We start from the raw sequence: 57,671 nt of genomic DNA on the forward strand, positions 1-57,671 counted from the left end.
TTTTTTGATAAATCGATAGACAATAAGACTACGCATTAAAATTCTAAAATCTGGATCAAACACGTATTCTACTCGTGGTTCTCCTTGAATTTTCAAAATCGCGCTCTTAATAATCTCCATATTAAAAAAGTTAGAGGCCACTGGGTCTTTACTAAGCTGCTGAAGTTCCTCGATAAACATTTTCCATGAAGGAATCATGCGATGAACCACATCAGCTGCCTGTATTCCCCGCACACGCTGATTTAACCTTACTTTGTCAGGAAGAAATCCTTTTGTGGACCTCCGGACAAGTGCACGATTTAAGCCATTTTGAACAAATTGTTCGAGTGGTAACGATAAACAGAATCGAATTACCCGTAAGTCATTCGTTGGATCATGCCCTTGTAAACCATAACGCAAGGAGAGCTTGGTTCCACTTGTACCCGTTGTATTCCACAAGTTTAGCTGTTCAAAATGTTTCTGCCTTATTTCATATATATTTGGGATAGAGGCCCCTGTTACTTTCACACCATGTTCTTCAAGCTTTCTAAATACATCAGTACGTTTGGCAAGTTCTGGACTAACTAACGTTGGCAGTTCGTATTGCTGTTCTGAGGAAAACATGTTTTTTATCGATGGAAATGCTTTCTCCCCTACAACTTTCAGTATTCTCGATTTTTTAACTCCAACGTTCTTACCATACAAATCAATTTCACGATAAAGCTGCAACCAGCTGAACTTTTTAAGTAAAATCGCATAATAATCTAAAGCTGGCCCCCAAGAGATTGTGAAATTTCCTCTCGCTCCATTTAAGAGCACCCCAATCCCTTGTTGTTGAGCTTTTTCATAAATTCCTTTCACCCAGACGGAATTTTCGAAAAATTTATATGGCATCTCCATAATCTCAAGCCAATCATCAATTTCTGAGAAAGAATTTTCTCCCGGAAAATTCAAATAATTCCCTTTAATATTCCCTACATGTTGTACTGTAGTTTGAATAAATGGCTTTTCATCAGCAATCGTATGACCACGAGTCCAATCAGTAAACCCTTCCGCAGGTACCGAGCTGAATGTATATAATTTTTTGTTCTCTTTTTGCAGGGCTCTCGCAGCAAAGCTAGCAACAGCTCCTGAATCTAATCCCCCACTTAAATGAGAACCAACATTACGATGAGTACGTAACCTTGATGTTACTGCGCTTTCAAATACGTCCCTGAACGCCTCTTCATAATCTTCATTTGATTTGAGTTGCAACTGCTCCTCTACAAATAACGTGTCGTATTTCGCAATACTAACTCTTCCCTTAACTACGGAGATAGTATGAGAAGGCGGGACTTGCTCTATATTTTTATGCACTGTTGAAAATGCATCTATTGTATCAAGCATATTAGGTATCGCTAAATATTCAGCTAACCATTGCTCATTCAATTCCTTCCCAACGTACGGTAAAGAAAACAGCGGTTTTATGCTAGTACAAAAAGCAAATTGATTTTGATTGCGGTAAAAGTAAAAAGTCCGACTTCCTGAAAAATCACGTGCACCAAAGAGCAATTGCTTTCTCTCATCCCAAATCATAAAAGCAAAATCACCAATTAGATACTTTGGTACATGCTCTCCCCACTTTTGATAAGCGAGTAAAATCAACTTACTATCAGGCATCTCTCTTCTATGTACCTTGTCTACTTGCAATCTATCGAATAATTCATTGCGATTATCAATAATAGCATCAGCAGTTATAACCAACTGTGTTTCATAATCATAGTAGGGTAATTGTTCATTAATAGATTCAGATGTTATCCATTTTGCATGGGAGCCAAAAAAAACATTTTCCTTGTGCCATATATCGGTATTGTCACCTGGATAACGAGATAAATCTTTCATGATTCCAATCCTATGTTCAGGCGGTATCGGTTCTCCATTTAAATGATAAATTCCGGTTATTGCACTCATTTTTTCCTCCCACTACGAGACAATTAAGGGAAAACCCGATGGATAAGTAAATTACTAGATATATCAAAAAAATGTTATTAATATACTAGAAAACCCTTTCCTCAAACTACCTCGTTTACGCATAACAGATTTTAAAACCCAATTTTATAGCCTTAAATCTTTTTCAGTTGAAGTATTCAAGCTTCCAGGCTACCTATCCTATTGTAAACCCTTGCATTTTAATTTTCTCAAAAAAGAACAAAGGTGTGATTTTCTTAATTCGAATCAAAATATTACCATCTGAATTTTATATAAATAAAAATCACTGAATTTAATATATCGATAAAACGTTTATATTCTTTATAAAGAATATAAACTCAGATTACCATTTCACTATTACATTGTCAAGTATCTATATACTCAAGAAAGTGAATATTTATGTATCTTTTTTAGTAACTGTAAGAACAAATAATACAGTACAACTTTAATCGGTAGGAGGCTTTACATCCCTACCGACTATTAATCTCATCAATCGAGCTTTTACGAACATTCCATCTATCTTCTAAGTTTCCCTAAAATCTTAAGGTAGTGCTCTTAATGCTCATAAATAGCAGGATAAACGTTATATCTTACAAATACACAGGATAATTTTCATCTTTTTATATTTTTAAAATTTCTGTGCTATGATATTTTATATAATTTATTATTAACCCACTAATTAAAGTTGATTTTTCACTTGTTATGTTCTCTATTACTTTATTCTCCTGCTTCTTTAATCGAAACCGGAGAATAACCTTTTTATATTTATACCATTTTCACAAAGGGGATGATATAATATGCGTTTACCACTAATAAAAAATACCATTCGCATTTACCACAAGATTATGTACGCTTACTATTTCACTCTTTATAGGGATTGCCGTGACTTTCATTCAAAGAAAATTTTTTTCAGTAAAATGAGATTTCACAAAAACAGCACTGAATGAGATATTAAATCCTCCTAGTTCATTAACACCCTTCTTAATTAAAGCTGTTTCTATTTTTTATCTTTACATGCCAGCACTTACCATCAATATATTCTTAATACATGTAATAACTCTTGTCTGATCTTTTTCTGTCATACCTGATCCAGACGGAAGACATACGCCTGTTGCAAATAATTTTCTAGAAACATCCTCACTCTCACTATGCGGATAATACATTACATCTTCAAATAAAGGTTGCATATGAAGAGGCTTCCAAACAGGACGCGCCTCAATGTTTTCATTTTCCAGTTGTTTCAGTAATGCCTGAATCGGTACTCCTGTTTTTTCTTCATCTACAGTAAGAACTGTAAGCCATCGGTTTGAATAAGTATCCTCTAACTCAGGCATAAACTGTATCCCTGAAATATGAGATAATTCTTGATAATATCTATCAAATATTCGTCTTCTTGCATGTACTCTCTCTTGTAAGACCTGCAGCTGTGCTCTACCTACACCTGCTAAAATATTACTCATACGATAATTATATCCAACCTCACTATGTTGGTAGTGTGGAGCCGGATCTCTTGCTTGAGTAGCTAAAAATCTTGCTTTTCTCAATGCCTCGACATCATTTGAAACAAGCATGCCTCCACCTGAAGTTGTAATGATTTTATTGCCGTTAAACGAATAAATACCAAATTTTCCGAATGTCCCGCTTTCTTTACCTTTATAGGAAGAACCGAGCGATTCTGCCGCATCTTCTATCACTGGGACATCATATTCATTACATAACGAAAGAATTTCATCCATTTTAGCGCTTTGTCCATATAAATTTACAACAATGACAGCTTTCGGAAGTATTCCTTTCTCATTTGCATCACGTAATGCACGTTCTAAAGCTTGTGGCGACATATTCCACGTTTCAAGCTCAGAATCAATAAATACTGGTTTAGCCCCTAAATATAAAATTGGATTTGCGCTCGCTATAAAAGTAAGACTTGAACAAAACACCGTATCTCCATCATTTACATCCAGTAAGCGAAGTGCCAAATGGATAGCAGAGGTTCCTGAACTAACTGCAGCCGCATCAAGAACTCCAACATGGGATGAAAGTTCACTTTCAAACGCATCTACATTTGGACCAAGTGGAGCAATCCAATTCATATCAAATGCTTCCCCTATATATTTTTGTTCATTACCGCTCATATGTGGAGCGGAGAGATAGATTCTTGTTTTTTCCTGTGAGTATACCACTTTAAACACTCTCCTATAATTCTTTGTTTATTACTCTAGCTGGAATACCAACTGCCTTACAATTCGCTACAATGTCACGGATCACTGTTGCTCCGGCACCGATAACGGACCAATCGCCAATTGTAATATTTGGAATCACATTAACTCCTGCTCCTATATGTACTCCTATTCCTACAGTAACGGATCCTGTAAGCACTGCATTTGGGGAAATATGTGCAAAATCATTTATCTTATTATCATGTTCAATAATAGCGCCTGAATTGACAATAACGTGATTCCCAATTTCAACATCTGCATTAACAATTGCACCTGGCATAATAACCGTACCAGTTCCAATCTTTGTACTTAAACTAACAATAGATTGTTTATGTATAAGCGTCGCATAGCGATGACTGGGAATCTCTAACTGCTCCATAATTATCTTTCTTGTTCTGTTATTCCCTATAGCTATCACGAACTTTGTATCTACATGCTCATCCATTAACTTTACAGCTGCAGAAATAGGTCCAAAATAGACACCATCCTCAATTTTTAACTCTTTATACACATCATCTAATTGCGCAATGATTTCATAATTTCCATACGATAGGATAATATCTCGGATTACTTTACTATGACCACCTGCCCCAATCATAATTATTCGCATCCATCTCACCTCCTCAAGAATTCTTTGTACCATTAAATTTTTCCACAGTTACATGCCCAACCTGATTGATTCCTTCTGACTTAAATACTTTCTTTACCGTTAACAACAAAATTTTCATATCAAGCCAAAAAGTCCGTTTTTTTGCATACCATACATCAAAATCAAATTTTTCCTCCCAAGAAATCGCGTTTCTGCCATTTACTTGGGCCCATCCCGTAATCCCTGGTCTGACATTATGCCGCTTGGCCTGCTCTTCTGTGTATAGTTCCAAATACTCCATCAATAATGGTCTTGGACCTACCAAACTTAAGTCCCCTTTTATAACATTAAACAACTGTGGCAATTCATCTAAACTATATTTTCTCAGAAACCCTCCGAAACGGGTAAACCTTACATCATCGGGCAACGCATTCCCCTCACTATCCTTCTCGTCAGTCATAGTTCTAAACTTATAAAGAAAAAAAGGGACACCATGCAATCCCGGGCGTTGCTGCTTAAATATGATAGGGGAACCCAACTTAATTCTAACTAAAACAGCCACTATTATAATAAGAGGTAAAAGAAACACCAATAATGACAAAGAAACGAACAAATCGAAAAGTCTTTTCATATATAATCATACTCCTAATTTGGTTTATGTATTAACCTCTACTCCATAACTGCCTAAAACTTCTATCTTCATAAAAAGCAGCCCCATTCATAGTTGAAAAATAACGAATTGATTTACTTTTTTATTTAAGGACATGTCATGCAAAATACTTAATTAAAATACTCAGTAATAAGAACACCACCATATTCAACAGAGCATAGTGGTGTTTCATTTCTAAAAGATTCTTAATACTTTCCTTTTATTTACTTGCTCTTACTTTAAGCATTATAATTTTGTGTCAATTCATTAGGCGCTGGTGCTCGATGGATTGGGTCAGTAACGGGATTATAGAAATGTAGATTTCAAATTAAAAAGTGCCCTTTTTGTGTGACTGAATTTTCACCCTCAGGTTTCCAATTATACTTTTAACAACTCCAAATAAATACTTAAATTCATCTGTCTTATAAAAAACAAATACATAAATAGCATTTGGAATTATTAAACAAATCATCCCTCTTAATATTAATTCTAGTAATCCATTATACGGAATAAGACCACATATAAAACTTGTGATAACACAAGCTCCTAACCCTATCATCACATAGTAAGTATATTTTAAAAAATAATCTCTAACCGGTTTACGGAATACTTTCTTATATACTAAATAAGGAGCAATCCAAAATGGAACCACTAGTGTACTTATAAGTGTTCCAATAAAAACACCTGTTATGCCCATATATTGCACCAAGACAATAGAAGCCACCAGATTCACGGCAGCCTCTAAAAAGGGCGCATACCTATCTTCATGAAAAATCCCTGATGTTGTTTTGACCATAGATATAGAACGTCTCATTCCTGATACATAAAAATTTATCATTAATATAATTAATACACTTATATCCATAATAAATTTCGAACCAATCCATAAAGTAATAAAGGGTTGCATTATAATATATAAAAATATGGAAAAAAATGAGTATATCCAAAAATTACAAAGCATAGTAATCTTAAATATGCTATAAATTTTTTCATCGCTTTCTTTTGCAACCAAATTCCCTACACTATGATTTATATTATCAAAGATTTGATTTATAAAAGTTCTACAAATGTTAATTAACATATAATAATTTGAATACAATCCAACAGCTGTAACACTGACAAAAGACGCAATTAACATGTTATCAGTACCAAAGACAATATATCCGCCTATATTATGTAGCACTAAAGCCTTTACATTTTTAACAATATTACTTTTGGTTTCACTATCTAATTTGCTTGCTGCTTTATTTTTTAAAAATGGGTACATCTTATCTACCAATATAGCCAAGAACGCAGAGGTACTGATTGTTATAATAATATCGATTATTAGATATAAAATATAACTATGCGTAAAGTATAAAATCCCTATTTTAATGCAAGTAGATATAATAGATGAGATAGAATAAATCCCTGTAACAATATATCCCTTTTGACAAACATTTAAAAATGAGGTTTTATAAGAAAATAGATAAGATGAAGCTGTATTAATTAAAAATATAATATAAATAAAATGAATATTGTCTACCTTTGCATCTTTAGCGATATATCCAAGAAAAGGTAACAAAAGTAATCCTAGTAACAATACTATTAAAGCTATTGCCATATATGCCTTTCTATAAAAATTCATAAGCATATTGATTCTATCCTGATTATTTTCTGCCACTGGTTTATATAGATTATATATGATAGCAGATCCTATTCCTGCTTCAGCTAAAGATAACATTCCTAATATATTAGTAAATAATCCATTTACCCCCAGATACTCAACACCTAAATAAGTAATAAATATGGTTCTGGAAGCAAAACTTAGTAACGTAATAATAACTTGACTGCCTATACCGGCTGATATATTAATTATTGAATTTTTAACTCTCATTTTTCCTCCCACTTCAGAAAGTATGAAAACACTTTCAACCCAAGAGCATTACCTGATTTCTCTTTTATATGCTGCAACTATTAAAGGATACACTTTAAACTTTATTGCTAAATAATATATATACTCCTTAAAGTTATTGCATCGATATGAAAAACCAATTCCTTTTACACTATCTGAGAACATTTCATAATTCACTATTCTACGAAAAGCATTATTAACATCCACATTAGGGTCGCTTTTTAAATTATTAATCAAGAGTCTATATATGTGATTTATATAATAATTAGCCATATCTTTTTTAAATTGCTTATCGTGTAGTAAACCAAATTCTTGTGAAAGTTGTCTTCTCATTTGATATTGTAAAACTAAACTGTTCTCTAAATTTGGTTTATACGGAACCCTCATTAAGCTATTTGGATTATTAATAGTATAAAAATAAAGAACTTCTGAGACTGCACATACCCTTTGTGAGTGCAATAAAAACTCTAAATTAAAAATAACATCTTCTCCAATAAACACTTGTTCATTAAATCTGATGTTTTTTTCTTTTATAATGCTTAAATTGTATATATACCTCCATGCGAAGCATAGATCATTCTTGGAATGAACATTTGGAGAGCTCAGTATAAAATCTCTCCCGTTCATAACAGTATCTAATTTGAAGTTAGGAATAATACTATTATTATTTGGAACAGTTTTGTATCCGCATATTACAGCATCACACTTTTCATCTTCCGCAATACCATATAACCTAGTAAAATAGTTTTCGCTTACCACATCATCGGGATCTATAAACACTATATACTTCCCTGTAGCAGCCTCGATCCCTGCATTCCTTGCGCTACTCACTCCTCCATTTTCTTTATAGATTACTTTAATTCTATTATCCTTTTCTACATATTCTTCACATATTTCACCACATTTATCTGTTGAACCATCATTGACTAGAACTAATTCAATATTGACGAAAGGCTGTTTTAAAACACTTTCAATACACCTAGCTAACCATTTTTCCACATTATATATGGGAACAATAACACTTATTAATTCATGCAATCCTTTCACCTCTACATTACTTACATAAGTTAAACCCTCATGCCTATCTTATTACAGCTTTAATTTCGCTTAAATATTTCTCATCTTGAATATCGCCCACATTTTGTCCAGCACCTGCTTCACATACGTACTTATTTTCAATTTTGATTTTAGTTTTTGCTTGTCTTAAAAACCATTCGTATTCAATATCCACATGCCCTATATCAATTGCTTGATATCCCTCTTTATACAAATCATATGCTAATATAGTAGCAGTAGGCCCTATCGCTAATAGCATCAATTTAGATTTATTATTTTTTTTTGCTGCTGTTAAGATTTTATTGTAATGTAAGAATGCGTGCTCCTCTGGTACTAAAATCCTTTCAATTGATTTAGCATTGTCAAACAGATCATTTCCAATACCTAATCTACTCTTACTACCCTCTATTAAAACTATATCCCTATCTTTCCATATTAATTTTAATAATATAAACCATTCTTTACATTTTGACTTATCTCGAAAGGGATAATAGAATCTCGATATAAAGGAATTATAATATATTTTTCCCTTCTTCAAGTCTTTATACCACTTTAATCTATATTTTGCAGTATGAAGACTCCAATAATCCTTTGGTTCATCTGCATATTTTGATAAATCTTGAAAAACATCCGGCAAACAAACTAAGAACTTCTCATCTTCACTTAGCAATATTTCTTTTAATCTTTTTGATAACAAATGATCAGCCCGTTGAAATGTTATATCTAGATTATGAATTAATTTAAATTCACCATCACCATACCTGGCTACGGAAGCTTTATCATGAATAATTTTTTTTAAAGTTTCATCTATAGATTGAATCCTAGGGGGCTTGAAAAAGCACTTCGTGAATCGATCTTTTATGATAGTTAATCGATTCAAACTCTGAATTTTCATATCGATCAATTTATTCCAAATAAAAACTAACATACTTTTTATTTTTATTTGCACCATACCAAGCTCCTTTCTAATACTTTTCTCGATAGAGCATTAGATTATCTTTCCTCTTTTTCTTAAGAAAATTACTCTTATCCCTCTATTCATATCTTATATAACATTTATTAATCTAACTATTAAAATTTAGCCGCCCTTATAAGGATGACTAAATTTTATAATTATTACGTAAATTAATTAATCTAATACAAAACCCTTGTGTGAATGGCAATATATCGAATAACGTAGAATATACACCTATATCCTTCGTATCACCTTGAGAGAAGTCGACCGCTCCGTTTCTTCTTGTCACTCCCATCAAATAACCGATAGCTTTATCTGCACTTTCCAAACATTCCTTTGAAATATCTTCTATCTTTGCTGCATTCAACATAAACCACCCCAGTGTGGATGTAGCGGAGGAATCTGGTCCGCATTCGTTCCTGGTTACAGTCCAATTCCAATTGCCCTGTTGTTGAAATTTCATCGTAGCTTTTGCAAATTTACGTACACTTTCTTCTAATACAGGTTTATAGCTGTTGTTTTCCGGTAATTCATTCCACGTATCTATAAGACCTATAGCAAACCATCCAAGACCTCTTCCCCAGCCATATAAACCTAGAGGAACTTTATCTTCTAATCTATAAGCATGACATGGTATATGACTTAAGTTTAACATTCCATATGTTTCATATTCTTTAATCTGCTTTACAGCCAAATCTATACACTCACTTTTGTTATACCTAATGCCGTAAGTCACTAAGAATGGACATATGAAACCAATGGTATCTACGTATCGATACCCCTTCATAAACTTTCTATATTCTATCGTACCATCCTCACCTATATGCTCTTGTATCATTTCCCAAGTAGCATCCAAGGCTTTTTTATATTTATCTATATCCTCAAAATCCAGCTTCATGATCGCATAAGCAAGTATTGCTCCATCTACATACTGAGGTTTGTGCACCCACTGACCATTATGATCAAATTTAGAGTTCAAAAACTTCGTAATTTCATGTTTCACTGCTTTGTCATCGTTATATTTCAGGTATTCAGACAACCCTAATAGTAAAGATGCTTCTTGCCAATGCTGTATAGCACTTTTCGTATAATTTCCTTTCAACATATCAATTGCTATTAATCTTGTGTTATCAGTTACCTTAATCTTTGGTGTTTTATTTAGCCACTTAACACCTATATGAGTGATTGACTGATTCCATAAGCCTTTATCCGTATATCTCCCTATTTTTATTCTTCCCAACCAATTCTTTCCTATAGGAATGAAATCAATCACTACAATAATTGCGATTACAGTAAGTAACACAAGGCACGCTGCCTGTATAACCATATAATTATGTCCTTTCTATACTACTTAAATAATGTATATAATTTTTTTATCTCCGACTCGGTTCCTAGCTCTTCATCTGATAAGTTCTTTATTAACTTATTTCTTAATTCTTCATTATGTATTAATTTCTTAATTCCCTCCGAAAGTGAGTGAGCATCCATGTCTATAATCAGCCCATTTTCTTCATTTTTAATTTGATCTTTAGCTGTACTGAAATTTGTTACCATTATTGGTTTATGCAGTATTTTTGCTTCGTCTATTGCGATAGATTTTCCTTCGAACCTGGATGGTTGTACATATATATCTGCTTCTCTTATATACGGATAGGGATTTTCTTTCAGTCCTAACAGTAAAAAATGATCTTGAAGGTGATTTTCTTCTATCATTTTTTCTAACTTACCTCGCCCTTCCCCTTCTCCAATGATATACCACTTTATTTCATATCCATCTCCAACCAGATTCTTACATGCTTCTATAGCCAAATCAAATCCCTTTTCATGACTTAGCCTTCCTACAGAAACAAGCTTTACCCCTTTACGCTCTAGATCTACCTTTTCCTGTGACATTTTATTTATCGTACTTGGAGATACGATGTTATGAATAACACCTATTTTGTCGTTATATATAGAAAATCTTTGTTTTAAAACATTGGCACATTCCTCAGACACCGTCACTATATGATCCAATGAACGAAAATAACCCATATCAATGTTAGGATCCATTCCTAATTTGTCATAATCAGTGTGTATAAAACCAATTTTCTTATTCGCATTTACTTTGTCTATACAAAAGTAAACTGGGTTCTTTTCTAAGTACCCAATCGCTACATCATACTTTTTACTTATATTCTGTAAAGATTTTGATAGATATCGCCATACTCTCTGTTCACAACGGGCTTTGTTTTTTTCACTTTTAAATATGTAACCTGCACAAACCCTTGATAAGGCTATATCTAGTCTTCCTTGTCGCAAGCATTTCATGACAGCTGCTTTTATCGGCATATCAAACAACTGATACTCAGAAGGTTCTTCCAATACATTCACTTGTTTAGGGATTTTATTAAGGAATAAACCTTCATGCTTAAATAAAAATAAATCCACATTATAGCGAGAGTAATCCATCGTATTCAACAGAGAGATTAATGACTTCTCAGCCCCACCGCAGTTCAAATTATTGATAACAAATAATACGTCTTTTTTCATAATAATCACCTTTTAAAGAATTCCGTAGAGCTTATTTATTTCTTTTTCGGTTCCTAACTTTTCTGTAGATAAATTATTTACGATTCTTTCCCTTAATTCTATATCTTTGATAAGCCTTTCAATTTCAGTTGCTATTCCTTCTTCAGACATCTCAGCAATAATTCCGTTTATTCCATGATTTATTTGATCTTTTGCAGTTTCAAAGTTGGTCACCACTATCGGTTTATGCAATATTTTTGCTTCATCAATTGCTATAGACTTACCTTCATACCTAGATGGTTGCACATATATATCTGCTTTTCGTATATAAGGATAGGGATTTTCTCGAACCCCCAAAATTGTAAAATGGTTTGATAGATGATGATCTTCTATTAAACGTTCTAATGCATCTTTTTCATTTCCATCCCCTAATACGTACCAATTTATCTTGTATCCTTTTTCAAGAAGTAACTTGCAAGATTTCACCGCTAAATCTAAACCCTTTTCATGACTTAATCTGGCGACAGTAATAATATTGGTATAATGTCTATCAAACAAACTGTCATCTTCTATATCTTCTTTAGATAAATCATATATAACGCCAGGAGCTACTATATTATATATAATCGTAACTTTATTTTTTAGTTGTGGAAAATTTTCTTGTAACGATTTTGCACACTCTTCTGAAACCGTTATTAGATTATCTAGTTGTTCAAAATATGAGTTATCGAACTGGCAATCCATACCTGAATTCGAGTAGTTTGTATGTATCCATCCAGCCTTTTTTTTGGCATTGACCTTATCAACTACGAAGTATATTGAAGACTTTTCAAGATAGCCTATCGCTGCATCATACTCTTTTTCTAACACTTCAAATGACTTACTTTGATATTCCCATGTATACTGTTCTGAAATTGCAGCTTCCTTTATCAATCTATTTTTAATAGTGAACATCAATCTTGAATATGCTAAATCAATTTGTCCATTCTTTAAAAAGCCCATTATTGAATTTTTAAGGCTAGATGCAAATATTTTATAATCACTTGGCAGATCTAATATATTTACCTCTCTTGGTATCGAATTTATGAATATTCCTGTTTTATTAAACAAAAATAAATCTACATCATATAAACTGTAATCTATCTGAGATAGTAAATTTATCAAGCTTTTTTCTCCACCACCAGCAGATAAACTAGGCATAACAAATAGTAGTTTTTTTTTCATAATGTACCCCAAATTACTTAGACAATTCTTTCAAATATTCTACTGCTTTGTAAGACATTTTCTTTATATTAGGTATAGATTGTCGTAGCTTTTGCCTTATCTCCTCTTCCTCTCGTACCATCTCATCAAATCTTGCTTTTAATTTATTACTATCAGATATCTCCTCTATATCTAAAACTAATTTTTCTTCCCCAAATATATCTTTAGATATCCCTTTGGACTTTACACTATATCCCAATACCATAGTCGGAATAAAACTAGAGTAAGCAGCTATAGTTGCATGCGTTCGAGCTCCTATAAAGAAACGCATTCTAGCTATATACCCCTTATACTGTATTGCATTTAAGTTATCTGGTAACAGAATCACTCTGCCTGTGTCCTTAAATTCTTTGTAATATTTGTAGAGAACTTCGTAATCATTGTTCCCATCTTCAATAACGTGAGGTGTAAGAGCAATCGTCATATCTGTCGTATTTAATATATGATTAATTAACTCTCTTACCGCAACTTGAGAATTCTCATTTCTATTCCATACAAGCGGGCTAAAATTAAGACCCATTGTATTTCCTTCCTGCCATCCATTAGGCAACTCCAATTCTTCTTTTTCCATTGTAAATGCAGCATCAGCACACAATTGAACGTTATTTAATCCTTGTTTTTTTAACATATTATAGGTAAGACTTTCGCGTGCTAATATTAAATCAAAGAGCTTTAGATCTTCCAACTTTCTTTCAGACATATCCTCTTCTCCTATAGAACATCCCCATAGTACTAGCTTTTTCCCCTGCATTTTTACTCTTCTATCAATCTCATACCACCCAGGTTGCTCTCCATAGCAATAATTATCCCCTCCGATAGATAAACATACATCGGAACTTTTTATATGCTTTATTATGTTATGATGAATTTTCCCTAACGCATAAGACTCATCGTTAAAGAGTTTTACTTTAACTGAGGACAATAACCAATCATATGAATATTTTTTCAGACTGCGGCTAGAGCCATCATATATATAATCTAACTTATTGATTACCTTATCTGTTTCAGGTCTATCTGATGCCAAACATACTTTTGCTCCATCTATTTTTTCTTTTATAATATTTGTAGAAGCTCGAACTATCGCTTCGCACCCTCTATTCAAACTGCCCCCATGGGCAAACATCATAAACTTCACACTAAATTCCTCCAGTTTTATTTATTTCTAAGCCTGCTGTAAGAGACTGCGAAGTATAACCCCACAGTAGATTTTCTTTTAATCATATTTATTAAAAATTTCTCATATCTACCAAGCTTGCTATAAGTTACTTCACAATATAACGGCAATGCCTCTCTAACATATTTATTGCATATCATATTTTTTATGTATTCATATCTCTCACTAAACCGTATTTCCTTAGACGGTTCAAAATAAATATATACGTAGGAAATTACACTATTTATAAACTTTCTTGATTTCAATTCACGTATCTTTGCCTTATCGACCTTTTCGATGTAAATTTTCGGTAGTTCCATATTATATACTTCCACAGCTCGCTTGAAATAATCTTTTTTTGAGATATCCCGAGTTGCGCTACTCGCTACATCCCTATAATAATATCCCGTATAATCTATATATTTCATATTAGTTGCATTACTAAAAAATTGAATATTAAACATTCCATCTTCTCCTAATGCAACCTTCTCTGGAAACTTCACATTATTTTTCGTTATTATGCTATTTTTATAAATTTTGTTTACAGCAGTATTTAAATTATCGCTTTTAAGAAAATAGGATAATATCTCTTTATTTATATATTCTTTTTCCAGAACAATATTAGTTGGAAATGGATATTCAATTGTTACCTTATGCCCTTCAATCTCACTTCTTAAATTTGATATAATTACATCACAATTGCTTTGTTTTGCTGAATTATACAGAGTTTCATACATATCCGCTTCTACATAATCATCAGCATCAACAAACCCAATATATTCACCATTAGCTATAAGAATTCCTTGATTCCTTGCAATACTCACACCTTGATTTTTTTGATTTATAAGTATAATCCTGTCATCTAGTGCCCTATACTTTTCAATAATCTCTACACTATTGTCCGTTGAACCATCATTGATAAAGATAAATTCACAGTTATGAAGCACCTGATTTAACAGTGATTCTATACACCGAGTAATATATTTACCAGCATTATAAACCGGTATAATTACACTGACATTTCTATTCATGAGCAAATCACTCCTTTGCTTCGAATCTCTTATACTTTCATTTTTTAAAATTTTTGTAGTTGTACCAATACACTTAATAAACTTTTAAGCCTCCATAATTTCATACAACTTATTTAATTCATACTTATTACTATAATCAGTATTACTACAATTGTTAGCTAACTGCTTTCTTACGGTAGCATCCCTATACAATTTTTCTATTCCATCTGCTATTCCTTCAACGGATAATTCCGTAATATATCCGTCAACCCCATTTTTCACTTGACTGTTTGCGGTTGTATAATTTGTAATTAGGACTGGTTTTGCAAGTATCTGAGCCTCTCCTACTGTAACAGCTTTTCCCTCATATCTAGATGGTTGGACATATAAATCAGCTTCTTTTATATATGGATATGGATTAATTTGCTTTCCTAGCAACACAAAGCTATTTTCTAATTTCAAATCCCTTATTAGATTTTTAATCATTGTTTCGTCTCCACCATATCCAACTACATACCAGGCTATATTCTCATAGCCTTTATCTTTCAATATCCTTAAAGCCCTAACAGCATTATCGATTCCTTTTGCATGAGATAGCCTAGCCACAGTTATAACTTTAAAACGGTTATCAAGAAGCATAGGGGTATCTATTTCTTCATTCGCCATATCTCTAATAAACTGCGGGGAGGTTATATTTTCCATTACTATAACCTTATTTTTTAATGAACTATATTTTTTTAAAAATGAATTTTTGCATGCTTCTGATACAGCTACAATATAATCAAATTTATTCCATACTTTTAAATCCATCTCTATATCTGTCTCAATTATGGAATAATCTGTATGAATCCATGCTATTTTTTTCTTAGCCTTGACCTTATCTGCTACAAAATAATGCGGCCATAAATAGCTAATCGCAACGTCATATTCTTTATCTAGCTTAGGTAAAAATGGAGTAGCATATTTCCACATTAATTGCATTTGATAATATCCTGTCTCTACTATTCCTTTAGCTTTTCCTGCAAAACGAGTATTTATCTTAGATAAAATTCTAGAAAATCCAATGCCATACTCTTTATCCTTTAAAGTTTCTCCAATTGACTTCCTAAAGGTGGTGTATTGTGGAACTTCTTCTAATAAATTTACCTTGTTACAAACTAATTCCATAAAATCCCCTTGATGTCTATACAGCATTAAATCAACAGCGTATTTTTTGTAATCAAAACCCTCAAGCATACTTATAAGGCTTCTTTCTACTCCTCCAACTTCCATATCAAATGAGGCCACCAGTATATCCTTCATATATGCCTCCTAATTTTTTGTAACAAATTTTCTTATCCGCGCTATATTTTCTCCACCTATAACCTTAGATGCTAACAGTTTTAAACCACTCTTCAATCTTGCTTTAGGTGGTAACCAACTTTTATAAAAATGATGCATTGCATATGTATTTGGAGTAATAAATTTTCTACAGTTAATATAATCATATGGAGAAAAATATGTTTGAGGATAGAAGGCCCCTATCCCACTTATTTCTTGATATTTTCCATTCAACTGTAATCCTTTATTTTTTAGTATCTCGCTTATAATGGCCACATTGGTTAAACTGTCATACTTTCCATCCTCTTTAATAAAACTTTTTTCTTCGTATGAATCTAGAAACATTCTTATTAACACATTTCCTTTAGTGGCCCCTATTGTACTTGTAGCTATATAGTTCTCTTGTTCAAATCCCCAAAATGAATCATGATGTAGCATATCATCAAAAGATTTGAATACCTCCACATCCGTATCTAAGTAAATTCCTCCAAATTTATAAAGAGCGTATACTCTTACATAATCACTTACAAATGCAAATTTTTTGTATTCATAGGCTTCCTTGACATATAAATTACAATTTATATCAAAATTATCTTCATTCCACTCAATTATTTCATAACCAGCTAAATTCTCTTTCCAGCTATCTATACATTTTTTTACTATTATAGGTTTTTCTCCTTTACCAAACCAACAATAGTGAATGATGCGTGGAATCTTTTCTGTAAATGCCAACTCAGTATCCCCTTTCTAAACTATATAGAATAATATACCTATACACCTAAATTTCCATATTTCATTGATCAACTAGTCATTAACATATTTCACCTTAAAAAACTTAGAAATTTAAAAAATTACTTTTATAAATAATGTTTAATGTTATTACATTCTCGTATGCATAGAAAATAAAATAAAATACTAATATTGCATAATAAACTAGTTTTTGGTCTTTATCAGTAAATAATTTTATAATCCATGAAATTAAAATTAATTGGTATAATCCAAAATATATAGAAAATCTTGCAAAAATCCAATTTTGTGTTGAAATTATCATGAATACAAGTCCTAATATAGACATATTTACTACATAGTCACTTTTAGGAAATATTTCCCTAAGTTTCTCTCTTCCAATGTAAGCAATAATAATTGGAGGAATATTAACTCCAACTCTAAGTATATTTGCTCCGCCCTCAGAAAAGTTCTTGTAATCTCCATACTGACTATCTCCTATGACTGAGAATAACGTATCTAAAAATTGATTAAACCCTATAACTATGAATACAGAGCAAAAAAGGGTTACATACGTTTCCCATGACCATGCTTTTCTCCTAATCATAAAATATATTGGAATAAGGATAAGTGCAGTTTGATGTATTGTTGATGCAAATAGAATAATTAAAATATACTTTTTCCAGTTACCTTCAAATATATATTTTGTTGCAGCAAAAATAATTGCTGCTGCAAGAAATTGCCTTATCCCATTCATTGATATTAAATACATTCCACCTGTTATATATACATATAAACTTAATTCAAACATTCTTGTATATTTATATAAAACCAACACAATAAGTACATTTGTTATCAGTGCCGTTACAAAAATCAATATTTGAGGGTCATTAGAGAACTGCTTTAAAATCATCTGAAGCACATTAAAACCCATATCTTTTCCTTCTTTTATATGTTCCCAATCAAACGTATCTTTTTTATAAGAATACATATAAAAAAAAGTATCCCCGATATTATTACGGAGACCAGACACCATTACAAGAATAACTATTGTCAAAAATACTAACAGCTTATTGGGCTTTGATTGAACAATGTGTGGTCCCATTATTACAGGAGTAGAAAAATATCTTGCTAAAAAAGAAAGAATATAAACTAAAGCCAGCGTAACCCAAAGTATAAACATTTTTAAATTCCTTTCATATTACAGATTGTAAATATAAAACTCTTTGCTATTCTTTAACCAAATAATTCAATAATATAGCCTATCAGTCCTATATTTCTCTTACAATCTAAATACATGTGACAATAAAATACATAGTTAATTAAAGACCTACTATTTATTTTTCAAAACAGTAGCTTTACTTGTCTTTTGAATATAAAAATGAAGCATAATCCCAAAAGGTGTAGCCACCAAAGTAATAAATTTACATGGGGACTCAATGAGAAATTTATAGTTTTTGATCATCAAGTTGCTAGATACATAATGTATAGATTCTCGAAATTTTTCTTTTAATGTAGGAGCATATTTCATAGCAACTTTTCTAAAGAATGAGAACCCTTGGGGATTCTTTCTATATTGCTTAATAATGTTCATGCTAGATCCATCTGCTAAATACTCAACATGACAAAGAACTTTATTCATGATGAGTAACGGATGCTCTTGATCAATAAGAATATATTTATAACTTAGAGGACAGTACTTTTCGCCCGAAAATATTGGATATGGTGGGGTTTTTCGTGTTAACTCTGATCGATAAACTAACTTTTTATCACCTGTGACTTTATATTTCGCATGCAAATCTGTCAGTTTAGATTCCTTCACATGTTCCGGCATCATCGTTCCAATAACTTTTCCATTTGGATTAGCGTCTAACCCTATTATGCCAGCGTAATCATTACTTCCATAATCCTTCCAAAAACGAGTGATATTTTCAACGGCATCATCCGCCATATAATCATCAGAATCAATACAAACATTAAGTTCCGTATCAATTAATTCGTAAGCAGTATTATGTGCCCCGTGCATTCCCTGATTCTCTTGATAATGATACTGAATTGAGATACTGCCTTGGGAAATCCAATTTTCTATTAACTCTCTTGTATCATCTGTAGATCCATCATCAATAATTAACCAAACAAAATCCTTACTTGTCTGTCGCTTTAAACTTTCATAACATAAATGCAGCGTGTAAGCACGGTTAAATGTAGGTGTAAAAATTGTAAGAGTAGGTTTCAATTTACATCTCTCCATCAATCATCTAATCTATTAAAATTCATCCCCTAATATTGTTAATATACTATTTAATACTAATCTATCAGGTCTTACATATTCATGGTAATATCTATAATTGTTAATCATCATTTGATATCTATAATTTTCATCATTTGATAAAGTATATATTTGATTTATACATTCTTCTGGTGTTTTAAAAACAAGATAATTTTGACCATCACGAAAATCACCTGGGACTTCATAATGTAATTCTTCTGTTACTATTGCCTTGCTTGCTGCAACATACTCTGCAAATTTCCAACCAATAGATTGATGTAATCCCATAGTTGCAATACAAATTGCAGATTCTTTTACCTTTCTTAGGTAATTATTCCGTTCAGTAGCTTTTCCGTCTTCTATAACAATATCTGCATAATTTTTATATGCAAATTCTGATGGTGCTACTCCTCCATAAAATTTATCTCCAAACTCTTTTCGACAAAGTCTAATGCATGTTGCTCGAAAATCATTAATATATGCACGTTCTTCCTTTTTATTCGAAGAAATTTGCCCTTCATAATCTCCATTTACATCCCATAGCCTAGCCATAAAAAGAATTTTTGAATCTATTTCTTTATGAGGTATATCTTCAAAAGAATTAATACGATATAAACCATTGTAATATTGAGACAACGGAACCTTCCGTATTATTTTCTTAATTTTCTCCCTAAGTGGATCTTGAGGCATCGGTGAATGCGCAATATTTCCAGGTATTGTAACCATATAATTTAATCCAAGAGGATAAATTTTTTCCTTATGCCTTAACTTTGAATTATAAAAACTATTAAAACTTCGCTTAAAGTAAAAGTCGTATTTTTCTAACAACACATTCATAAACTCAACATAATCCTGATTTTGCTTAAGCAAATTATCATAACCATCATTAACATCATATAACACTCGAGTTTTCCCGTTGATTATAACTTCCATCATATTATAAGGTAATTGATCTTGATGATTCTTACTAAGTTTCTCTATCCTCAAGTCTATTACTCCTTGTTGAGCAAGTAGAACAAAACCTGCAGTTATATTATAGAGATGCAGCGGAACTTCTCCTAGCCTAAGACAACATGAAACTCTTGACATCATTGTGCTCCTTTTTAATCCTTTAGACATTATTTAAAATATAGAAGTTACTATTAATTAAAGCGCTTGAAGATAAAAATTCTCAAGCCAAGTAGCCGATTCACTTATATCATATCCTTCTTTCTTGATATATCCTTCTACATCTTGCATACGTTTATTGACATCCAATATATCCTGCGCCCATATTTCGGGAGAGGTATTTATGCTTTCAAAACTCACTAGACCTGCTCCCATGTCTACTTCTTTAGTTATCGCATCCGAGATTACACAAGATAACCCAGCTCCTTGCGCTTCTATAAGAGTAACAGGCAATCCTTCATGAATGGATGGGAATGCAAATACATCAAAAGCTTGAAGTAAATGGTCGATATCGCTCCTTATGCCAAGAAACTTTACATTAGCCCCTAAATTTAATTCTTCCACTTTTTGTTCAATCTCTAACCGTAACGGACCATCCCCCACCAAAACAAGAACGGAATCTCTTCTAAGTTTAACTAACTGAGCAAACACTTCTATAAGGAATCCATGATTTTTTTGATGCGCAAACCTTCCTACATGCCCTACTACAAAGTTATCAACTGTAAGATTTAGTTCCTCTCTTATCTGTTTTCTAATTTCGGGGGAAAATGAAAACTTTTCAGGCTCAATTCCATTTTTTAAAATCGTGGCAGTATCTGTTTTACCTGCAAATAACCAGCGAGATGCTGCATCCGAGCATGCTAGAAGATGTGTCGCACTTCGTAATATATACTTCCCTGCATACCACTTATATACTTTCGCAGCAACTCCACCTTCACTGCTAGTATTGTGACTATGTGCGATACGAACTGGTATACCAGCTTTCTTAGCTGCACGTAACACAAATCCACTCATCTTATCCATGTGTGAGTGTACAATCTTATATTCTTGATGAGATTCAAAAAAATTATCTAAAGACTTTATGTATTCGTTATGACCACCATCAGTAATATATGGAATCCTGTGCACTTTCCCACCTAATTCTGATATTTCTGTATCGAAAACACCTTCCTTACAAGTAAGAAAATCAAACTGCACTTTATTTCGATCTATATTCCGGTACAAGTTCATAATAAGGGTTTCTGCACCACCACGGTTCATATTGACTACAACATGTAAGATTCTTAATGGACAACCCAATCTAACGCCTCCGTTCTACTCATAAACATGGTGTAAATATGGCTCTTTTCTTCTAATACTTTATTGACGGCATAATTATTTTTAATAATCTCACGACCAGACTCTCCGAATATGCCTTGTAAGCTACTATTTTCAGCGAGATATTTTATCTTTTCTGCCATTGTCTGTATGTCTTCACGACCTACTGTCCAACCATTTACACCATTTTGAATTAACTCTTTATGGCCCCTGTTCTCACTGGCTATAACAGGCAATCCGCAAGCCATCGCTTCCATAATATTAACTGGTAACCCCTCACGTAGACTGGATGCAACAGAAATATCACAAATAGGTAAAATTTTTGCAATATCATTCCTATAACCAAGGAAATCTATCATTTCAAATACACCCATTTGTTTAGCTAAATTTTTGCAATCATTTATCAAAGGACCATTCCCAGCCAATAGAAGCCTTGCATTGGGAACATGATCTTTTATTAAGGCCAATGAACGAATCAAAAACTGCTGATTTTTATTTTTATTAAACTCAGCCGCATAAAACATTAAAAAATCATCCGGTTTATAACCCATCTCAATCCTTAGACAATTCTTTTGAGCCTCACTAACTGGTTTAAAATATTCTGTGTCCACTCCCACCCCATGAATTTGTTCAATTTTAGGTACTTTAAACTTTCGCTGAACAGCCAAGTTATAATCTTCTTGGTTAATTGTAATGAGGCAATCTGTATAATTTGCTAGCATTTTTTCAATTGGATAATATAACAGCCAATTTGCAAGCGGGGCACCTTTACAAAAATGAAATCCATGCGCAGTATATAAAACTTTTGTTCCATGCTTTCTAGATTTTCTTGCTGCCAAACGTGCAACGGCTCCCCCCATCGGGGTATGACAATGAATAATTTTATATTGATTTTCATCAATAATATCTTTCAGCTCTTTATAAGCCTTAATATTCTTAAATTGCAAAGGTGACCTTTGAATAGAAATGTCATACTTCTTATCCACATATGGAAGTTCTATGTTGCCAGCAGCAGCAACATGGACTTCCCAGCCTTGTTCTTTAAACCATTTCATATACGGCAAATGAAATGCCTTAAAGTGAAAGTCTACCGTCGCACAAAATAATACTTTATTTTCCATATATATCACCCTACAATTGTTATATTGTAACTAACCACCTGTGCATACTTCATTCTCATTTCTCTACATAGTAAAACATAAGTCTAAGCATATATATGCAGATTAAAATCCATATTTACATCATATTTTGTGGAGTTATATGACTATTTGCCAATGTCAATACACGTTTTCTTAATTCCGTCTTCTCGAGATTCTTATAAGTTTGGAGAACTGCTTCAATTTCGTTTATACAAAGGTTCGATGTTTTACCTATATAAATTTTAGGATGAATTTGTTGTTCATGTATTTCTTCTTTTTTCAATAGTTCTTCAAAGAGCTTCTCTCCAGGTCTTATTCCAGTGAACTCTATTTGTATTTCTTCCAGAGAATTTCCTGATAATGTAATTAAATTTTTCGCAAGATCTACTATTTTCACAGGATCTCCCATATCTAACACAAATATTTCTCCACCTTTAGCTAATGCACCAGCCTGCATTACAAGCTTGGACGCCTCTGGAATTGTCATAAAGTAACGAATCATATCTGGATGTGTAACCGTAACTGGGCCACCTTGCTTAATTTGTTTTTTAAACAACGGTATAACACTACCGCGGCTTCCTAATACATTACCAAATCTTACAGCCACAAACTTCGTATTACTTGTTTTGTCCAAGTTTTGAATTACCATTTCAGCAAGCCTTTTTGTTGCTCCCATTACACTTGTCGGATTCACAGCTTTATCTGTAGAAATCATTACAAACGTCTCGACCCCATTCCAGCTTGCCGCTTTTGCCACGTTTGTTGTCCCGATTAAATTGTTTTTGATAGCTTCTTCGGGGTTACGTTCCATCAATGGTACATGCTTATGTGCAGCGGCATGATAAACAACTTGAGGCTGATATTGACTCATTACTGACATCATTTTCAGATCATCCTGTACATCAGCAATTTCTGTGGTAACGACAATATCTGTGTCACCGTATAGCTCTTTCAATTCCATTTCGATAGAATAAATACTATTTTCACCATGACCTAATAAAATCAATTGTTTTGGGTTGAATTTTGCAATTTGACGACAAATTTCAGATCCAATTGAACCACCAGCACCAGTTACTAAAATAATTTTATTAGTAATAAATTCTGAAATACTTTCAATATCCAATTCAACAGGATCACGTCCTAATAAATCGTCTACTTGGACATCACGAAATTCATTCACTGAAACTTTTCCAGTCACTAAATCCTCTAGCATTGGAAGAATTTGTGTTTTTATTTTTGTCTTGGAACATTCTTGAAAAATCATATTTAATGCTTTCTTGCTAAGTGAAGGAATTGCTATTATGATGCTATCGATATCTAATTGCTGAACAGCAAATTCAATACGGTCAATTCCTCCAATTACCGGTATTCCAAGAATATCCAACCCTTGTTTCTTTATATTATCATCTATAAATGCCACAGGCAGTAATTCAGTATCATTACTATTCAAAAGTTGCCTTACAACCATTGTACCTGCAGAACCCGCACCAATAATTAGTGTTCTTTTTTTGTCGTCCCCTTTTTGAATATAAGCATCTCTGAACATCCGCCATAGAAAACGTGATCCTCCAATCAGTAAAATATGAATCATCCAAGTTACAACAAGAAGACGGAAATAAATATCTTGAACCAATATTTGTTGTACTACTGCCGTTGTGATAACAGAAAGTGTGATTGCTTTTAAAATAATTAGCAATTCTCCTACACTTGCATACTCCCATGCTTTTTTATAAAGCTTATAAATAAAAGAAAAAATATGATGGCTAAGTAGCAGCGTCATTGCACTCACTACGATGGGAAATGTTATGACATTGAAATCAGCACTTACTAAGAAGCGACTAAAGAAAACCGTAGTTAATACGATTAAGGAATCAATTAAAATTAATAAGGATAATCTCTGGCGATACGTCATAATAGGCCCCCCTCTCTAAATTTTTTATATATAACAAAAGGAAATTCTCATAATTGTTATCTTAGAATTAAAAGATTTATATATTGAATATGTCTAGCTAAACATATAGACAAGGAAAATAATCAATAACCAACTAATACAAAGTTCCTATCTACAAAATCCTTTAGAAAGACTTTCTAGACAAGAACTTCAAATAAGTTTGGGCATCCAACCCTCCCTCACACCACACTCTTGACGACTAACGTCTAAGGTTCTTCAACCCACAGTATGATCGAGTGTCTCCATTGATAGTGGTAAGGAGACATCACCGTACCCTATAATTTTTTATAGGTGGTCCTTCATTCTCTACTATAAAATATATGAAAAGCTTCTCATCCTTACGTCACCCATTAGGAAAGCGCTGTATTATTATTTTATGTATAATCAATTCTAATAAATCTCTTATACTTTTTTATTTAGAATAGCCCCTACAAGCTTTCCTTTTGTTAAATCTAAGGCCCTATTCGCTTCAACAACTGCTTCACTAGCAGTTTGATAGCAACTTAGCACCAATAATACCCCATCACATTGACTAGCTAGTATATTTGCATCTATAACCTCAAGAAGGGGCGGAGAATCAAACAAAATAATGTCATACTGCTCTATTGCTTTGCTAATTAAATTTTGCATAGATGGTAAACTAAGCATCTCAGCTGGATTATTAATTTCGGGACCACTTGTCAATATATGTACATTTTTGATTTCTGTCTGCATTACCACTTTTTCTAATGCTGCTTTTCCCTCCAAAACATTTGTTAATCCAGATTTATTTTCCATTCCAAAAATCGCATGTAGTTCCGGAGTTCGCAAATCCGCATCAACAACTAAGACTTTTTCATCTCGCTGAGCCATAGAAACCGCCAAATTTGCCACAGTGGTGGTTTTACCTTCTCCATATCCAGGAGAAGTAATAATTATAGTTCTTGTTTTGTCCGTGCCAATTGCAAATTGAAGGTTAGTACGAATTGTTCGATATTCCTCAGCCATCTTCGATTTCGGAGCGATATGAGCAATTAAATGACTATTATCAAGGATACGGCTTTGCTTTTTATTATGAATCAAATGTTTTCCCCTCCACTATTACACTTTCTCTCTTACTTGTTTTATCTACTATATTATTTTTCTTCATTTGAGAAACACTTCCTAAAACGGGAACCGGTAATAATTTTTCAATGTTACGTTCCGATTTAATTGTTTCATCAAGAGAATCCAATACAAAGACTACTCCGATACTCAGTATAAGACCGGCAGCCAAGGCCATCTCAATCGCTTTTGCATGATTCAAGTTTATCGGTAAAGGATGCTCTTGTACTTTTGCTTCTGTTAAGATGCGGACATTCGAAAAATTTAGGATAGCATTGGCTTCTTCTTTATAAACATTTGCTGTAGCATTGGCAATTTTGACTGCCTGGGCTGGATTAGTATCCACAGCCGTAATAACAAAAACCTGTGACTCTTCAATCTTTCCAACACTAACCTGTCCATTCAATGCATCTGCTGATTTTTGCGAATTTAATTGCTTGGCCACTTTCTCTAAAACAATAGGTTCCTTTATCATCACTTTAAGTGTAGCTATAGCATCAGCATTAGCTGGAATGAGGATTCTTGCAGAAGACGCATATAAAGGCGTTTTCATGAAAATGCTATATATACCACCAATACATGCCGCTAATATCGTAATTACTGCAATAATCCAAAATTTTCTTTTTATAACATTAAATAAATTTTTTAAGTTTATTTCCTTTTCCATGTTTCCCCTCCATTACTGTCTATTTAACTAATAAAAAAGCTAATCGCTGGTAAATCAAATCGTATAACCTAAGTTAATTTTGATTATATCGAACATAATTTACTAAATCATAAGTAGAATGAATTTTCTGAGTATACATTTCATTCGGAAAATTCACGCCTTGTTTCTTTAATCTTAATATACTCATTTAATATTCATTTTAGTTCTTGATAATGAACCCGTCAATATAAATTTATACATCAAATCCAACAATTACCTTAGTATATTTAATTCAATTATCCTTATATAAATTCAAAAATAACTTCATAAATAATTATTTCAAATGAATTAATTTATTCATATATTAATATATCATAAAAACTATTTAAAACTGAATTAAACAATATCTACAAGTTTGACGACTGAAAAAAAGAAGTATTATTAAAAAGCTAATTCCAAAAACAGATTCACCTTAACTGTTTACCCAACATATTGATTCTGATTCATAAAAATTTTAGCATCCTTTTCTACAAAAAAAGACTTCATTTCTAATGAAGTCTTTTTTTTATCGTTAAAGCTTAGTTACAAACCATTGCGCTTTCCACTAACTTTTTCATATAATCTAATAGCTCTTTTTTTAACTCTTCGTGTTGCAGTGCCATTTCAATTGTTGTTTGAATAAACCCTAGTTTTTCTCCGACATCATAGCGTTTTCCTTCGAAATCATATGCAAATACACGTTGAATTTCATTTAAACGCTGAATCGCATCTGTTAACTGAATTTCTCCGCCTGCCCCTGTTTGTTGATCTTCTAAGAACATAAAGATTTCTGGAGTTAACACGTAACGCCCCATAATCGCTAAGTTAGATGGTGCTGTTCCTTTAGCAGGTTTTTCAACAAATTTACTCACTTGATAACTGCGATCCTTTTGCTCTAGCGGATCAATAATACCATAGCGATGCGTTTCATTCTCTGGAACAGTTTGAACACCAATTACTGATGATTGTGTATTCTCATATTGATTCATTAATTGGCGTAAGCACGGCGTATCCGCTTGAACAATATCATCACCAAGTAGTACCGCAAATGGCTCATTTCCAATAAATTTACGAGCACACCAAACAGCATGTCCTAAACCTTTAGGCTCTTTTTGGCGAATATAATGAATATTGATCTTTGAAGATTCTTGTACTTTTTCAAGAGTTTCATACTTTCCTTTTGATAGTAAGTTTTGTTCTAATTCAAAGGAATGATCGAAATGATCTTCAATTGCACGTTTTCCTTTTCCTGTTACGATAATAATATCTTCAATTCCAGACGCAATTGCCTCTTCCACGATATATTGAATTGTTGGTTTATCAACAATTGGTAACATTTCTTTTGGCATTGCTTTTGTTGCTGGTAGGAAGCGAGTCCCTAATCCAGCTGCTGGAATAATGGCTTTTTTTACTGTTTTCAACGGTTAACCTCCTATAAATATCTAAATACTACATGCTCATTTAATATAATAACAAACTTTATTACTTTGAAATATCTGAAATTGATATTTCATTAATTATCGAACCTATTAAAGAAAAGTCAAAGTCAAATTTATTTGATCGATAAATAAACAGCGAATTATCTTCAGCCTTCAATTGTGCTTCACCCAATTTTCCAAATAAATTTTCTTTTAATATTTTCATATTTTTAATATTTATCTTCTGAACAATTAATTGATTATTATATACTATATCAATATCTTCATATTGAACTAATGTTCCAACTGCTAATTGTTTTTCATTTTTTGAATTACCTACTATGTTAATTATCTCTTCTTTAGACTTTCCTAAAAAAGTAAGATACTCTTCTAAATTTGGAGTAATTCCATCTAATTGTTTTAATTTATCTAAAAATTCTTCATAAGGTATTGTTTGGTTATACGGAATCGATTTAACTATGGATTCACTAATCCAACCCTCTTCTCCATTCCCTAATGTAAATTTTAACCAATTAATATCTGATCCCATCTCTTTTTGCTGCTCTTTTACAACAAATGGAGTTCCAAACGATATCGTTCCAACTACTTGTCCATCTAAAGTTGGTGTACCCCTAACACGACCTTTTGCAGAGTTTACATACCGGACATCTAAAGATGCAAGTGGATTCTCCTCTTTTTTAGTACGTTCCACCTTACTTACTGGTTCTTTCTTCTGCTCTTTCGCCTGTAAAGAATATAGAATACTATCCTTTTGCCAGTAAGTTACCCCAACAAGTATCATCAATAACATAACACCAATAATAGCACTTAAGAACTTTCGTCCCTTTTTCTTTTTTGTATGATGTGGGCTTTGTTTTCCTAATAATGATAGGTGATCTACAACTTGAGCAGTGCCCTCTTTTTTCATATCTTCATTGTTTATTAAATTTTTACCCGCCTGCTTCTCCATTGATTCTTTTTTAAACTTCTGCTGCTCTTCTCTACTCATAGCCCTGTACTCTTTTAAGAAGTTTTCATATTTCGGCATAATTTCTTGAATTGGACCATAGTCTTTAATTTCTCCATATTCTAACCATAAAGCCTTTGTACAAAACTTTTTCACTTGACCCAAAGAGTGACTGACGAAGAAGATAGTTTTCCCTTGTTCTTTAAACTCATTCATACGTTTCAAACATTTATCTGTAAATGTTTGATCACCTACTGAAAGTGCTTCATCAATTACAAGGACGTCTGGATTAATACTTACAGAAATAGCAAACCCTAAACGGGATTTCATTCCACTTGAGTATTTCTTGACTGGCATATCAATAAATTTTCCAATATCGGCGAATTCAATAATTTCCGGTGTCAACTTCTCAATTTTTTCTTTACTTAATCCCATCATCAAGCACTTTAGTTCAATATTTTCTCTACCAGAAAGTTGATTGTTCAACCCAGCTGCAATAGCAATAAGTGTAACTTTTCCTTTAATATCAATTTTTCCTTTTGTAGGTGGTGTAATTCCAGCAATTAAATTAGACATCGTCGACTTTCCTGAGCCATTTACCCCAACAATACCAATTACATCACCTTTTTGAGCTACAAACTCTAAATTTCTTAATGCATAAAAGTCTTCGCCAAATCCTCCAGGATATATGATATCCTTTAATTTATCTGAATTTTTACTGTGCATTTTGTATTTTTTTGTTACATTATGAAACCTGACTGATTCATTCATTTTTTACAACCCTCATTATAGATAATCTGCAAAGTGCTTTCTAAATTTCACATGTAATGCTGAGCCAATTAAAAAAGTAATAAAAACAAATCCCCAAAAATATAGCGCATAATTTATATCTTGGAAGAACCAATTTGTTCCTAATAAAGATGCCCGGTATCCATCAACAATATAGCAAAAAGGATTTAATTGCATAATCTTTTGGAAAATAGATGGTAGCCTTTCAGGAGTCCATACTATAGGAGTTAAATAAAATAACATTCTCATAATCGATTGAACAATCATTTGAGTATCTCTAACAATTGTCGCTAAAGTGGATGTAATTAGAGACAGTGAGCATACTAGCATAAGAGTGGCAAACATATAATAAACAAGCTGAATATAATGAATAGAAATTCCTTGTCCTGTTACTAAAAATAAAATTGTTATAACTCCTACAAGTATTACATGTGAATAAAAATTAGACATGATTACAAAGCTTGGAATAACGCTCATCGGGAAGCTCATTTTTGAAACCATATTTAACCTTGTATAAATTGACTTAGAAGCTTGCATCATTGCCGGATTTATAAAAAACCATACAACTAATCCTGCAGATAACCAATAGACGAAAGGAACTCCATTAACACCTTGTCCCCCTCTAATACCTAACCCAAAAACAAACCAATAAATACTCATCTGTATTAGTGGATTCAAAAGTTCCCAAAAAAGTCCTAAGTAATTATTATTATTTGTACTTTTTACTTGATAAATAGATAAACGTTTAATTAAATATAAACTGCTTATCTGTTCTTTCAATACCATGATCATTGAGTTCATCTTTACTATGCCTCTCCGAAAAATATTTTCCTTACAGCTCGTTTAGAAGCACCACCATCTTCTAAATAACAATACTTATTATAGAAACTATCGTATTTCTCTGCAAATTCTCCCAATCCATTTACTTCACACTTTACTATTTCTTCCAATACCGCTCTTGTATTCTTTACAATCGGTCCAGGGGCTTCTTCTTCCAAATCAAAATAAAATCCCCTTAATTTATCACGATAAGAATCAATATCATACGTATAGAAAATGATTGGACGCTTTAAATTTGCATAATCAAAAAAGACTGAAGAATAATCTGTGATTAACAAATCAGATATTACATATAGTTCGTTAATATCAACATGCTTGGAAAAATCGTAAACAAACCCTTTATATTTAACTAAATCAAATTTTTCTGCTACTAAATAATGCATACGTAATAAAATAACATAGTCCGATCCTAACTTACTTTGTAAGAGATCCAAATCTAGTTGTAAATCTAATTTATATCGTCCCTTACTATAAAATTGATCATCTCTCCATGTTGGTGCATATAAAATAATTTTTTTATCTATCGGTAAGTTATTATTCTTCTTTAAAGATTCTATTACTGAAGAATTGTTACTCTGATATAAAAAATCATTACGTGGGTAACCAACTTCTACGACTTCCTTTTGAAATTGAAATGCCCTTCTAAAGATATCTGTAGAATAGGTATTAGGTGAAAGCAGATAATCCCAATTTTGTGCTTCAAGATGAAAATTATGCTTATATTTTTCCGTTGTCGTACCTGGCATATGTACTTCTTTCATATCACCAGCTAATTTCTTTAATGGCGTACCATGCCAAGTTTGGATATATACCGTATGTTTTGGTTTAGGTAACCATAAGGGCATTCTACTATTTGTAACCCAATATTTTGAACGCACCAACAAAATAAACCAACGAATCGAGAACCTTTTTACATATGGGATATTTTCTTTATCAAATTGCACTGTATGGTTTTTATTTACACTCCATATCATTTCAAAATCCATATTATTTTGTAACATATATTCATATATAGCCCGTGGATTACAGCTATATTGTTTTCCAGAATAACTTTCAAATAAAATTAATTTCTTTTTGGGAGGCAAACAACTACAGAATAGAAATACTGCCTTACATAATTTCTTTACAATACGGTGATTTTTTATTCTTCTTATAAAACTCATGTCGTTTACACACCTTCTAATTCAGTCGCTTCATACTTACGATACATTAACGCGAAACCTCGCCTTTTCCCGTTCTTCCCATTAATGTGTCTACCTCTTCTTTTGCATTTTTCCCATTAAACAAAACATTATATATTGCATTCGTAATTGGCATTTCAATATTCATTTTTTCAGCTAAATGATACGCTGCCTCAGCTGTACGAACCCCTTCTACTACCATACCCATATTTTCTAATACTTCTTCTAAATTATGATCTTTTCCAAGTAAATTTCCAGCTCGCCAATTGCGACTATGAACACTTGTACAAGTCACAATTAAATCACCTACACCTGTTAATCCTGCAAAGGTAAGCGGATTTGCTCCCATCTCACACCCTAATCGTGTAACTTCAGTTAGTCCCCTGGAAATTAAAGCTGCCTTTGCGTTATCTCCGTAACCAAGACCATCTGAAATTCCTGCACCAAGGGCAATAATATTTTTTAGTGCCCCGCCCAATTCAACACCAATCACATCTCGATTTGTATAAACACGGAAATTTGTATTCATAAATAGCTTTTGTGTTTTTTCCGCAGCCTGTAAATGATATGACGCAGCGGTTACAGTAGTAGGATGACGAAGACTCACCTCTTCTGCATGGCTTGGTCCTGAAAGAACAACAACACTTTCTATTAACTCTTTCGGCATCTCTTCTTCAATCATTTCTGATATACGTTTAAATGACCCTGGTTCAATTCCTTTACTTGCATGAATAATTGTTATCGGTTGTTTTACGATGTCCTTCAGTTGCTGCATTACACTACGAATTGATTTCGTTGGGACAACTAATAATATCGTATCTATCCCATCCATTGCTTCCGCTAAGGATTCATACCCTTTTATTGTTTTAGAAAGCTGAATCCCAGGTAAATATGTTTCATTTGTATGCTTCTCATTAATTTCATGGATTTGTTCTGCTTTATTTCCCCAAATTCGCACTTCATGCCCATTATCCGCTAGAACCATAGATAGTGCTGTTCCCCAGCTTCCTGCACCAACCACTGTGATTTTTTTCAAAATAAGCCCCCTTTTATCACCTTAACAACGTTAAAAATATCACTATTTATGCAAGAAGCTAAGTGATATAAACATAATTCACTTAGCTTCCATATTTCATTATATTTTTTAATTTGATTACGCTCTACTTCTCTTTAAGAGTGCATATTTCATCGTAAAACATTTCAAGAGCATGCCCATTATATTTTTGAAAATCAAATTCTTTAAAAGATGTTTTACTTAATATAAACTTTTGCATCCCAATTACTAAACCAGTAATGTTATTTTCAACTAAATCCCCATAGCCTTTTTCCAAAATGCTCCTTGATCCTGCAATATCAGTAGCTATAATAGGCTTTCCTAATATTAAAGCCTCTAACAATACCATTGGTTGTCCCTCGTGATTAGACGAGAGAACAAAACAGTCACATTGATTAATAAGTAAGAAAGGATTACTCATTTGACCAGTAAAAATCACTTTGTCCTCTAGATTTTTTTCTCTCACTAAATTCTCTAATTCTTCTTTTAAAACTCCATCTCCAATAATATAAAGCCTAATATTATCATAGAGTTCCGTAACTTTTGCAAAAGCATGTATAAGCTTTTTCTGATCTTTTTCAGGTGACAATCTTCCCATATTAACAAAATTAATGTTCTCTTTTTGGGGCATTTCAATTCCTCTAATTTCAAGCTTACCATTTCCGTGAATATTTTCTTTTAATAAATATTCTTTCCCGTCATATTTATATATGTCGCCTTCTTCAATCTGTTTAAGTACTTTATTAGGGTCAATGGCATTATGGACATACACACCTTGTTTTAGTGTAATATAATCCTTCAAATTCTTCCTATTTAAATTTCTTGTGTGTTCTGCAACAGCTACTATTTTATCAAACTCCTTATACAACGGAAAAATAATATTTAAATTAGCTCTATGCTTAAATTTACCTTTAATTTTTTTAGAGTATTCTGCCCACATATCATTATGTTGATAGATATTTCTCTTTTTAAAATCTCCAAACGCAAATAACAATGTCCAAAATGGGACATATCCACTAAAGTCAATAGCTATATCAAATTCCGCATTACCAAATAACCTTGAAATTTCACGCTTGTATAGTTGCTTTGGTAGCGCCTTCTGAGCTCTTTCATTCTTTAGCCCCATTTTCATAACATAATTATTTTGATAAGATTCTTTTAAAGTGGTGTTTAAACTACCTACTCGATAAAATCTTTTCACATTCGAATTAATTTGATTGAAATTATCTCTTGAAATTTGATCATACTTCCCTTTATCAATAACTGCCACATTGTATTTTGAGTAATCAATATTATTCAAAAGGTTAATAACTGATGTGGTAATTCCATTATTCAAAAACCCACCACAGTACATTAGAATATTTTTCTTATTCTCATTTGTGACTTTATATACATTCTCCGTATGTTTTCCTCGGAAAATAATCTCAATCGCTCTTGCTGTAGCATTTCCATCATCATGATAGCAATATTCTTTTAATATTTCTTGGTATTTAAAACTGTAATCATTTTTTACACTCTCAATTTTTTCAATACTACGAACAACTTCGTCTACCGTATAGCATATTGGACCTGGCATATCTTCTAATTGAACGTATAAACCTCGTTGCTCTTCATACGCTTCCTTATCATACGTTAAGAAAATGATTGGTTTTTCTGTTACCATATAATCAAAGAATATACTAGAGTAATCTGTTACTAAAACATCTACTATTGACATCAATTCATTGGAATCTACCCAATCTGGTATACAAATCTCTCGTAAGCTTTCATCATCTTTAATAAATTTATATGTCAATGTATGGACTTTTAACAGGAGTTGATAATCACTAGGTATTTCAGAATACATTTTTTTCACAATATTGTTAATCTCATCCTTAATATTACTTACCTGATTTACTCCTCCTCTCCAAGTCGGTGCATATAAAATTATCTTTTTCGTTTCATCAATTTCTACAAATTCCTTTAAATATTCTCGTACTTCTTCCGGGTTTACTTGTAGAGTGAGGTCAATTCGAGGATAACCTTCATCGACAACATAACCATTGTATAACCCTTCTAAATCATGTGAATTTACAATGGTATCTGCAGTAAATTTATTAGGATTTAATATATAGTCACAATGCATAAAATTTCTTTGAATATTTTTATGTTGCCCTATTTCGCCCTTCATATCCTTTCCTAATGTTTTAATAGGTGTTCCATGCCATGTATTAACATAGATTTGTCCCTCTTTTTTCTGGAAATAAGGTGGGAATGTAGTATTGTTAATTAGATATTTCGCTGTTGTTAAATATTTTAAATACTCTTCACTATGAACTTTAACGAACTTAACATTTTTTTTATTTTCATAACGTTTAGCATAAAAATTATTTCCATCATTTAATGCCCAAACATGTGTATAATCCTTATACTCTGGATTATCAATAATTTTTTTAAAGATTGCGTATGGACTATCTGTCATACCTTTACCATGGAAAGATTCATATAATATAACTTTCTCATCCAAGTCTAATTTCACATAAAAATCAGTGTACTTAACAGTTCTCTTAAACCCTTGGTCATTCGAATATTTTTTCAGCGGGCCTGATAAAAAATTAATACGATTTTTCATTCTGTTAATCTTTTTCTTGAGTTGCAATATTAAAACCCCTCTTTAATTCATTTATAAAGTATACTTCCTATAAAAAGTCTTTTATCTTTTCCTCGAACACATCCTTATTATAGAAATGCATGACTACCTTACTATTTCCCTTTAAAAAGCATATTTACAAAGTGCTTACTTGAATCACCTATCGAATACTCATTCCATTTCAAAGTAAAATTATTTATACTATCTATTTTGAACTTACCATCTGTTATCACCTGTACCACCTCCTCAGTTGTATAAACAACTGGTCCTGGCACATCAGATATATAATCACCAATAGTCCCTCTTTTTTTCATATATTTCTTTAAATCGTATGCAAAAAAGATCATTGGTTTATTTAATAAGCAGAATTCAAATGGTATGGAGGAATAATCAGTGACTAATATATCCGTCACTAGAAATAGATCATTTATATTTGGATAAAGGGAATAGTCATATAAAAATCCCGCATACTTTTCCTCATAATTACATATGTTTCGTATTGCTGGATGTAATTTAATGATGAGAATATACTCACCTTTCAATTGCCTATACATCTCATCGATATCTAGATGTAAATCAAAATCTACTAGTTCTTTATCCCTAAAAGTTGGCGCATATAAAATAACCTTTTTATCTTTTAGCTTTGGATTTACTATAAAAATATTATCTTTAACTTTCTTTTGTCTCTGTTCATCAAAAAACAAATCTGTCCTCGGAATACCTGTTTTTAATATATTATTATCCGATAGAGCAAAAGCTTTCTTATAAATGTTAGCAAGCGCTTCTGACCCTACAACAATTTTATGGAAGTTTTTATAAACATCCATAAATCTGTTTTGAGCTCGTAGACTTCTTTTTTTTAAAGACGGAGCTAATAATCCGAATTTTTTAAAAGCACCTGCTGCATGCCATATTTGAATACACTCTACGCCTTTTTTAAATTTAATTTTTGCTAGCGATCCAAAATAATTATCAACAATGACATATTGAGAAGTAGATAAATGATAGACAGATTTAATAGTGTGGAATATATTCCTTGTTTCAAATTTATAAGATTTCACATTCGAGTAGTTGTCCACTTCATATTTACATGTAGATTTATATAAAAAAACCACCTCACAATTTATACCTTGGCGTTGCATTTCCTCATAAATAAAAAATAAATTCTCACCATAAGACATAATAAAAGTTACTTTCTTTTTAATTGGAAACACTTTCATCATACTATGTAAAATTGCAACTAAGATGAGATAGATTTCTACCATTATTTCTCTAAACATTTATTTTATCTAGCAACTTGCACTAGTTCCTTTTTAATTTTTGTTGTTGAAATTCCAGCTGTACGTGGTAAATAGACGACTTCACAGTATTCACTTAATTCGTCAAATTCCCCTTCCCAATCATCACCCATAACAAATGTATCTACGTCATGATTAACAACGTCTTTTACTTTCTGCTCCCAATTATGCTCAGGAATCACCTCATCCACATAACGAACTGCTTCTAGAATCATTTTACGATTCTCATAGCTGTGATAAGACTTTTTATTTTTTAATTTGTTAAATTCATCTGAAGAAACAGCAACAATTAAATAATCGCCCAAATCTTTCGCTCTCTTCAATAAGTTAATATGTCCCCAGTGCAATAAATCGAAAGTCCCATATGTAATAACCTTTTTCATAATCGCGCCCCCTGTGAAATGTTCTTTTTTTATAATTATTTACTTTAGAAATATATTAAAATTAGAGCGTCCCTTGCACCTATGTACGATAAGAAGGACTCAAATTCCCCTATGTAAATCCAAAACAAATTTACATAGATTTTACATCAAGTTCACACGAAATTCACAAGGATGATTATAACATAATTTTTATTTACAAACTATGACAATAACCTAACAACTATTGTCACATCTCGTTTAAGAAAGCGCTTTCTTGTCTAGTGTTACAAATCCCCTCTTACTTCCTTTTATTTACAAAAAAGTGCGAAGGAACTATTTCCTTCGCACTTTTTACTACCCTTTATATAACTATTTCAACATACGACGTGGTAATTTATCGATGTTTTCTAACATGATACCTGTACCAACAGCAACACATTGCATTGGGTTTTCAGCAATTAATACTGGTAATTTTAACTCTTCTGCTAGAAGCATGTCGATACCGTGTAATAAAGCTCCACCGCCTGTTAGAATAACACCACGGTCAATAATGTCCGCAGATAGTTCTGGTGGTGTGCGCTCTAGTACGCCTTTTGCAGCTTGTACAATGATAGCCGCGTCTTCTTTTAGTGCTTCTGTAATTTCTTCAGAGCATACTGTAATTGTACGTGGTAAACCAGTTACCATGTCACGTCCGCGAATTTCAAGCTCTTCACTACGTGCACCTGGGAATACTGTACCAATTTTAATTTTAATATTTTCTGAAGTACGTTCTCCAATCAATAGCTTATACTTACGTTTAACGTAGTTTAAGATCTCCATATCAAACTTATCGCCAGCCATTTTGATAGAGGAAGAGGTAACAATATCACCCATAGAAAGTACGGCAATATCTGTTGTACCTCCACCAATATCAACAACCATGTTTCCGCTTGGCTGGAAGATTTCCATACCAGCACCAACTGCGGCTACTTTTGGTTCTTCTTCTAAAAATACTGTTTTACCACCTGAACGTTCAGCAGCCTCACGAATTGCTTTTTGTTCTACAGATGTGATATTTGTTGGACAGCAAATTAAAATGCGAGGTTTTGAAAAGAAGCTCTTCACGTCCAATTTGTTAATGAAATACTTTAACATTGCTTCTGTAATTTCGAAATCTGCGATTACACCATCTTTAAGCGGACGAATTGCCACAATATTACCAGGTGTACGTCCCACCATACTTCTTGCTTCTTCACCTACTGCTAATACTTTTCCACTATTACGATCAATTGCCACAACAGATGGCTCATTTAATACAACACCCTTACCTTTAACATGAATTAATACATTAGCCGTACCTAGGTCAATTCCGATATCTCGCGCAAACATTCCCGTCTTTTCCTCCTCGATATTCAAAATCAGGTTACACCCGAATTCTTTTACACCTAATTTCTGATTTTATCATAAATTTAACAGAAACGTAATATTCGCAAAAAGAATTTTTCTGAAAAACATTACCGAATCTGTAAGGAATGTTTGCTGTTTTGCATTTATTGACGTACAGGCTTTTCTATATCTTCTTTTCTATACTTCTGCTTTGTTGCTTCTCCCCCTCTTAAATGACGAATAGACTTATGATAATCAAGAATTTCTTTCACTTCATTTGCGAGCTCTGGATTAATTTCTGGCAAACGTTCTGTTAAATCTTTATGGACTGTACTCTTTGATACCCCAAACTCCTTTGCAATTACACGCACTGTCTTTCTTGTCTCCACGATATACTTGCCAATCTTGATAGTTCTCTCTTTGATGTAATCGTGCACACCACTCGCCTCCCTAAATTGGATGTGAGAAGTGTGAAATGAGACTCGCTGCATACGACTATGAAGTAAATGTGAGTGCTGTTTGTAAGCGTTAAACATTCTTGGATTTATAATGAAATGATTCACGATTTCTCACCTCAAACACTCTCTTTGCATTGGTTTATACCATTGTATTGCCCGCACTACTGATATATGCTACATGTTCACTATTTTTGCGGACTAAGTTAAGAAAAATTACGTTTTTTTGTGAGAAATACGTTAAAGATGACAATTATAGCGAAAAAAAGTGACACCTCTTTATAAAAGGTGTCACTCTTCTCGGTCACAATCTTCTTTCAACAACTGATGGTGGGGAACTTCTTTCTTACCGGCAATATAATAATATAAAGCGAATAAAACAAACAATAAAATAATAGCAATCGACAGAACAGATAAAAATGACACAGTATCCCCTCCCTTTTGTAATATATATTCGAGAATCTCGTCATTTTTCCTTGTTATTGCAACTTTTTTCTCGAAATTGATTATTTTTATATGAAAATGAAAAAATCAACTCTCCTAATGAGAACTGATTTTTTCACTTTATTATTCTTGTGAAGAAGAACCGTTAGATGATTCTGTAGAACCATTCGTTGATTTTTCTTCTTTTTGAGATTTCTCATCTTGTTTGCCGTTCGTTTCTTTATCACTAGTCGAACCGCTTGTTGATTTCTCTTCTTTTTGAGACTTATCTTCTGTTTTACTTTCTGGTTTCGTGCTTGTTGACTTTTCTTCTTTTTGAGATTTGTCATCAGCTTTTTTACCAGAAGCATTTGTCGCCTTTGCAGCACCTGCATCAGCTTTAATTTCTGCTACTGATTTATTTAAATAACGCTCAGGGTTCACAGCCACATTGTCTTTACGTACTTCAAAGTGAACGTAAGAACCTGCCTCTTTATTCATTGCACTTAGACCTGATTTTCCTAACACTTCACCTTGTGCAACCCTTGCACCTTTTTCTACTTTCACACTGCCTAAGCTTTGATAAGATGCTGCTACACCATTTCCACTATCTACTGTTACAACATAACCAAGAAGTGAATCTTTTTCAGCTTTCGTTACTGTACCACTTAAAGCAGCTGTAACATCAAATTCTTTTCCGTTTTTCGCAGCAATGTCGATTCCTTTATTAGGGGAATATGTGTTGTTATAAAAGACAAGTGCTTTTTCTTGTTCCGCCTCTGATGCCGCATCTTCATAGAATTTCTTCTGTACTACTACTTCTGCATTTGCTGCAGCTGGCATTTTCACTACTTCTGAAGACTTTGTTACTGGTACTGCTGGATCTTCCGTTTGTGTATACGGTGTTGCTTGATCTTGGTTCGGAGCTTTCTTCGGATTAGCTCCCTGGAACCATAGCGCAACCATTAAGATTACCGCTGCACAAGCAATGTATAGTGCCGGAAACACCCATCTTCTTTGAAATAAATGTACTACTTTTCGCGACTTTTTATTATTTCTTCCTCGCATTCCATCATCACCTCAGCAATCATTTTGAACAATATTCAATCATCCTATACAACCTATAACTAATTACTTTTCGACAAAATCTGTAAAAATATGTATAGAAATTACGAGATTTCCGAGGAAATGATAGAAAAAAGAAAAAACTGAGCGTTTCAGCTCAGTTTTTAGTCCATTTGTTTCTTTCTATACACGAAAAGCGTAATAACAAGTACTGCAACTAACCAAATAGTTATGTTCAATAAATTACTAGTAATTGCACTAAAACCTTCTCCTTTTATTACACTACTTACTGCAAGACCGATATGACGAGTTGGTAAATAATCGATTATTTTTGTAACGACTTCATTCTTTACAAACATTCCAATTAAATCACCGAAAAGAAATGTCATTAATATTGGTAATCCAATTGTTGATGTTTGCGGCACATTTTGAGCTAATAATCCAATACAAGTACCAATGAGGTTAAATATTAGCATTCCAAGAACAAAGATGAGTAATAATAACGCAAAATTCCCTTCTAATTTACCTAAAATAAGTAGATTAATAAAGCAGATTGCAACTGTAATCATACCTGTTAATGAACTTTTACCAATTAATACTTCAATAGATGATGCTGGTGATAGCATAAGAACACGAAGCGTATTTTTTTCCTTTTCTTCAGCGATGAGCATCGCCTGTACAAAGCCTCCGACCATAACTAACGCCATCGCAGTTAACGTACTTGCTCCAACTTCTCTCATATTATCTGAGCGACTAAATAATACCGAAAAGACAAGTGGCATTATCATCATAATTAAAGTTTGTGAATTCGTTTTAAAATCCTGTAACTCTTTCCGAAAAATAGCTGAAAATCGTCTCATTGAAAATGTCATTATAGTCCCCTCCCAGTAACTTCAATAAAGATATCGCCTAGCGTTGGTTCGTGTGAATGAATGGATAGTAATTCACCTTTTTTCATCCATTCTGAAATGCGTTTTGCCCCTAATTCATCTTTTTTCACAATTTCTTTCTTCTTATCTGTTAACACAACTTGTATTTGATCTTTCGCGTATTGCAAGCGAAGGTTTTCCGGTGTATCAAGCGCCACAATTTCTCCGCCGCACAGAAAGGCGATGCGGTTGCACAGCGTTTCTGCTTCGTCCATGTTGTGCGTTGTTAAGAAAATCGTTGTTCCTTCTTTATTTAAATCTTTTAAGATTTTATGAATGTTTTGTACGTTTACTGGATCGAGTGCAGATGTTGGTTCGTCTAAGAAGAGAATATCTGGTTTATGAAGAATTGCTCTCGCTAATGTGACGCGCTGTTTCATTCCTTTTGATAATTTTTTCACTTGTGTTTTTTTATCATCTAATAGGTTTACTTGAGCTAGTACTTCATCAATTCGTTCTTTTTTACAATCGTATAAGTCACAAAATAATAGTAAGTTATCATAAATGCTAAGTCTTTCATATAAGCCGCTATTATCTGTTAAAATACCGATTCGTTTGTAATCGATGCTGCTTGGTCCTGTAATGTCTTTACCTAATACTCTTACAATTCCAACGCTATGAAGCAATTGAGATGTTAATATTTTTACTGTTGTCGTTTTCCCAGATCCACTCGGTCCGAGGAATCCAAAGATTTCTCCTTGCTTCACCTCAATATTTACATTTCGAAGTGCTGTTTTTTCGTTGAAAGTTTTCATTACATCTTTCATTTCAATTGCCAATGTCATTTCTTCATCCCCTTTGTTTTTCTTATATAGATGAAATTCGCTTTCGCAAGTTTCGATTTGGTTGTTTCGCTTTTCTTGACTCAATCATATGAAAAACAAAGGGTTTACGCAGTAAAATACCGGTAAAAGGAGTATTTTTACCGGTGAATGAATCCTATTTTGAGCTTATCGGAGTATTTTTATAGCCCAATTACACCTTTTAATTCATCCATTCGTCCTTTTGAAAGCGGGATTGAACTTTTTCTTTCGTCATCCAAAATTAAGCTAAAACTATTACGAGTCCACGTAATAACTTCTCGTACTCTTTGTAAATTAACTAAATATGAACGATGACATCTGAAGAACCCAAACCCTGTTAATCTCGCTTCTAGTTCACTTAATGTTAATGCACATACGAAATCTCCTTCGCGCACATGAATATGTGTCACTCCATTTTGCGTTTCAATGAAATGGATCTCCATCGGATCCAGTAAAATGATTTTATCGTTCACTTTCGCTGGAATTCTTTCAAGTTTCATTTGTGGAATCATTTGAACTACTTTTTCTTCATCGACTTCTTCAACTTCCTCTGGCTCTATTTCTACTTTTTTCACACCATCGTTGTTTAATATGTATACATCTTCTGTTAACGAAAGTGCGTCCGATAAGAAAGATGACGTAATAAAAATCGCCTTTCCTTGTTCTTTCATTTTCACAATCGCTTTTCGAATAATAATCGTACTCTCTGTATCGACATTTTGCTCCGGCTCTTCCAAAATAACTAAATCCGGATTATGAATCATAACTCGCCCAATATGAAGACGGCGTTTCTCTGAAAATGATAATTTTTCTATTTTAACGTTTAACTTATCTAGAAGACCGACATATTGTACTACCTCTTCCATACTCATATTGGATTCATAAAGCCCTAATAAAAACTTGAAGTACTCCTTCACCTTCAAACGGTCGTATGCTTCATCTTTCAAAAAACAAAAACCGATGCGTGAATATACTTTCTTTCCAATCGGCTCCTCTTCAAATAACACACTGCCCGAAGAAGCACCTTCTTCTCCTATAATAATGCGATGCAACACTTTAGCTGTATGATTATTACATTGCAAAACAACACATTGTCCTTTTTCAACCTCCAATTCAATTGCCGGTAACTGGTTCGTCTTCCCTAATTGTTTCAACTCCAATAACGCCATTCTGTCTCCTCCAAATGTTTTTCCCTAATTATATCAAACAATTAATGGAAGATTATGATATTTAATACAATGTTTTTATACTGTATCAACAAAGAAGGCTACCCATCAGGATAGCCTTCTTCTCTATTTCTGCTCCACCATATAAGTCTTCAACTGATCACGAAGTGCTCTTTTTAGGAATTTCCCTACAGATGTTTTCGGAATTTCATTTACGAATAAAATATCATCTGGCATCCACCATTTTGGGAATTCGGCTTCTAGTAAAGCATACAGCTCTTCTCTTTCTACTGCCTGTCCTTCTTTTAATACGACACAAGCAACAGGGCGTTCTTGCCATTTTTCATGCGGAACTGCCACGACAGATGCTTCTAATACGTTATCGTGTGACATTAAAGCATTTTCTAAATCTACCGAAGAAATCCACTCACCACCGCTTTTAATTAAGTCTTTCGTACGATCAGCAATTTTAATAAATCCTTCCGAATCAACTGTAACGATATCTCCTGTATGGAGCCAACCATCCTTCATCGATTCCTCTGTACGCTCATCTTTATAATAGCTACCGGCGATCCATGGACCTCTTAGACACAGTTCTCCCATTTCTTCTCCATCCCATTTAATTTCACCGTCTTGTCCGATCACTTTCATTTCTAGCCCAGGGAATAAATATCCTTGGCGAGAGCGCAAATTATAATATTCTTCTTTCGGTAAATCACGTTGATATGATTTCGGACAATTAATTACAACAGCAGGACTCGTTTCTGTCATTCCATATATTTGTCTAAATGCAATTTCATATTTCTCTTCATACGTACGAATCATACTTTGCGGAGCCGCTGATCCACCTGACCATATCGTTTTTACGCTACTAATATCATATGGATGTTTTTCAAGTTCTTGTAATAAACCAATCCAGATTGTCGGCACACCAGCCGTAATTGTTACTTTCTCACTTTCAATTAACTCCGCTAAAATTTCCGGTGTAAAATGCGGTCCTGGTAATACGAGTTTTGTCCCAAACCATGTACTCGCAAACGGTAATCCCCATGCATTAACATGGAACATTGGAACGACAGGCATACAAGTGTCTACTTCTGATATATTCCCGCCATCTGCAAGTCCGAGTGTATAACTGTGGAGCGCAATACTACGGTGTGTATAAACTACACCTTTCGGTTTCCCTGTTGTAGCCGATGTGTAGCACATACCGGCTGGTTCTTTTTCATCTAAATCTTTTACAAACGGAAATGTCTCATCGCCTTCTTCGAGTAATTGGTCGTAATGATATGCTGGTGATAGTGTTGTGTGAGGTAGTTTATGATCGTCTGTCATAATAATAAAGGCTTTTACATGTGGAATTTCGTGTTGAATGCTCTCTAATATAGATACCATATCTTCATCGACAAGAATGATTTTATCTTCTGCATGATTAATAATATATGAAATGTGATCAGCGGAAAGCCTTAAATTAATTGTATGTAGCACCGCTCCGATTCCTGGAATCGCAAAGTATGCTTCCAAATGCCTATGATGGTTCCAAGCAATTGTACCTACTTTATCCCCTTGTTCAATTCCCATTTTCGTTAATACACTAGCGAGCCTTCTCGTCCGCTTTGCAACTTCTCCGTATGTTAATGTATGAATACGAGATGCAGTCCGTGAGACAACTTCCTTTTTCGAAAAATATTTCTCTGCTCGTTCCATCATTGACGGAATGAGAAGTGGTACATCCATCATCATTTTTCATTACCCCCTGTTATTATGTTTTATATATTCACATAACTGTATTATAACACGTAGTATACAGGGTAACTCCCATTTATTTCTACAAATAATGACAAAAAGGGGTGCCCCATAAGTCGAACTTTCCGACTAGGCGACACCCCTTTATATTTTCTCCTTGCTGAACAATACCATAGCAACTGAAATTATATTAACGATTTTTCGAATATATCTATCGTAACTTACAATATATCAACGATTCGACGAGGAATATCGATTTACCGACAAAGTTTGACAATAGCAGCAACCTATATAATAAAGGTGTATGTGCACCATCATCCCTATTTTTTCACCATTAACTTTCCTTCATAATCATTCATCGTCTTTATTTCAACGCCTTTATAGTAATGAGCGACTATCTCTGTATATTTCTTACCTTCCCCTGCCATACCATTCGCACCGTACTGGCTCATCCCAACGCCGTGGCCGAAACCTTTCGTCTTAACGGTGATGGTATCTCCTTCTTGTTTCCACGTAAAGTCTGAGGAGCGTAAATCTAACTTTTCACGAACTTGTTTTCCTGTTAATGTTTTTCCTTGAAACTCTACATCCTTTACTCGTTTTCCTTCCGTAAGGTCTTTAATATTACCGACCTTTCCGTCCGCTAGTATTTTCACACCGAGACGTTTTTGAAAATCAGCTACTGTGAATGATTGCTCACTCGTAAATTTTGGAGAGGCTTGATCCCACGGACTATCTACGCTTTTCAAGTATGGATAATCATTTCCCCAATAATCAGCTGCATTTTCTGTTCGGCCGTTACTCGTTGAGAAAAAGGATGCTGAAATTGGTTTTCCATCGTACGTTAAAACTTGTCCTGCGGTTTTCGAAACTGCTTCCTCGATTTTCTTTAAATTATTTTCGTAGTTATTACCCCATTGTTTCTTCAATTCCGCTTTGCTTTTGTACACTTGATCTTTCACTGTATCTGTCACGTCCGCATTGTTTTTCTTACCTCCGCTTAGCATACGCTGCACTACAAATGTTCTTGCTGCTAATGCCTGCGCCTTTAGCGCCTCTATTTCAAAGCTGGCATTCATCTCAGAAGCTACTACACCGGCCACATACTCCTCCATAGGTAATGTTTCTACCTTCTTCTGCTGATCACGGTATACAGCAACTTGAACCGCTGTATCCACTTTCCCTGGAGCTGATATACTTTCTATCGCTGGAGGAGTTTTAGAAGCTGCTTCTTCCCCTACTTTCGCTTTCGCAAACGGAATAACAAGAGCAGCAGGTACAATGATAACGAGCGCTATTAAGAGCGCTACTGTAATGAAAAGTGGCTTTGAAAATTTCATCCTATTCCCCCAATATAAGTTGGATTCCTTTCATTCTTATGGAACTATGGGATCTTTTAGAACATACTTGGGGGTATCGGTATAAAGTGAAACTATAATCAGTGGGGGTTTTGTTCATCCCCCACTGATTATTAGCCTTCACCAATCGGGCTTTTACGGGCAGCAGGGCTTCCATCTAACTTCTTTGCTCCAGCCGAATTTTGAGGTGAGAGTCTTACTGCCCGTTAATGCGGGATAAAACGAAAATTTTCTAAATATTTTCACTGAGACGTGCATAAGTATAGAATTTATTGACTATAACAGTAATAACCCCAAAAAAAATAGCCCCTACGTCAAAAGACATAGAGACTATTTCAATTAAGCGTGAAGATCAGAAACTTCTTGTTCTTTCACTTCTTCTACTTTTTCGTTTACACGTTCAATAGTTGCACCTAATGCAGCTAATTTCTTATGGAAATCTACATAACCACGGTCAAGATGTTTTAACTCTGTTACACGAGTATAACCTTCTGATACTAAACCAGCTAAGATTAATGCTGCTGCTGCACGTAAATCAGTTGCACCTACTTCAGCACCTTGCAAGCTACTTGGACCGTTCATAATTACAGAACGACCTTCGATTTTAATATCAGCATTCATACGACGGAATTCTTCAACGTGCATAAAGCGGTTTTCGAATACCGTTTCTGTAATCATACTTGTTCCATCAGCATGTAGTAATAATGCCATCATTTGCGATTGCATGTCTGTTGGGAAACCTGGATGAGGCATAGTTTTAATATCAACCGCTTTTAACTTATCTGGGCCGATAACACGTACACCTTCATTTTCCTCAATAATTTTAACACCCATTTCTTCCATTTTCGCTGTAATTGAGCGTAAATGTTCAGGCACAGCATTTTCAATTAAGATGTCTCCACCTGTAATTGCCGCTGCAACCATGAATGTTCCTGCTTCAATACGATCAGGAATAATAGGGTGGTTTGCACCATATAATTTCTCAACGCCTTCAATACGGATCGTTCCAGTTCCAGCTCCGCGTACTTTCGCTCCCATTGCATTTAAGAAGTTAGCTAAGTCAACGATTTCTGGCTCTTTCGCTGCGTTTTCAAGGATTGTTGTCCCTTTTGCTAATGTAGCTGCAGACATAATGTTTTCTGTCGCGCCTACGCTTGGGAAGTCTAAATAAATTTTAGCTCCTTTTAGTTCTCCCTCTACGTGTGCCTCAACAAATCCGTTACCAACTTTTACTTTCGCTCCCATTGCTTCGAAGCCTTTTAAATGTTGGTCAATTGGACGTGAACCAATTGCACATCCACCAGGAAGTGCAATACGAGCACGACCGTTACGTGCTAATAATGGTCCCATTACCTGAACAGATGCACGCATCTTACGTACATACTCAAATGGTGCTTCAATATTTAATTCTTTAGAAGAATCGATTGTTACTTGGTTATTTTCAAATACGACTTCAGCATTTAAATGACGTAATACCTCGTTAATTGTGTATACATCAGATAATACTGGTACTTCAGATAGTACATTCTTTCCGTCACTCGCTAATAGGGCTGCAGCGATTATAGGTAATACAGCATTTTTTGCGCCCTCAACACGCACTGTGCCGCTTAACCGCTTTCCGCCACGGACGATGATCTTTTCCAAATTATTCCCCTCCGTGTCCTTTTTTCAGTATCTATTCACTCAATACTCAGAAGTTATGATCGGTGTGCCAACCACAATTGTATCTTTGTTGTTTGTAGAACGTATTGCTATTTGCACATTTATTTTCTCTCTATTTGTTGAAAGAGCGTCATTCCACTTTTTATTATATGCGGAGACTGATACAAATGCTCTTTCTTCTATCTGTTCGATCGCTCTTGCTGAAAGATCTTTCAAAACCTGATTGGTTTTATTTTGCAAAACACCTTCAATCTTATCATTCAGTACACCTTGAACACAAGTGTAAATTATAGGTTTTTCACTAAAAATTTTATCCATGTTCTGGACGTACTTCGGGTCCCATTTCGCCCCGCTTACTTCGAAAATAATAAAAGTGTTTTCTTTAGTATTTTCCTTACTCCAAGTTACTACTATTCGTTCTTCATGTGAAGAAGATTTTTTATAGGATGTAGCCTTATATCCATCTGGAGATTGTTCTAATTCCCAACTTTCGATGTTTGCCTCTTCCTTCACATCGTTTAACAGTTTTTGAAACGTATGTATATTAGAAATTGTTTTCGTTTCTCGCGCTAACCATGACCACCGCTCTACTTTTGCATCGTTCTTCTCTAAAGCTGCAATCATGCTCTCCATTTTCTGTTCATCGCTTATTGGTTTCATCTCTTTATATCCAACCAAAAATAAAACAACACTTACGATAACAATAAGAATGGCTTTAAACTTCAATTTCATCCCCTCCTATCCCCATTGTTAACGGAGATATGAGGTTCTATACACTTACTTTACTAAATACGTTAAACTCTTTGAATAGCCTAAATAATCAAGGAAAAAGTTACTTACAGATGTCCCAATTGTAATTGTAATTAGGATGAGTAATACTCTCGTCTGCATCACTTTCCCAGACTTCATTAAACGCTCAATATGAATACCTTGTAAGGCCCACCACGTAATGGTAATAAATAATAAATGTGAAACAATGGCAATCAGTGCTTGTTGCCCTAAAAGATGTGCCAAAAAATCGACCCCTTTTTTTGCTTGGCTACTACTTACGCAAAATGGAAAAAACGATACCATAAATAAGTAGGAGCCACACTTTTTCACACGCAAATAAGCATCTTACATTTTACATCGTAATTTTCTGTTAAAAAACATATACCTATAGATGTTTTCATTTGCCGCTACTCCAAAATAAAAAGCGTAGAGTACGGACTCTACACCTTTTATTTTTACTATTGTACCACGTTACCTAAGAAGAAGAAATCTTTCATTAATGGAAAATATTCATAGAAAAAATTGTAACCAATCATCGGCATAATCCCTAGTATTACAATTGAAATTGCACAAAGACTCATGACAATCTTTATATTTAACGGTAACTGAATTTTCTCGTCTTTCTCTCCAGTACGGAAAAACATTTGCTGTAATATCTGGAAATAATATATGAATGAAATAACCGTCGTCCCCATCATAATACAAGCTAATACGTAATGAGCTGGTTCTACATGAAGTGCTCCTAAAAAGATGTTAATCTTTCCAATGAAACCCGCCGTCCCTGGTATCCCGGCCAAAGATAAAATAAAAACAGTCATCACTATAGCTGTAAATGGTGATCGTTTGTATAACCCGGCGAAAATCGTCATATTTTCCTTATCACTTTGTAAGATTAATCCGTGGGTAATTGCGAATGCCCCTATGTTCATAAGCATATACGCAAGCATATAAAACCACATACTATCCATCGTGAATGGTGATAATGCCACAAGAGGCACGAGCAAATATCCAGCGTGCGCGATACCCGAATAGGCAAATAGACGTTTTACGTTGTATTGTTTTAATGCTACTACGTTCCCAACAATCATCGTAATACTCGCTAGCACCGCAATGTATATGCTCATACGCCCGTATAAAGATTGTGCGTCTCCTTGGATTTCCACACCTGCAAAAACCATTAGGAACAGGCGAGTAATGAGTAAAAACCCAGCAATTTTAGAAATTGTTCCAAGAAAGGCAGTGACAGGTGTAGCTGCTCCCTCATATACATCTGGTGCCCACATATGAAACGGCACTGTTGCAATTTTGAATGAGAGTCCAACGAGCAAAAGTAAAAATGCAAGGGCTAACAATAATTGAATGCCACCAGCCAGCTCCTGCGTAAATGCCTTTTGCATTTCCACTATGTTGGTCGACCCTGTAATACCGTATAAGTAACTCATTCCAAAGAGTGTAATTGCTGTTCCAATTCCTCCGTTAATGACATATTTCATTGCAGCCTCATTCGATGCACGGTTTCTTTTTCGGATTCCTACTAGAATATACGAAGAAAGCGAGAGCAGTTCTAAACCAACGAACAATGTGATGAAATCAACGCTAGAAGCCATGAACATCGCTCCTAGGAGCGCCATTAAAAACAAGTAATAATATTCTCCTTTGTCTTGAATAGGCTCCTTCTTGTCATCGCTTATTGCCATACATAAAACGAGGGCTGCTCCGCCTAACAACAACGTTTTAAACCCTTTTGAAAATCCATCTAGTACAAACGATCCATTTAAAATATCTCCTGCCGGTTCGCTGTATAGCGAAATTAATGGCACTATCGCTAACAAGACAGCGGCAATTGCACTAATGGCTACGTACCTATGGTTCAGCTTAAAAAACAAATCACATATGGAAAGGAGGATGGCGGCCCCGAGAATAATGAATTCTGGTACCATGAGATGCCATGATAAGCTAAATAACGTGTTCATATCCATCCTACTTCACCCCCAATGTTTTCAATGTATTTTGAAGCGGATCCCCTAGTAGTTCTGGCATTACTCCAATTGCAATAATACAAACGATAAGCAATATAACAGGGACGTACTCCCATCCGTGTATATCAGATTTCGCTTCCCATTCTTTCTTACCAAATGTCACTTGAAGTGTCGCTCTTAATACGTATACAGCGGTTAAAATAATTCCAAGTACACCGGCGGCGGCGATAACCGGTTTCCCTTGGAATAAACCGAGAAAGGCAAGGAATTCGCTAACAAATCCAGACATCCCTGGCATTCCAAGCAATGCCATACCTCCCGCTAGGAAGAAGCCACTAAGCACTGGAACACTTTTTGCGAGTCCACCAAGTGCTGTAATATCCGACGTCCCGAAACGCTCTTCAATGATGCCAAGTAAGAAAAAGAGCAAGGCCGCAATTAAACCGTGAGACACAACTTGGAATAGCGCTCCTTGTGTACCTGGTGCATTTAACGCCGCAAGCCCCATTAAAACAATTCCCATATGTGAAATACTAGAGTAAGCAAGTACCTTTCTAAAGTCCGTTTGGATGAGTGCTAGAAAGGCCCCATACAATAAATTAATTACCCCTAAAATCGCGATTAGCGTTGCAAACTCACGAAAGTATTCTGGGAATAGCCCCTTTCCGAAGCGAATCATACCGTACGCGCCAATCTTCAGCAAAACCCCCGCATGAAGCATAACTACAGCAGGATGCGCTTCTATGTGCACATTGACCATCCAGCGATGCAAAGGGAAAACAGGGAGTTTAATCGCAAAGGCAACCATTATGGCAAGAAATAAACCGAACTGTAAGCTACTCGAGACAATGGGTCCTCCCCCAGCAGCTACACCTGTTAATATCTCTTTAAGCTCCGTAATATTCGTCGTACCTGTTTTCGCAAATAAAACCGAGAAAACGATGAGTAAAATAGCTGAGCCAATACCGTTATATATTAAATAACTATATGCAGCCTTTTCACTCGACAATTTCCCCCACTTGCCAATTAATAAAAACATTGGTGGCAACGTAATTTCAAAGAAGATGAAGAACAACATTAAATTTTGAGCAGCGAAGACACCGAGCATCCCTATTTCTAGTATGAGTAACAGCATGTAGAATGCTTTCAAATTTCTTTTAATAGAAAATGCCGCAATAGCTGCAAGCATCGCTAGAAGAGCTGTGAGTACCATCATTACAAGCGATAAACCATCAATACCAAGCTCGTAATAAATTGAAAACCACCTTTTGTCCACTGCTGTGAAATCCCCAAATTTAATCCATTTCACTTTTTCATCAAATATCGATAAACTCTTTCCTGAAGCGTATGTACAAGCGAGGACGATAGCAATTCCAAATGGAAGCGCCGTTCCGAATAAACCAAGCGCCTGCACTGTACGCGATTCTTTTTTCGGCGTTAATATAAGTAAGAGAATTCCTAAAAGCGGGGAAAAAATGAAGAACGTTAACAACAAATCATTCATCGTAAATCCCCTCCCGTATATAGCAAAATAATGACGAGTAATGCGAGTGAAACTGCTGTTACAGTGCCATATACTTGTACATTCCCGTTTTGAAGTTTCGACCCTATGCTGCTCGCACCTTTAACCAAACTTCCAATTAAAACTGCGATTCCTTCTACAACATATACTTCAAATAAGCGAAGCACATAAGCGATCCCCTTCGTAATAGGAAGCACCGTCACATTGTATAGTTCATCCACATAATATTTTTCTTTCAGGAGATTATGAAGGAAGGATCCTTCTCCTCCAGCCCAATTCCTTGCGATAGTTTTCTTTCCATATATGAAATATGCAAGGGCAATTCCCGCAAATGAAACGAGCGTCGCAACAATCATAATCCAAACTGGTCCATGAGCATCTTCCACCTTGAACCCTACATCTTTCGTAAGCCAATCTCCAAGAAATGTCCCAAACCATGGTGTATTGATATATCCTGCTACTACCGCAAGAACACCAAGGACAATCATCGGATACGTCATGGTGCGAGGCGATTCATGCACCTCTTCCTTCGTCTTCGTTTCCCCCGTAAAGACAAGAAAGTATAGACGGAACATATAAAATGCTGTTAGAAATGCCGCAATTACCGCTAAAACGAATAGAAAGTAATTGCCATTCATCCAAGCCGCCACTAAAATTTCATCTTTACTAAAAAATCCGGAAAGGAGAGGAACACCACTAATTGCAAGTGTGCCTATTAAAAATAGTGCACCGGTTACTTTCATCTTTTTCTGTAAACCGCCCATTTTATTAATGTTTTGCGTATGGACTGCATGAATTACACTTCCTGCTGCCAGGAACAATAATGCTTTAAAAAAGGCGTGTGTCGTTAAGTGAAAGATACCAGCTACATAACCAGCAGAGCCTAGCGCAAGCATCATATACCCGAGCTGACTAACTGTAGAGTAGGCAAGAACCCTCTTAATATCAGTTTGCACTAGACCAATAGAGGCCGCAAAGATTGCGGTGAAAGCCCCAACGATTGCCACAGTTTGCATAGCTACCGCACTTGCTGAAAATAGCGGGAACATCGTCGCTACTAAATATACGCCGGCTGCAACCATCGTTGCCGCGTGAATAAGCGCCGAAACAGGCGTCGGTCCTTCCATTGCATCTGGCAACCATGTATGAAGCGGGAACTGACCCGATTTCCCCATCGCACCAATAAAAATTAATATCGCCGTTATTGTAATCATAGAAGGAGAGAGGTCGCCCGTATGAATCGCTTTAAAAATCGCGTCATATTCAAAACTACCTGCTTGCCAAAAAATTAAAATCATCCCAATAAATAGCCCAACATCCCCAATGCGTGTCATAATAAAAGCCTTTTTCGCAGCAGCCTTCGCTTCTTCTTTAAAGAAATAAAAACCAATAAGCAAAAACGAACCAAGGCCGACTAACTCCCAAAATATATAAAGCTGTAATAAATTCGTCGATATAACTAGCCCAAGCATCGCAAATGTAAAGAGCCCTAAATATGCATAAAAGGTTGGTAATCTGGCGTCGCCTTTCATATAACCTTTTGAGTACACATGTACAAGAAAACTCACAAGCGTAACGATAAACAACATTAAAGCTCCTAATGCGGTAACCTCAAAACCAAATGATATATCTATATCTCCTGCCCTAAGCCATACCCACTTATGCTTCACTGCCACGGATGAAAACCGTTCTATTAGTACCACTACCGCGGATATAAAAGAAAGAAAGGTAAAGAAAATACCTAGTACACTACTTCCCTCTCTAATTTTCTTCCCGAACACAATAAGTAACACAAACGAAACAAGCGGGAAAAGCGGTATGAGCCATGCATAATCGATCATTGTTTCCTTCCCCCTTTTCGGTCACAATGCTATCCTTTGAGCGTATCCATCTCATCTACATGAACTGTCGGGCGATTACGGTACAAAGCAATCAAAATTGCAAGCCCTACCGCTGCCTCCGCTGCCGCTACAGACATCGTAAACAGCGAGAAAATTTGTCCTGTTAAATTCGGAAACAGGCCTAATTTACTAAAGGCTACTAAATTTAAATTAGCAGCGTTTAGCATTAATTCGATACAAACTAATACGATCACTGTATTTCGCTTTGTTAAAGCTCCAAATAAACCGATGCAAAACAAAATAATCGCAAGTGTTAAATACGCAGAAGCTGGAACGCTATTCATGGGAATCCTCCTCCCCTTCATCCTTCTTCGCCAGTATAATTGCCCCTACAAGTGCTACAAGTAAAATAACTGAGGTTAACTCAAATGGAATAATATATTTTGAATAGAGAAGTGTACCGATTTGAAGTGTGTTGTTTTCATGGAGAGGTAAACTTCCTTGTGTGCTTTGATTTGAAAAATCGATACTATTAACAGCGAAATACATAACCGCTCCAAATGCTACAACCGCAAAGAAGATAATCCATTTTCGAAGAGTAAGACGCGATTCATTTTCCGCGTTATGTTTCGTTAACATAATGCCAAAAATCATAATAATAGTGATCGCACCAGAGTAAAGTAAAATTTGTGCAACACCGATAAACTCGGCTGATAAAAGAAAGTACAAACCTGCAATGCTGAGGAATGTAAGAACGAGAGCTAGCATCATATGCATTACTTTCGTTAAGTTCAACATAAGAACACCGCCGATAATTGCAGACAAGGATAGTATAAAGAATGCTACAAACTCGCCATTCATGCTTTATTCTCCTTCCTGACGTTCTCGTCGTTCTCATCAAGCCACTGCAAATTTTTAAATAAATCATCACGTGAATACTCTGCGAGTTCAAAGTTATTTGTCATTACAATCGCCTCTGTCGGGCAAACTTCTGTACATAAATCGCAAAGAATACAAATTTCAAAATTAATATCGTACGTGTCGATAATTTTTCCTTTTTTCATAGGATCAGGATGTTTTTTCCCTGTTAATTGAATGCAATCTGTCGGACAAATGTTGGAACACTGATTACAAACAATACATTTTTCCGGATAAAACTTTTGAATACCCCGAAATCGGTCTGGTAATGGCAACGGTTGATTCGGATAATCATACGTCACCTTTTTCTTACTCAAATTACTAAGCGTATATTTTAACCCTTTAAATAGTCCTTTCATCTCTTACTGGCACCCCCTTCATAGATTAAAAGAATAGCTCCTTAATCAATGCCGTTAAGAAAATATTTGCAAGTGCAATTGGTAATAATACTTTCCAGCCAAACTCCATTAACTGGTCACCTCTTATACGTGGGAACGTAACGCGGAACCAAATTAATAGAAAGACCACACTGCTGAATTTCAAAGCAAACCATACAGCTCCTGGAATAAATCCAAGGAACATAACTGGATTCCATCCGCCTAAAAAGAGTACCGTAATTAAAGATGCCATTCCGAAGAAATATACATACTCTGAAAGCATGAAAAACGCCCAGCGAAACCCTGAGTATTCCGTATGGTATCCAGAAACAAGTTCTGACTCCGCTTCGGGTAAATCAAACGGCGTCCTATTTAACTCTGCAACTGCCGCGATTAAGAAAATAACGAAACCGATTGGCTGTACGAAAATGTACCATACCTTCTCCTGCGCCTCTACAATTTCATTCAAATTAAGACTACCAGCTAGTAAAACGACACCAATTACACTCATTACAAGTGGAATCTCATAAGAAATCATTTGCGCCGCCGCACGCATCCCTCCTAAAAGGGAATATTTATTATTTGATGCCCATCCCCCGGTCACAACTCCGATCGTCGTAATCCCAGAAACAGCAATGTAATACAGTAATCCCACTCCAATATCCGCGAACTGAAATTTATCAGTAAACGGGATAACCGCAAGTACCATAAATGCTGGTGCGAATGCAATAACAGGCGCTAATATAAACAACGGTTTATCAGCAGCTTTCGGAATGCTATCTTCTTTTAATAATAGTTTCAAAACATCAGCTACCGTTTGGAGTAAACCGAACCGGCCCCCAACTTGGTTTGGTCCAATCCGTCCTTGCATAAATCCCATCACTTTCCGTTCTGCCAAAATACCGTATGTAACGAAGCCAAGGACTGCAAATAATAGAAGCACCGCTAATCCGAAAAAAATGAAGAAATTCGTCCAGCTTGAAGGTGATTGTAAGAGCGTCTCAATCATTAGCCGTCAACCTCCCCAAGTACAATATCAACCCCACCTAAAATCGTAATTAAATTGGCGATGTTTTCACCTTTCAATAACTTCGGTAAGATTTGCAAATTATAAAAAGATGGTCTGCGGAATTTCAGACGATATGGCTCTTTCTTTCCGTCACTAGCGATATAGCAACCAATCTCCCCGCGTGGTGATTCTATACGGACAAATGCTTCCCCCTTAGGCGCCTTAATAATTTTCGGTACTTTCGCCAGTACCGCTCCGTCCTTCGGAAACTGCTGAACTGCTTGCTCTACAATTTTTAATGACTCCTCAATTTCCTCCATTCGGCAAACGTAGCGATCCCAAGCATCTCCCACGCTTCCAACAGGAATATCAAAATCAAAACGATCATAAATCGAATACGGCTCATCTTTGCGAAGATCCCAATTTACTCCGGTGCACCGCAAATTCGCTCCGCTTAAAGAATACGAAATTGCTTCTTCTGCGCTATATATACCAACGCCCTTTACACGATTTAAGAAAATTTCATTACCGCTAACAAGGTCGTGATAACCTGCCAATTGCTCTCTCATATACGGAACAAACTCTTCCACTTTTTCAATCCAGCCATCTGGCGCATCCCACTTCACACCGCCGACCCTCATATAGTTAAAAGTAAGCCGTGCACCGCATAATTCATTTAATAAATTTATAATCATCTCTCGTTCACGAAATGCGTACAAAAACGGACTAACCGCTCCTATATCAAGAAGATTTGTACCCCACCAAACGAGGTGACTCGCAATCCTTCCAAGCTCCATCGCAAGCACCCGTAAGTATTCAGCACGCTCCGGAATCTCAAGCCCCATCATCGTCTCTACAGCATGGCAGATGACGTAATTATTCGTCATTGCTGATAAATAGTCCATTCGATCTGTATACGGGATAATTTGTGTGTACTGCAAGCTCTCAGCGATCTTTTCTGTTCCGCGATGCAAATACCCGATAACTGGTGTAGCCTCTTTAATAATTTCCCCATCAATCTTAATTACAAGCCGAAACACACCATGTGTACTTGGGTGCTGCG

Annotated in this window: 50 protein-coding genes (2 of these 50 cut by a window edge); all 50 read right to left on the reverse strand. The window is 34.6% G+C overall.

Features of this window, described 5'->3' with window-relative positions:
• Positions 1–1,929, reverse strand: the 5' portion of a protein-coding gene (locus tag QUF93_RS27605; protein WP_071734712.1) for an asparagine synthase-related protein. It extends 9 nt beyond the left edge of the window; only the first 1,929 of its 1,938 coding nucleotides appear in the window; it begins with the start codon at positions 1,927–1,929; its stop codon lies beyond the left edge, outside the window.
• A 1,028-nt stretch (positions 1,930–2,957) separates the two neighbouring features.
• Positions 2,958–4,127, reverse strand: a complete 1,170-nt coding sequence (locus tag QUF93_RS27610) for a DegT/DnrJ/EryC1/StrS family aminotransferase (RefSeq protein ID WP_098417194.1) — start codon at positions 4,125–4,127, stop codon at positions 2,958–2,960.
• 13 nt (positions 4,128–4,140) lie between these two features.
• Positions 4,141–4,773, reverse strand: a complete 633-nt coding sequence (locus tag QUF93_RS27615; protein ID WP_289375922.1) for an acetyltransferase — start codon at positions 4,771–4,773, stop codon at positions 4,141–4,143.
• Between the two features lie 13 nt (positions 4,774–4,786).
• A complete protein-coding gene (locus tag QUF93_RS27620) occupies positions 4,787–5,383 on the reverse strand; it encodes a sugar transferase (RefSeq protein WP_070146104.1) in 597 nt (198 codons plus the stop codon).
• Between the two features lie 346 nt (positions 5,384–5,729).
• The gene (locus QUF93_RS27625) at positions 5,730–7,277 is read right to left on the reverse strand and encodes a lipopolysaccharide biosynthesis protein (protein WP_289375923.1); all 1,548 of its coding nucleotides are present in this window, start codon (positions 7,275–7,277) and stop codon (positions 5,730–5,732) included.
• Between the two features lie 48 nt (positions 7,278–7,325).
• Positions 7,326–8,333 carry a glycosyltransferase gene (locus QUF93_RS27630; protein ID WP_016130938.1) on the reverse strand — a complete coding sequence of 336 codons (1,008 nt, stop codon included), beginning with the start codon at positions 8,331–8,333 and terminating at the stop codon, positions 7,326–7,328.
• Positions 8,334–8,376: 43 nt separating this feature from the next.
• Complete coding sequence (locus QUF93_RS27635; RefSeq protein ID WP_289375925.1) at positions 8,377–9,303, reverse strand: SP_1767 family glycosyltransferase; 927 nt, start codon at positions 9,301–9,303, stop codon at positions 8,377–8,379.
• Between the two features lie 148 nt (positions 9,304–9,451).
• A complete protein-coding gene (locus QUF93_RS27640; protein WP_289375927.1) occupies positions 9,452–10,633 on the reverse strand; it encodes a glycoside hydrolase family 88 protein in 1,182 nt (393 codons plus the stop codon).
• Between the two features lie 20 nt (positions 10,634–10,653).
• Positions 10,654–11,835: a glycosyltransferase gene (locus tag QUF93_RS27645; RefSeq protein ID WP_016127641.1), complete on the reverse strand. Its 1,182-nt coding sequence runs from the start codon at positions 11,833–11,835 to the stop codon at positions 10,654–10,656.
• A 12-nt stretch (positions 11,836–11,847) separates the two neighbouring features.
• A complete protein-coding gene (locus QUF93_RS27650) occupies positions 11,848–13,038 on the reverse strand; it encodes a glycosyltransferase (RefSeq protein ID WP_016130943.1) in 1,191 nt (396 codons plus the stop codon).
• Between the two features lie 13 nt (positions 13,039–13,051).
• Positions 13,052–14,212 carry a polysaccharide pyruvyl transferase family protein gene (locus QUF93_RS27655; RefSeq protein ID WP_000671003.1) on the reverse strand — a complete coding sequence of 387 codons (1,161 nt, stop codon included), beginning with the start codon at positions 14,210–14,212 and terminating at the stop codon, positions 13,052–13,054.
• A gap of 17 nt (positions 14,213–14,229) precedes the next feature.
• Entirely contained in the window at positions 14,230–15,261 is a 1,032-nt protein-coding gene (locus QUF93_RS27660) for a glycosyltransferase (protein WP_289375929.1), read from the reverse strand.
• Between the two features lie 84 nt (positions 15,262–15,345).
• The gene (locus tag QUF93_RS27665) at positions 15,346–16,542 is read right to left on the reverse strand and encodes a glycosyltransferase (protein WP_289375931.1); all 1,197 of its coding nucleotides are present in this window, start codon (positions 16,540–16,542) and stop codon (positions 15,346–15,348) included.
• Between the two features lie 9 nt (positions 16,543–16,551).
• Positions 16,552–17,292, reverse strand: a complete 741-nt coding sequence (locus QUF93_RS27670) for a glycosyltransferase family 32 protein (protein ID WP_090813747.1) — start codon at positions 17,290–17,292, stop codon at positions 16,552–16,554.
• Between the two features lie 103 nt (positions 17,293–17,395).
• Entirely contained in the window at positions 17,396–18,469 is a 1,074-nt protein-coding gene (locus tag QUF93_RS27675) for an EpsG family protein (RefSeq protein ID WP_002184568.1), read from the reverse strand.
• 150 nt (positions 18,470–18,619) lie between these two features.
• Positions 18,620–19,522 (reverse strand): glycosyltransferase family A protein, encoded by a 903-nt coding sequence (locus tag QUF93_RS27680; protein ID WP_289360825.1) that lies wholly within the window; start codon positions 19,520–19,522, stop codon positions 18,620–18,622.
• Positions 19,523–19,552: 30 nt separating this feature from the next.
• Positions 19,553–20,644, reverse strand: coding sequence for a hypothetical protein (locus QUF93_RS27685; protein ID WP_070145563.1), 1,092 nt, complete (start codon positions 20,642–20,644; stop codon positions 19,553–19,555).
• Positions 20,645–20,701: 57 nt separating this feature from the next.
• Entirely contained in the window at positions 20,702–21,802 is a 1,101-nt protein-coding gene (locus QUF93_RS27690; RefSeq protein ID WP_289375937.1) for a glycosyltransferase family 1 protein, read from the reverse strand.
• Positions 21,787–22,941 carry a glycosyltransferase family 4 protein gene (locus QUF93_RS27695; RefSeq protein ID WP_289375938.1) on the reverse strand — a complete coding sequence of 385 codons (1,155 nt, stop codon included), beginning with the start codon at positions 22,939–22,941 and terminating at the stop codon, positions 21,787–21,789. The genes QUF93_RS27690 and QUF93_RS27695 overlap by 16 nt, the downstream gene beginning before the upstream one ends.
• 115 nt (positions 22,942–23,056) lie before the next feature.
• A complete protein-coding gene (locus tag QUF93_RS27700) occupies positions 23,057–24,871 on the reverse strand; it encodes a polysaccharide biosynthesis protein (protein ID WP_289360829.1) in 1,815 nt (604 codons plus the stop codon).
• Between the two features lie 441 nt (positions 24,872–25,312).
• The gene (locus tag QUF93_RS27705; RefSeq protein ID WP_071743867.1) at positions 25,313–25,972 is read right to left on the reverse strand and encodes a CpsD/CapB family tyrosine-protein kinase; all 660 of its coding nucleotides are present in this window, start codon (positions 25,970–25,972) and stop codon (positions 25,313–25,315) included.
• The gene (locus QUF93_RS27710; protein WP_289375943.1) at positions 25,962–26,660 is read right to left on the reverse strand and encodes a YveK family protein; all 699 of its coding nucleotides are present in this window, start codon (positions 26,658–26,660) and stop codon (positions 25,962–25,964) included. Before QUF93_RS27710 ends, QUF93_RS27705 begins: the two co-directional genes overlap by 11 nt.
• Before the next feature lie 557 nt (positions 26,661–27,217).
• Positions 27,218–28,099 carry a UTP--glucose-1-phosphate uridylyltransferase GalU gene (gene galU / locus QUF93_RS27715; protein ID WP_289375945.1) on the reverse strand — a complete coding sequence of 294 codons (882 nt, stop codon included), beginning with the start codon at positions 28,097–28,099 and terminating at the stop codon, positions 27,218–27,220.
• A 61-nt stretch (positions 28,100–28,160) separates the two neighbouring features.
• Positions 28,161–29,834: a teichoic acids export ABC transporter ATP-binding subunit TagH gene (tagH, locus tag QUF93_RS27720; protein WP_289375947.1), complete on the reverse strand. Its 1,674-nt coding sequence runs from the start codon at positions 29,832–29,834 to the stop codon at positions 28,161–28,163.
• A gap of 15 nt (positions 29,835–29,849) precedes the next feature.
• The gene (locus tag QUF93_RS27725; RefSeq protein WP_002184558.1) at positions 29,850–30,653 is read right to left on the reverse strand and encodes an ABC transporter permease; all 804 of its coding nucleotides are present in this window, start codon (positions 30,651–30,653) and stop codon (positions 29,850–29,852) included.
• A 5-nt stretch (positions 30,654–30,658) separates the two neighbouring features.
• Positions 30,659–31,855, reverse strand: a complete 1,197-nt coding sequence (locus tag QUF93_RS27730; protein ID WP_289375949.1) for a CDP-glycerol glycerophosphotransferase family protein — start codon at positions 31,853–31,855, stop codon at positions 30,659–30,661.
• Between the two features lie 46 nt (positions 31,856–31,901).
• On the reverse strand, positions 31,902–32,909 hold the full coding sequence (locus QUF93_RS27735) for an NAD(P)H-dependent glycerol-3-phosphate dehydrogenase (protein WP_289375950.1): 1,008 nt from the start codon (positions 32,907–32,909) through the stop codon (positions 31,902–31,904).
• Between the two features lie 124 nt (positions 32,910–33,033).
• Complete coding sequence (locus QUF93_RS27740) at positions 33,034–35,538, reverse strand: glycosyltransferase (protein WP_070145575.1); 2,505 nt, start codon at positions 35,536–35,538, stop codon at positions 33,034–33,036.
• A gap of 131 nt (positions 35,539–35,669) precedes the next feature.
• On the reverse strand, positions 35,670–36,836 hold the full coding sequence (locus tag QUF93_RS27745) for a CDP-glycerol glycerophosphotransferase family protein (RefSeq protein WP_289375951.1): 1,167 nt from the start codon (positions 36,834–36,836) through the stop codon (positions 35,670–35,672).
• A 5-nt stretch (positions 36,837–36,841) separates the two neighbouring features.
• Positions 36,842–37,237: a glycerol-3-phosphate cytidylyltransferase gene (tagD, locus tag QUF93_RS27750; protein ID WP_070145571.1), complete on the reverse strand. Its 396-nt coding sequence runs from the start codon at positions 37,235–37,237 to the stop codon at positions 36,842–36,844.
• A gap of 348 nt (positions 37,238–37,585) precedes the next feature.
• Positions 37,586–38,587 carry a cell shape-determining protein Mbl gene (locus tag QUF93_RS27755; RefSeq protein ID WP_289360838.1) on the reverse strand — a complete coding sequence of 334 codons (1,002 nt, stop codon included), beginning with the start codon at positions 38,585–38,587 and terminating at the stop codon, positions 37,586–37,588.
• A 161-nt stretch (positions 38,588–38,748) separates the two neighbouring features.
• Positions 38,749–39,021 carry a sporulation transcriptional regulator SpoIIID gene (spoIIID, locus tag QUF93_RS27760; protein ID WP_000544010.1) on the reverse strand — a complete coding sequence of 91 codons (273 nt, stop codon included), beginning with the start codon at positions 39,019–39,021 and terminating at the stop codon, positions 38,749–38,751.
• Positions 39,022–39,330: 309 nt separating this feature from the next.
• Entirely contained in the window at positions 39,331–39,465 is a 135-nt protein-coding gene (locus QUF93_RS27765) for a hypothetical protein (RefSeq protein ID WP_044738197.1), read from the reverse strand.
• 141 nt (positions 39,466–39,606) lie between these two features.
• Positions 39,607–40,530 carry a stage II sporulation protein SpoIIQ gene (gene spoIIQ, locus QUF93_RS27770; protein ID WP_289360839.1) on the reverse strand — a complete coding sequence of 308 codons (924 nt, stop codon included), beginning with the start codon at positions 40,528–40,530 and terminating at the stop codon, positions 39,607–39,609.
• Positions 40,531–40,691: 161 nt separating this feature from the next.
• Positions 40,692–41,399 (reverse strand): ABC transporter permease, encoded by a 708-nt coding sequence (locus tag QUF93_RS27775; protein ID WP_289360840.1) that lies wholly within the window; start codon positions 41,397–41,399, stop codon positions 40,692–40,694.
• Positions 41,399–42,241 (reverse strand): ABC transporter ATP-binding protein, encoded by an 843-nt coding sequence (locus QUF93_RS27780; RefSeq protein WP_289360841.1) that lies wholly within the window; start codon positions 42,239–42,241, stop codon positions 41,399–41,401. Before QUF93_RS27780 ends, QUF93_RS27775 begins: the two co-directional genes overlap by 1 nt.
• 179 nt (positions 42,242–42,420) lie before the next feature.
• Positions 42,421–43,428, reverse strand: coding sequence for a LytTR family transcriptional regulator DNA-binding domain-containing protein (locus QUF93_RS27785; protein ID WP_289360842.1), 1,008 nt, complete (start codon positions 43,426–43,428; stop codon positions 42,421–42,423).
• Between the two features lie 123 nt (positions 43,429–43,551).
• Positions 43,552–45,168 (reverse strand): long-chain fatty acid--CoA ligase, encoded by a 1,617-nt coding sequence (locus tag QUF93_RS27790; protein ID WP_289360843.1) that lies wholly within the window; start codon positions 45,166–45,168, stop codon positions 43,552–43,554.
• A 323-nt stretch (positions 45,169–45,491) separates the two neighbouring features.
• Positions 45,492–46,511: a stage II sporulation protein D gene (spoIID, locus tag QUF93_RS27795; protein WP_289360844.1), complete on the reverse strand. Its 1,020-nt coding sequence runs from the start codon at positions 46,509–46,511 to the stop codon at positions 45,492–45,494.
• Positions 46,512–46,868: 357 nt separating this feature from the next.
• Positions 46,869–48,173, reverse strand: a complete 1,305-nt coding sequence (gene murA / locus QUF93_RS27800; protein ID WP_002123823.1) for a UDP-N-acetylglucosamine 1-carboxyvinyltransferase — start codon at positions 48,171–48,173, stop codon at positions 46,869–46,871.
• Between the two features lie 39 nt (positions 48,174–48,212).
• Positions 48,213–48,917, reverse strand: a complete 705-nt coding sequence (locus QUF93_RS27805) for a YwmB family TATA-box binding protein (protein WP_002139032.1) — start codon at positions 48,915–48,917, stop codon at positions 48,213–48,215.
• Positions 48,918–48,968: 51 nt separating this feature from the next.
• On the reverse strand, positions 48,969–49,205 hold the full coding sequence (locus QUF93_RS27810) for a DUF1146 family protein (RefSeq protein ID WP_002113021.1): 237 nt from the start codon (positions 49,203–49,205) through the stop codon (positions 48,969–48,971).
• A gap of 215 nt (positions 49,206–49,420) precedes the next feature.
• Entirely contained in the window at positions 49,421–50,935 is a 1,515-nt protein-coding gene (gene nuoN / locus QUF93_RS27815) for an NADH-quinone oxidoreductase subunit NuoN (protein ID WP_353050857.1), read from the reverse strand.
• Positions 50,936–50,942: 7 nt separating this feature from the next.
• The gene (locus tag QUF93_RS27820) at positions 50,943–52,445 is read right to left on the reverse strand and encodes an NADH-quinone oxidoreductase subunit M (RefSeq protein WP_289375952.1); all 1,503 of its coding nucleotides are present in this window, start codon (positions 52,443–52,445) and stop codon (positions 50,943–50,945) included.
• Entirely contained in the window at positions 52,442–54,304 is a 1,863-nt protein-coding gene (gene nuoL, locus QUF93_RS27825) for an NADH-quinone oxidoreductase subunit L (protein WP_289360847.1), read from the reverse strand. Before nuoL ends, QUF93_RS27820 begins: the two co-directional genes overlap by 4 nt.
• Before the next feature lie 29 nt (positions 54,305–54,333).
• On the reverse strand, positions 54,334–54,648 hold the full coding sequence (gene nuoK, locus QUF93_RS27830; RefSeq protein WP_289360848.1) for an NADH-quinone oxidoreductase subunit NuoK: 315 nt from the start codon (positions 54,646–54,648) through the stop codon (positions 54,334–54,336).
• Positions 54,641–55,165: an NADH-quinone oxidoreductase subunit J gene (locus QUF93_RS27835; RefSeq protein WP_001012819.1), complete on the reverse strand. Its 525-nt coding sequence runs from the start codon at positions 55,163–55,165 to the stop codon at positions 54,641–54,643. Before QUF93_RS27835 ends, nuoK begins: the two co-directional genes overlap by 8 nt.
• Complete coding sequence (gene nuoI / locus QUF93_RS27840) at positions 55,162–55,581, reverse strand: NADH-quinone oxidoreductase subunit NuoI (protein ID WP_199638414.1); 420 nt, start codon at positions 55,579–55,581, stop codon at positions 55,162–55,164. Before nuoI ends, QUF93_RS27835 begins: the two co-directional genes overlap by 4 nt.
• Positions 55,582–55,606: 25 nt before the next feature.
• On the reverse strand, positions 55,607–56,608 hold the full coding sequence (gene nuoH, locus QUF93_RS27845) for an NADH-quinone oxidoreductase subunit NuoH (protein WP_289360849.1): 1,002 nt from the start codon (positions 56,606–56,608) through the stop codon (positions 55,607–55,609).
• Positions 56,608–57,671: the 3' portion of an NADH-quinone oxidoreductase subunit NuoD gene (gene nuoD / locus QUF93_RS27850; RefSeq protein ID WP_002123807.1), read on the reverse strand. 37 nt of this gene lie beyond the right edge of the window; the window shows 1,064 of its 1,101 coding nt (coding positions 38–1,101); the start codon falls outside the window, past its right edge — the gene reads right to left on this strand; its stop codon occupies positions 56,608–56,610. The genes nuoH and nuoD overlap by 1 nt, the downstream gene beginning before the upstream one ends.

The organism is Bacillus hominis, from assembly GCF_030348325.1.
Classification (GTDB): Bacteria; Bacillota; Bacilli; order Bacillales; family Bacillaceae_G; genus Bacillus_A; species Bacillus_A hominis.

Bases quoted from the DNA above. Each gene is read 5' to 3' on its own strand.
- QUF93_RS27615 (WP_289375922.1), bottom strand. From the start codon at position 4,773: ATGCGAATAATTATGATTGGGGCAGGTGGTCATAGTAAAGTAATCCGA.
- QUF93_RS27620 (WP_070146104.1), bottom strand. From the start codon at position 5,383: ATGAAAAGACTTTTCGATTTGTTCGTTTCTTTGTCATTATTGGTGTTT.
- QUF93_RS27625 (WP_289375923.1), bottom strand. From the start codon at position 7,277: ATGAGAGTTAAAAATTCAATAATTAATATATCAGCCGGTATAGGCAGT.
- QUF93_RS27635 (WP_289375925.1), bottom strand. From the start codon at position 9,303: ATGGTGCAAATAAAAATAAAAAGTATGTTAGTTTTTATTTGGAATAAA.
- QUF93_RS27640 (WP_289375927.1), bottom strand. From the start codon at position 10,633: ATGGTTATACAGGCAGCGTGCCTTGTGTTACTTACTGTAATCGCAATT.
- QUF93_RS27645 (WP_016127641.1), bottom strand. From the start codon at position 11,835: ATGAAAAAAGACGTATTATTTGTTATCAATAATTTGAACTGCGGTGGG.
- QUF93_RS27650 (WP_016130943.1), bottom strand. From the start codon at position 13,038: ATGAAAAAAAAACTACTATTTGTTATGCCTAGTTTATCTGCTGGTGGT.
- QUF93_RS27660 (WP_289375929.1), bottom strand. From the start codon at position 15,261: ATGAATAGAAATGTCAGTGTAATTATACCGGTTTATAATGCTGGTAAA.
- QUF93_RS27665 (WP_289375931.1), bottom strand. From the start codon at position 16,542: ATGAAGGATATACTGGTGGCCTCATTTGATATGGAAGTTGGAGGAGTA.
- QUF93_RS27675 (WP_002184568.1), bottom strand. From the start codon at position 18,469: ATGTTTATACTTTGGGTTACGCTGGCTTTAGTTTATATTCTTTCTTTT.
- QUF93_RS27685 (WP_070145563.1), bottom strand. From the start codon at position 20,644: ATGTCAAGAGTTTCATGTTGTCTTAGGCTAGGAGAAGTTCCGCTGCAT.
- QUF93_RS27695 (WP_289375938.1), bottom strand. From the start codon at position 22,941: ATGGAAAATAAAGTATTATTTTGTGCGACGGTAGACTTTCACTTTAAG.
- QUF93_RS27700 (WP_289360829.1), bottom strand. From the start codon at position 24,871: ATGACGTATCGCCAGAGATTATCCTTATTAATTTTAATTGATTCCTTA.
- QUF93_RS27710 (WP_289375943.1), bottom strand. From the start codon at position 26,660: ATGGAAAAGGAAATAAACTTAAAAAATTTATTTAATGTTATAAAAAGA.
- tagH (WP_289375947.1), bottom strand. From the start codon at position 29,834: ATGAATGAATCAGTCAGGTTTCATAATGTAACAAAAAAATACAAAATG.
- QUF93_RS27725 (WP_002184558.1), bottom strand. From the start codon at position 30,653: ATGAACTCAATGATCATGGTATTGAAAGAACAGATAAGCAGTTTATAT.
- QUF93_RS27730 (WP_289375949.1), bottom strand. From the start codon at position 31,855: ATGAGTTTTATAAGAAGAATAAAAAATCACCGTATTGTAAAGAAATTA.
- QUF93_RS27740 (WP_070145575.1), bottom strand. From the start codon at position 35,538: ATGAAAAATCGTATTAATTTTTTATCAGGCCCGCTGAAAAAATATTCG.
- QUF93_RS27745 (WP_289375951.1), bottom strand. From the start codon at position 36,836: ATGTTTAGAGAAATAATGGTAGAAATCTATCTCATCTTAGTTGCAATT.
- tagD (WP_070145571.1), bottom strand. From the start codon at position 37,237: ATGAAAAAGGTTATTACATATGGGACTTTCGATTTATTGCACTGGGGA.
- QUF93_RS27755 (WP_289360838.1), bottom strand. From the start codon at position 38,587: ATGTTTGCGCGAGATATCGGAATTGACCTAGGTACGGCTAATGTATTA.
- spoIIQ (WP_289360839.1), bottom strand. From the start codon at position 40,530: ATGCGAGGAAGAAATAATAAAAAGTCGCGAAAAGTAGTACATTTATTT.
- QUF93_RS27775 (WP_289360840.1), bottom strand. From the start codon at position 41,399: ATGACATTTTCAATGAGACGATTTTCAGCTATTTTTCGGAAAGAGTTA.
- QUF93_RS27780 (WP_289360841.1), bottom strand. From the start codon at position 42,241: ATGACATTGGCAATTGAAATGAAAGATGTAATGAAAACTTTCAACGAA.
- QUF93_RS27785 (WP_289360842.1), bottom strand. From the start codon at position 43,428: ATGGCGTTATTGGAGTTGAAACAATTAGGGAAGACGAACCAGTTACCG.
- QUF93_RS27790 (WP_289360843.1), bottom strand. From the start codon at position 45,168: ATGATGATGGATGTACCACTTCTCATTCCGTCAATGATGGAACGAGCA.
- spoIID (WP_289360844.1), bottom strand. From the start codon at position 46,511: ATGAAATTTTCAAAGCCACTTTTCATTACAGTAGCGCTCTTAATAGCG.
- nuoN (WP_353050857.1), bottom strand. From the start codon at position 50,935: ATGAACACGTTATTTAGCTTATCATGGCATCTCATGGTACCAGAATTC.
- QUF93_RS27820 (WP_289375952.1), bottom strand. From the start codon at position 52,445: ATGAATGATTTGTTGTTAACGTTCTTCATTTTTTCCCCGCTTTTAGGA.
- nuoL (WP_289360847.1), bottom strand. From the start codon at position 54,304: ATGATCGATTATGCATGGCTCATACCGCTTTTCCCGCTTGTTTCGTTT.
- nuoK (WP_289360848.1), bottom strand. From the start codon at position 54,648: ATGAATAGCGTTCCAGCTTCTGCGTATTTAACACTTGCGATTATTTTG.
- QUF93_RS27835 (WP_001012819.1), bottom strand. From the start codon at position 55,165: ATGAATGGCGAGTTTGTAGCATTCTTTATACTATCCTTGTCTGCAATT.
- nuoI (WP_199638414.1), bottom strand. From the start codon at position 55,581: ATGAAAGGACTATTTAAAGGGTTAAAATATACGCTTAGTAATTTGAGT.
- nuoH (WP_289360849.1), bottom strand. From the start codon at position 56,608: ATGATTGAGACGCTCTTACAATCACCTTCAAGCTGGACGAATTTCTTC.